Source organism: Aeromicrobium duanguangcaii, assembly GCF_024508295.1.
GTDB classification, from domain to species: Bacteria; Actinomycetota; Actinomycetes; order Propionibacteriales; family Nocardioidaceae; genus Aeromicrobium; species Aeromicrobium duanguangcaii.
This window is the reverse complement of the sequence record NZ_CP101990.1, coordinates 1521436-1578540: the sequence shown is the minus strand read 5'-3', so window position 1 is coordinate 1578540 and position 57105 is coordinate 1521436. Positions and strand designations below refer to the sequence as shown.

The 57105-nt window shown below is 70.2% G+C and carries 51 protein-coding genes and 1 tRNA gene (1 of these 52 only partly in view); 21 read left to right on the top strand and 31 right to left on the bottom strand.

Annotation, left to right across the window (positions count from 1 at the left end; all coding sequences use genetic code 11):
• Together NP095_RS07905 and NP095_RS07900 are read right to left on the bottom strand one after the other, a co-directional pair.
• Positions 1–188, bottom strand: the 5' portion of a protein-coding gene (locus NP095_RS07905) for a hypothetical protein (RefSeq protein ID WP_232416452.1). 1609 nt of this gene lie to the left of the window's left edge; the window shows 188 of its 1797 coding nt (coding positions 1–188); its start codon is at positions 186–188; its stop codon lies off the left edge, out of view.
• Positions 185–1378 (bottom strand): NAD-dependent epimerase/dehydratase family protein, encoded by a 1194-nt coding sequence (locus tag NP095_RS07900; RefSeq protein WP_232416453.1) that lies wholly within the window; start codon positions 1376–1378, stop codon positions 185–187. The genes NP095_RS07905 and NP095_RS07900 overlap by 4 nt, the downstream gene beginning before the upstream one ends.
• A gap of 129 nt (positions 1379–1507) precedes the next feature.
• Between NP095_RS07900 and NP095_RS07895 the strand changes: the two genes are divergently transcribed.
• Positions 1508–2044 carry a potassium channel family protein gene (locus tag NP095_RS07895; protein ID WP_232416454.1) on the top strand — a complete coding sequence of 179 codons (537 nt, stop codon included), beginning with the start codon at positions 1508–1510 and terminating at the stop codon, positions 2042–2044.
• Positions 2045–2048: 4 nt separating this feature from the next.
• On the opposite strand, the gene NP095_RS07890 is transcribed toward NP095_RS07895, so the two are convergent.
• Both NP095_RS07890 and NP095_RS07885 read right to left on the bottom strand, forming a co-directional pair.
• Positions 2049–3428, bottom strand: a complete 1380-nt coding sequence (locus NP095_RS07890; protein ID WP_232416455.1) for a helix-turn-helix transcriptional regulator — start codon at positions 3426–3428, stop codon at positions 2049–2051.
• Between the two features lie 39 nt (positions 3429–3467).
• Positions 3468–3965, bottom strand: a complete 498-nt coding sequence (locus NP095_RS07885) for a DUF1269 domain-containing protein (protein ID WP_232416456.1) — start codon at positions 3963–3965, stop codon at positions 3468–3470.
• A gap of 143 nt (positions 3966–4108) precedes the next feature.
• Here NP095_RS07885 and NP095_RS07880 point away from each other — a divergent pair, with 143 nt between their 5' ends.
• Positions 4109–4975: a class II glutamine amidotransferase gene (locus NP095_RS07880; protein ID WP_232416457.1), complete on the top strand. Its 867-nt coding sequence runs from the start codon at positions 4109–4111 to the stop codon at positions 4973–4975.
• A gap of 7 nt (positions 4976–4982) precedes the next feature.
• Here NP095_RS07880 and NP095_RS07875 read toward each other — a convergent pair whose 3' ends face one another.
• The gene (locus NP095_RS07875; protein WP_232416458.1) at positions 4983–5390 is read right to left on the bottom strand and encodes an NUDIX hydrolase; all 408 of its coding nucleotides are present in this window, start codon (positions 5388–5390) and stop codon (positions 4983–4985) included.
• A gap of 33 nt (positions 5391–5423) precedes the next feature.
• On the opposite strand from NP095_RS07875, the gene NP095_RS07870 reads away from it, so the two are divergent.
• Positions 5424–5891: a PPOX class F420-dependent oxidoreductase gene (locus tag NP095_RS07870; protein WP_232416459.1), complete on the top strand. Its 468-nt coding sequence runs from the start codon at positions 5424–5426 to the stop codon at positions 5889–5891.
• Here the strand turns inward: NP095_RS07870 and NP095_RS07865 are convergent.
• Positions 5888–6463: an MOSC domain-containing protein gene (locus tag NP095_RS07865; RefSeq protein ID WP_232416460.1), complete on the bottom strand. Its 576-nt coding sequence runs from the start codon at positions 6461–6463 to the stop codon at positions 5888–5890. The two genes, NP095_RS07870 and NP095_RS07865, sit on opposite strands and share 4 nt — an antisense overlap.
• 221 nt (positions 6464–6684) lie before the next feature.
• Between NP095_RS07865 and NP095_RS07860 the strand changes: the two genes are divergently transcribed.
• Positions 6685–8043, top strand: a complete 1359-nt coding sequence (locus tag NP095_RS07860) for a glutamate decarboxylase (protein ID WP_256765894.1) — start codon at positions 6685–6687, stop codon at positions 8041–8043.
• Between the two features lie 243 nt (positions 8044–8286).
• On the top strand, positions 8287–9753 hold the full coding sequence (locus NP095_RS07855) for an APC family permease (protein WP_232416462.1): 1467 nt from the start codon (positions 8287–8289) through the stop codon (positions 9751–9753).
• On the opposite strand, the gene NP095_RS07850 is transcribed toward NP095_RS07855, so the two are convergent.
• Both NP095_RS07850 and NP095_RS07845 read right to left on the bottom strand, forming a co-directional pair.
• Positions 9750–10781, bottom strand: coding sequence for a hemolysin family protein (locus NP095_RS07850; RefSeq protein ID WP_232416463.1), 1032 nt, complete (start codon positions 10779–10781; stop codon positions 9750–9752). The two genes, NP095_RS07855 and NP095_RS07850, sit on opposite strands and share 4 nt — an antisense overlap.
• Positions 10778–12151 carry a hemolysin family protein gene (locus tag NP095_RS07845; RefSeq protein ID WP_232416464.1) on the bottom strand — a complete coding sequence of 458 codons (1374 nt, stop codon included), beginning with the start codon at positions 12149–12151 and terminating at the stop codon, positions 10778–10780. The genes NP095_RS07850 and NP095_RS07845 overlap by 4 nt, the downstream gene beginning before the upstream one ends.
• A 208-nt stretch (positions 12152–12359) precedes the next feature.
• Here NP095_RS07845 and NP095_RS07840 point away from each other — a divergent pair, with 208 nt between their 5' ends.
• Positions 12360–13202, top strand: a complete 843-nt coding sequence (locus NP095_RS07840; protein WP_232416465.1) for a gamma-glutamyl-gamma-aminobutyrate hydrolase family protein — start codon at positions 12360–12362, stop codon at positions 13200–13202.
• Here the strand turns inward: NP095_RS07840 and bla are convergent.
• Entirely contained in the window at positions 13103–14026 is a 924-nt protein-coding gene (bla, locus tag NP095_RS07835) for a class A beta-lactamase (protein WP_232416466.1), read from the bottom strand. The genes NP095_RS07840 and bla overlap by 100 nt on opposite strands.
• Before the next feature lie 90 nt (positions 14027–14116).
• Positions 14117–14190, bottom strand: a tRNA-Pro gene (locus NP095_RS07830).
• A 73-nt stretch (positions 14191–14263) separates the two neighbouring features.
• Between NP095_RS07830 and NP095_RS07825 the strand changes: the two genes are divergently transcribed.
• Both NP095_RS07825 and NP095_RS07820 read left to right on the top strand, forming a co-directional pair.
• Positions 14264–15229, top strand: coding sequence for an L-lactate dehydrogenase (locus tag NP095_RS07825; protein WP_232416467.1), 966 nt, complete (start codon positions 14264–14266; stop codon positions 15227–15229).
• Positions 15230–15291: 62 nt separating this feature from the next.
• Positions 15292–16482: an HNH endonuclease signature motif containing protein gene (locus NP095_RS07820; RefSeq protein ID WP_232416468.1), complete on the top strand. Its 1191-nt coding sequence runs from the start codon at positions 15292–15294 to the stop codon at positions 16480–16482.
• Here the strand turns inward: NP095_RS07820 and glsA are convergent.
• The 10 genes from glsA to NP095_RS07770 are packed head-to-tail and all read right to left on the bottom strand — an operon-like array spanning position 16479 to position 29947.
• A complete protein-coding gene (gene glsA, locus NP095_RS07815; protein ID WP_232416469.1) occupies positions 16479–17615 on the bottom strand; it encodes a glutaminase A in 1137 nt (378 codons plus the stop codon). The genes NP095_RS07820 and glsA overlap by 4 nt on opposite strands.
• A complete protein-coding gene (der, locus tag NP095_RS07810; RefSeq protein WP_232416470.1) occupies positions 17615–18937 on the bottom strand; it encodes a ribosome biogenesis GTPase Der in 1323 nt (440 codons plus the stop codon). The genes glsA and der overlap by 1 nt, the downstream gene beginning before the upstream one ends.
• Positions 18938–18946: 9 nt before the next feature.
• Positions 18947–20857 carry an ABC transporter ATP-binding protein gene (locus tag NP095_RS07805; protein ID WP_232416471.1) on the bottom strand — a complete coding sequence of 637 codons (1911 nt, stop codon included), beginning with the start codon at positions 20855–20857 and terminating at the stop codon, positions 18947–18949.
• The gene (locus tag NP095_RS07800) at positions 20854–22587 is read right to left on the bottom strand and encodes an ABC transporter ATP-binding protein (RefSeq protein ID WP_232416472.1); all 1734 of its coding nucleotides are present in this window, start codon (positions 22585–22587) and stop codon (positions 20854–20856) included. Before NP095_RS07800 ends, NP095_RS07805 begins: the two co-directional genes overlap by 4 nt.
• Before the next feature lie 4 nt (positions 22588–22591).
• Entirely contained in the window at positions 22592–23926 is a 1335-nt protein-coding gene (locus NP095_RS07795) for a GntP family permease (RefSeq protein ID WP_232416473.1), read from the bottom strand.
• Complete coding sequence (locus tag NP095_RS07790) at positions 23919–24431, bottom strand: gluconokinase (RefSeq protein ID WP_232416474.1); 513 nt, start codon at positions 24429–24431, stop codon at positions 23919–23921. Before NP095_RS07790 ends, NP095_RS07795 begins: the two co-directional genes overlap by 8 nt.
• Positions 24432–24468: 37 nt before the next feature.
• Complete coding sequence (gene ffh / locus NP095_RS07785; protein WP_232416475.1) at positions 24469–26055, bottom strand: signal recognition particle protein; 1587 nt, start codon at positions 26053–26055, stop codon at positions 24469–24471.
• Between the two features lie 26 nt (positions 26056–26081).
• Complete coding sequence (locus NP095_RS07780) at positions 26082–28286, bottom strand: [protein-PII] uridylyltransferase (protein ID WP_232416476.1); 2205 nt, start codon at positions 28284–28286, stop codon at positions 26082–26084.
• A gap of 41 nt (positions 28287–28327) precedes the next feature.
• On the bottom strand, positions 28328–28666 hold the full coding sequence (locus tag NP095_RS07775) for a P-II family nitrogen regulator (RefSeq protein ID WP_232416477.1): 339 nt from the start codon (positions 28664–28666) through the stop codon (positions 28328–28330).
• 18 nt (positions 28667–28684) lie between these two features.
• Positions 28685–29947, bottom strand: coding sequence for an ammonium transporter (locus tag NP095_RS07770; RefSeq protein WP_232416478.1), 1263 nt, complete (start codon positions 29945–29947; stop codon positions 28685–28687).
• Between the two features lie 167 nt (positions 29948–30114).
• Between NP095_RS07770 and NP095_RS07765 the strand changes: the two genes are divergently transcribed.
• Positions 30115–30783, top strand: coding sequence for a hypothetical protein (locus NP095_RS07765; RefSeq protein ID WP_232416479.1), 669 nt, complete (start codon positions 30115–30117; stop codon positions 30781–30783).
• Here NP095_RS07765 and ftsY read toward each other — a convergent pair.
• The 5 genes from ftsY to NP095_RS07740 are packed head-to-tail and all read right to left on the bottom strand — an operon-like array spanning position 30780 to position 37630.
• Complete coding sequence (ftsY, locus tag NP095_RS07760) at positions 30780–31964, bottom strand: signal recognition particle-docking protein FtsY (protein WP_232416480.1); 1185 nt, start codon at positions 31962–31964, stop codon at positions 30780–30782. The two genes, NP095_RS07765 and ftsY, sit on opposite strands and share 4 nt — an antisense overlap.
• A gap of 9 nt (positions 31965–31973) precedes the next feature.
• Entirely contained in the window at positions 31974–33602 is a 1629-nt protein-coding gene (gene cydC, locus NP095_RS07755) for a thiol reductant ABC exporter subunit CydC (protein WP_232416481.1), read from the bottom strand.
• Complete coding sequence (gene cydD, locus NP095_RS07750; RefSeq protein WP_232416482.1) at positions 33599–35194, bottom strand: thiol reductant ABC exporter subunit CydD; 1596 nt, start codon at positions 35192–35194, stop codon at positions 33599–33601. Before cydD ends, cydC begins: the two co-directional genes overlap by 4 nt.
• The gene (gene cydB, locus NP095_RS07745; RefSeq protein WP_232416483.1) at positions 35191–36186 is read right to left on the bottom strand and encodes a cytochrome d ubiquinol oxidase subunit II; all 996 of its coding nucleotides are present in this window, start codon (positions 36184–36186) and stop codon (positions 35191–35193) included. Before cydB ends, cydD begins: the two co-directional genes overlap by 4 nt.
• A 10-nt stretch (positions 36187–36196) precedes the next feature.
• A complete protein-coding gene (locus NP095_RS07740) occupies positions 36197–37630 on the bottom strand; it encodes a cytochrome ubiquinol oxidase subunit I (RefSeq protein ID WP_232416484.1) in 1434 nt (477 codons plus the stop codon).
• A 100-nt stretch (positions 37631–37730) separates the two neighbouring features.
• Here NP095_RS07740 and NP095_RS07735 point away from each other — a divergent pair, with 100 nt between their 5' ends.
• Positions 37731–38552 (top strand): hypothetical protein, encoded by an 822-nt coding sequence (locus NP095_RS07735; RefSeq protein ID WP_232416485.1) that lies wholly within the window; start codon positions 37731–37733, stop codon positions 38550–38552.
• A gap of 1 nt (position 38553) precedes the next feature.
• Here the strand turns inward: NP095_RS07735 and NP095_RS07730 are convergent, their stop codons facing one another.
• Genes NP095_RS07730 through NP095_RS07720 form a run of 3 tightly spaced genes read right to left on the bottom strand, consistent with a single transcriptional unit; the run spans position 38554 to position 42762 of the window.
• Positions 38554–38970 carry an acyl-CoA thioesterase gene (locus tag NP095_RS07730; protein ID WP_232416486.1) on the bottom strand — a complete coding sequence of 139 codons (417 nt, stop codon included), beginning with the start codon at positions 38968–38970 and terminating at the stop codon, positions 38554–38556.
• Positions 38967–42509, bottom strand: coding sequence for a chromosome segregation protein SMC (gene smc / locus NP095_RS07725; RefSeq protein WP_232416487.1), 3543 nt, complete (start codon positions 42507–42509; stop codon positions 38967–38969). The genes NP095_RS07730 and smc overlap by 4 nt, the downstream gene beginning before the upstream one ends.
• A gap of 52 nt (positions 42510–42561) precedes the next feature.
• Entirely contained in the window at positions 42562–42762 is a 201-nt protein-coding gene (locus NP095_RS07720) for a hypothetical protein (RefSeq protein WP_232416488.1), read from the bottom strand.
• Between the two features lie 122 nt (positions 42763–42884).
• Here NP095_RS07720 and NP095_RS07715 point away from each other — a divergent pair, with 122 nt between their 5' ends.
• Positions 42885–43388 (top strand): PH domain-containing protein, encoded by a 504-nt coding sequence (locus NP095_RS07715; protein ID WP_232416489.1) that lies wholly within the window; start codon positions 42885–42887, stop codon positions 43386–43388.
• Positions 43372–44682 carry a PH domain-containing protein gene (locus NP095_RS07710; RefSeq protein WP_232416490.1) on the top strand — a complete coding sequence of 437 codons (1311 nt, stop codon included), beginning with the start codon at positions 43372–43374 and terminating at the stop codon, positions 44680–44682. The genes NP095_RS07715 and NP095_RS07710 overlap by 17 nt, the downstream gene beginning before the upstream one ends.
• On the opposite strand, the gene dusB is transcribed toward NP095_RS07710, so the two are convergent.
• From dusB to NP095_RS07695, 3 genes are read right to left on the bottom strand one after another with little or no spacing between them, the layout of a single operon-like run.
• A complete protein-coding gene (dusB, locus tag NP095_RS07705; protein ID WP_232416491.1) occupies positions 44669–45796 on the bottom strand; it encodes a tRNA dihydrouridine synthase DusB in 1128 nt (375 codons plus the stop codon). The genes NP095_RS07710 and dusB overlap by 14 nt on opposite strands.
• The gene (locus tag NP095_RS07700) at positions 45793–46350 is read right to left on the bottom strand and encodes a hypothetical protein (protein WP_232416492.1); all 558 of its coding nucleotides are present in this window, start codon (positions 46348–46350) and stop codon (positions 45793–45795) included. The genes dusB and NP095_RS07700 overlap by 4 nt, the downstream gene beginning before the upstream one ends.
• 2 nt (positions 46351–46352) lie before the next feature.
• Positions 46353–47738 (bottom strand): glycine--tRNA ligase, encoded by a 1386-nt coding sequence (locus NP095_RS07695; protein WP_232416493.1) that lies wholly within the window; start codon positions 47736–47738, stop codon positions 46353–46355.
• Positions 47739–47873: 135 nt separating this feature from the next.
• Here NP095_RS07695 and NP095_RS07690 point away from each other — a divergent pair, with 135 nt between their 5' ends.
• The 9 genes from NP095_RS07690 (at position 47874) to NP095_RS07650 (ending at position 56645) form a co-directional block, all read left to right on the top strand.
• On the top strand, positions 47874–48800 hold the full coding sequence (locus NP095_RS07690) for a metal ABC transporter substrate-binding protein (RefSeq protein ID WP_232416494.1): 927 nt from the start codon (positions 47874–47876) through the stop codon (positions 48798–48800).
• Positions 48797–49576, top strand: a complete 780-nt coding sequence (locus tag NP095_RS07685; RefSeq protein WP_232416495.1) for a metal ABC transporter ATP-binding protein — start codon at positions 48797–48799, stop codon at positions 49574–49576. The genes NP095_RS07690 and NP095_RS07685 overlap by 4 nt, the downstream gene beginning before the upstream one ends.
• Positions 49573–50403: a metal ABC transporter permease gene (locus NP095_RS07680; RefSeq protein ID WP_232416496.1), complete on the top strand. Its 831-nt coding sequence runs from the start codon at positions 49573–49575 to the stop codon at positions 50401–50403. The genes NP095_RS07685 and NP095_RS07680 overlap by 4 nt, the downstream gene beginning before the upstream one ends.
• Positions 50396–50785 carry a Fur family transcriptional regulator gene (locus NP095_RS07675; RefSeq protein ID WP_256766135.1) on the top strand — a complete coding sequence of 130 codons (390 nt, stop codon included), beginning with the start codon at positions 50396–50398 and terminating at the stop codon, positions 50783–50785. Before NP095_RS07680 ends, NP095_RS07675 begins: the two co-directional genes overlap by 8 nt.
• The gene (locus tag NP095_RS07670; RefSeq protein ID WP_232416497.1) at positions 50773–51633 is read left to right on the top strand and encodes a 3-methyladenine DNA glycosylase; all 861 of its coding nucleotides are present in this window, start codon (positions 50773–50775) and stop codon (positions 51631–51633) included. The genes NP095_RS07675 and NP095_RS07670 overlap by 13 nt, the downstream gene beginning before the upstream one ends.
• On the top strand, positions 51630–52076 hold the full coding sequence (locus NP095_RS07665; protein WP_232416498.1) for a GNAT family N-acetyltransferase: 447 nt from the start codon (positions 51630–51632) through the stop codon (positions 52074–52076). The genes NP095_RS07670 and NP095_RS07665 overlap by 4 nt, the downstream gene beginning before the upstream one ends.
• Positions 52077–52150: 74 nt before the next feature.
• Positions 52151–54904 (top strand): helix-turn-helix transcriptional regulator, encoded by a 2754-nt coding sequence (locus NP095_RS07660; protein WP_232416499.1) that lies wholly within the window; start codon positions 52151–52153, stop codon positions 54902–54904.
• 118 nt (positions 54905–55022) lie between these two features.
• Complete coding sequence (locus tag NP095_RS07655; protein WP_232416500.1) at positions 55023–55847, top strand: alpha/beta fold hydrolase; 825 nt, start codon at positions 55023–55025, stop codon at positions 55845–55847.
• Between the two features lie 75 nt (positions 55848–55922).
• Complete coding sequence (locus tag NP095_RS07650) at positions 55923–56645, top strand: alpha/beta fold hydrolase (protein ID WP_232416501.1); 723 nt, start codon at positions 55923–55925, stop codon at positions 56643–56645.
• Positions 56646–57105 lie beyond the last annotated feature (460 nt).

Genomic DNA, 57105 nt, shown 5'->3' with positions numbered 1-57105 from the left:
TCGTCGCTCAGCCGGACTCCGTCCTCCTCCCCCACGTCCAGCAGCGACTTGGCGTACTCGCGCTCCCCCGGCGCCGCGTCACCGTCGAACCAGGACGGCCGCGCGATCGCGAACCCGATCACGATGAGGATCGCCGCGACCAGGAACGCCAGTGCGCCCCATGGCAGCCAGGTGCGTGTGCTGTTCACGACTCGGCCTCGACCGCGGCGCGGCGCTCCTCGTTCCAGTAGGAGGTCGCGCGGATCTTGGAACGGTCACAGCGATCGGCGTACCGGGCGGCGATGCCGACGGACTCCTCGAAGAGCCCCTCCTCCAGCAGGATGGGGTCGAACCCCAGGTTGCGCAGGTTGTCGTTCACCATGTCGAGGTCGTTCTCCGCGCTCTCGTCCCGAGGGTTGGGCAGGAACTCGACCGTCGCGCCGAGCTCGCGCTCGATCAGCCGAGCCAGGTCGATGACCCGCAGGGTCTGCGCGAGCTGGTTCATGATCCGCACCTGGCCGTGAACCGTGCCGCCGGACTCGACCGCCAGCCGCACGCACGTGGCCGTGTCCTGCACGTGGATGAACGCGCGGGTCTGGCCGCCGGTGCCGTGCACCGTCAGCGGGTAGCCGATCGCGGCCTGCATGAGGAAGCGGTTCAGGACCGTGCCGAAGTCGCCGTCGTAGTCGAACCGATTGATCAGTCGCTCGTCGAGGCGGGTCTCGTCGGTCTGGGTGCCCCACACGATGCCCTGGTGCAGGTCCGTGATCCGCAGGTTGTCGTACTGCGCGTAGAACTGGAACAGCAGCTGATCGATCGACTTGGTCATGTGATAGACGCTGCCCGGCTTCGTCGGGTACAGAATGTCGCGGGTGACGGTCGCGCCGAGCCGGTCCGGATAGGACACGGTCAGGTAGCCCTCGGGGATGTCGATGGGCGAGCTCTCGTACCCGTAGACGCCGGTGGTGCCCAGGTGCACGAGATGCGCGTCGAGCTTCGCCTCGACGAGGCCGGCCAGCACGTTGTGCGTCCCGTTCACGTTGTTGTCGACGGTGTAGCGCTTGTGGGCGCTGTCCTTCATCGAATAGGGGGCCGATCGCTGCTCGGCGAAGTGGACGATCGCGTCGGGACGCCACGACTGGAACACCTCGAGCAGCGCCGGGTAGTCGTGGGCCAGGTCGATGTCGTGGTGCACGATCCGGCGCCCCGTCTTGTCCTCCCAGCAGTCCAGCCGCTCGGGCAGGGACGCGATCGGCGTGAGGGACTGCACCCCGAGCTCCTCGTCCATGCGCCGCCGGACGAGGTTGTCGAGGATCGCCACCTCGTGCCCCGCGTGGGAGAGCGACAGGGCGCTGGGCCAGCCGCAGAAGCCGTCGCCGCCGAGTACGAGAACCTTCATGATCGCCGCCTAAGGGATCGTGCCACCGGGGGGCGGATTTTCAGACTACGCTCGGGTCAGCGATTCCCACAGTCCCCCGAAGGAGCGCACGACCGGCGAGACGTCGGCCCGAAGGAGGACGCGATCACGATGAGCGACGCGCGGTCATCCCGCTCCGAGGTCCGCCGTCTCGGCTGGATCGCCGCGGTCCGCATCGCGGTCTCGCTCGCCGCCCTGGCTGCCGCCTACTGGCTCGTGCCGCTTCGCTCCGCGGGGACGGAGTTCACGGGACTGGCCGTGGCGCTGGTCGTGTTCGGTGCCGTGGCCGCGGTCCAGGTTCCGCTCATCGTGCGCGCGACCCATCCGACCATCCGTGCCGTCGAGGCGCTCTCACTCGTGGTGCCCGTCTTCCTCGTGATCTTCGCGCGGACCTATCTCGCCGCGTCGACGAACGATCCGGCCGCTTTCAACGAGCCGCTGACGCGCACGGACGCGCTCTACTTCACGGTGACCTGCCTGGCCACGGTCGGCTTCGGCGACATCGTGCCGGTGACCCAGTCGATGCGGCTGTTGGTGACCGCCCAGATCCTCCTCGATCTGGTCTTGATCGGCGTCGTCGTGAAGCTGTTCGTGTCAGCCGTGCGCTGGGCCCGCACGGACCGTCGTCGGTCGCCCGGCGAGTACTGAGGTCTCAGCGGCCCAACAGCTCGTACTGCCGGGCGACCCGGACCGCGGCGTTGCGGCGCGACACCCCGAGCTTGCGCAGGATGTGGCGCACGTGCGTCCGCACGGTGTTCACCGAGATGTACATGGCCGAGGCGATCTCCTCCGTCGTCAACAGCTCGCCGAGGTGCTCGAGCACCTCCAGCTCCTTCGTCGTGAGCGGCTCGACGGGTCGTGGGGGCGGAGACTCTCCCGCGGCACGGCGCTGCGGCGGCGGACCGGGCCGATGATGTCCGGCCAGCCAGTCGGCGGTCTGGCGGTGCAGCTCGATCGCCCGCTGCGGGGAACGGTGCGCCAGCTCAGCGCGCAGGAACGCGCGGAAGAACGGTGCGAGCCGGTGGTGGCCAGGAAGGCCGGGAACGGCGTCGATGAAGGCGTTGGACCGACCGAGCCCCGCGAGCATGCGCGCGGCTGAACGACCGCCCAGGACCGCCACCAGTCCCGGCGGGAGGGTCGCCGGGACGCTCATCGCCATGAGGAACTCGCTCTCGTTCGGCGAGCGACGGGCCAGTACCTCCGCCCGGAGGTACTCCGCGATGTCCCCGCTGTCCGCGGTCACGCGGGCGATGGCCGCGTCGCTGTCCTCCTCCCCCGCCAACGCGTGCCCGAGGAAGCGCAGGCCCGTGACCCAACCTGCGGTCCGCAACTGGAGGGCGTCGAGCACGTCCGTCGGTGCGCGCACGCCCATGCCGGCCAGCAGCAGCTCGGACTCGGGGCGGGTGAAAGCCAGGTCCGCGGGGCCGATCTCGATCATCGCGTCATCGAGCCGGTACCGGTACAACGGCAACGCGGGCTCGTCCCGCGTCAGGAGGACCACGCGAAGCCGACCCCCGCCGTGGCGCAGCAGCAGGTCCAGGTCGGTGGACGACCGGAGCGAGTCGATCTCGGGCCCGTCGAGCACAACCGTCAGGGTCTCCCGCGCCCGGGCCACGGTCCGCACCAGCGCCCGGCGCGCCTCGGGACCGAGCGTGGTGCCGCGCTGCAGGCCACTTCCGGGTGGCGCCGGGATCCCCCACCGCACGAGGGCGCCGAGGATGCCCGGCCAGAGCAGGTCACCGCGCTCGAAGGTGACCCACTCGACCCTGCCGGACGCCCGGCGGGACACCCAGTCGGACACCAGTGCGGTCTTGCCGCTCCCGGCCGGGGCCCGCACGAGGACCAGGCGGCAGCTCGAGGCGGCATCCAGGAGGTCGAGCAGTCGATGTCGGCTCAGGAAATGGGACGGCCGACCCGGAACCCCGGGCCAGCCGGCTCGTGCTGCCGCGTGCGCCGCACGCGGGACCGGCCCGAGAACGTGCTCCTCGAGAGCGAATGCCTCGGCGGGCCCGCGCGGTCCGACAGCCGTCATGCTTCGAGCGTATGACGGCCCGGACGGGCGCGCTCCGCGTCACTCGGTGCCGAAGGCCTCCCGCAGTGCGGACTCCTGGTCGCTGCTGAGGTTGGTGAAGAGCAGGTCCTCGGGCTCGTGGCTCGCGAACGCCTCCTTGACCTTGTCCAGCACCACGTCCGAGGTCAGCACGAAGAGCGCCGACGTCCCGGGAGTCACCTTGTCGCGGACCTTCTTGATGAAGTCGTCATCGATCCCGACGTCGGTCAGCGCTCCCGCGAGGGCGCCGGCCGCCATGCCGACGGCGGCTCCGATGACCGGCAGGAAGAAGATGATCCCGAAGAGCAGGCCCCAGAAGGCCCCACCGAGCGCGCCGACGCCGGCGGTCGAGTACAGCTGCTTGGTCTTCGGCTTCTTCTTGCCCTCCGGCCAGGAGACGGTCGCTGCGTCGAGCAGGTTGAGGACGTTCTGCTTGCTCAGGTCCTGCAGGGTGCGCTCGGCCTCCTCCGCTCCCTCGGGGGTGTTGAACTTCCAGACGGTCAGTGTCGATTGGGCCATGGTCGATCTCCTTCTCGGTGGCACGGTGCCACACCCCAAGTGCACCCCCGACCGCGCCGATCCGCATCATCCCCAGGGGATGATGCGCCGCCTCGGGATCTGGGAGACGCTGCGCGTGGCATCCCCCGCGGCAGGAGCTCACGATGTGTCGATGGCTGGCGTACTCAGGCAGTCCGATCCTGCTCGAGGAGCTGCTCTACCGGCCGTCGCCCTCGCTGATCGACCAGAGCCTGCACGCGCAGATGGGGGCCGAGGCGACGAACGGCGACGGCTTCGGCGTCGGCTGGTACGGGCTCGACACGTCGACCCGGTCCATGCCGGACACGCGAGGCCCCGAGGTTCCGGTGCTGTTCCGCGGCGTCGAGCCGGCATGGAACGACCAGAACCTGCGCGAGCTGGCCCGCTCGACCTCGTCGGGCCTGTTCTTCGCCCACCTGCGCGCCAGCACCGGCTCGCCCGTGCAGCAGACGAACTGCCACCCCTTCCGCCACGACCGCTGGCTGTGGATGCACAACGGTGCGATCCGCGAGTTCGGACGGATCAAGCGCGACCTGTTCCTGGCGATCGACCCCGAGCTCTTCTCCTGCGTCGAGGGCTCGACCGATTCGGAGTTGATGTTCCACCTCGCGCTGACGTTCGGGCTCCGGGACGACCCCGTCGCGGCGGTCGAGCGGATGGTCGGATTCGTCGAGGCGACCGGGCGGCGCCACGGCGTGGAGCACCCGATGCAGATGACGGTCGCGACCTCCGACGGCGAGAGCCTGTGGGCCTTCCGGTACTCCAGCGAGCACCAGAGCCGCACGCTCTACGTCAGCGCCGACATCACCACGTTGCGCAGCCTCTATCCCGACAACCCGGCGTTCGTGGGTCTGGACGAGGAGACGCGGGTCGTGGTGTCGGAGCCGCTCGGCGACTTCGCCGGGGCGTGGCACCCCGTCCCCGAGTCGAGCTACGGCATCGTGCAGCCGGGCGACAACGTGATCGGCGACTTCAGGCCGCGCCTGCCCTGAGACGAGGTCACGGAGTTGTGACGAACCCCGCTCGGCGCAGGTGGGCGAGGAGGGTCTCCACCAGCGGCAGATCGACGAGACGGTCGGGGCTGAACCACGCCGCGTCGTCGGCATCGTCAGCAGCTCGCAGCGTTCCACCGACGACCGTGGCGACGAAGTCGTGGATCTCGTACTCGCGTCCGTCGCCGGTGGGCACGACGGCGACCCAGAGCTCGCGTCCGACGGTGACGAGCAGACCGGTCTCCTCCAGCACCTCTCGGGCAGCGGCCTCCGCGAGCGTCTCCCCCGGCTCGACCTTCCCGCCCGGCACCGACCACAGCCCGCGTCCCGGTTCGTGTCCACGTCGGACCAGCAGGAGGCGACCGGCGGGATCCACGATGACGGCGCCGGCGGCCAGGACCGGAGATTCGGACATGCCGTCCATGATGCCCCGGCGTAGCGTGACGCCATGCCTCGCTCCATCGCCACCAACACCCGCGTCGACCTCGACGAGCTGCTGGAGTTCGTCCGGCCGCGTCACCGGTTCATCCTCATCACGCGCCGCGCCGACGGCCGCCCCCAGGCCTCCCCCGTCACCGGCGGCGTCGACGACTCCGGACGCCTCGTGATCTCCACCTACCCCGAGCGCGCGAAGACCCGCAACGCCCGGCGCGATCCGCAGGTCAGCGTGGTGGTCCTGTCGGACGAGTGGAACGACGCCTGGGTGCAGGTCGACGGCACGGCGGAGGTCCTCGACGTCCCCGAGGCGCTCGATGCCTTCGTCGAGTACTTCCGCAACATCTCGGGTGAGCATCCCGACTGGGACGAGTACCGCCAGGCGATGCTGGACCAGGGCAAGAGCATCATCCGCATCACGCCGACCTCGTGGGGCCCGGTCGCCACCGGCGGCTTCCCGGCGCGGTTGGTCCAGGACTAGAGCGGAGCCAGCGGCAGGTGGGGACCGTCCGGCAGCGTCACGGCGATCGGCTGACCTGCAGCAACGTCGCCGCCGATCTCGACCACGGCCATCACGCCCACCTTGCGGACGACCGACGCCCGGCTCAGCGGCACGGGACGCTCCGAGGGCGTGCCATCGGCCTTCGACAGCACGACCTTCATCAGGCCGGGCTTGAACCGGTTGATCTGCACGCACGGATTGCGCAGGCCGGTGAGCCGAACGACGGGCCCGCCGAGGTCCACCAGGGTCCCCTCCGGCAGGACCTGGAGGTCGACGCCTTCTGTGAGCACGTTCTCGCCGAGATCGCCCGGGCCCAGCTCGTAGCCCGCGGAGCGCGCCTCATCGAAGAGCTCCGAGGCGAGCAGATGCACCTGGCGCAGGTTCGGGAGCGTCTGTCCACGGTGCGGCCCGTACCGATGCTTGAGTGTCGAGCCGGCGTGGACGTCACCCTCCACGCCGTGGCCGGCGACCAGGTGGATCGACGTGGCGGGCACCTTGCTGAAGCGGTGCCGGTCGTCCCGGCTGACGGCGACGACGCGGGGCTCGGACACGAGGCCCATGCTGCCAGAAGTCGCCGATCCGGGGCACCGGCAACATCCCATCTACGCCTGCGCTTCCAGGGCGAAACCGGTGGCGAATCGCGTCTGACTTTCCACTTCATCGGGTCGGGCCTAGCCTGAAATAGGTCCCCCCAACCGGAGTTACCGATTGCCATGGGGGCGTAATGGTCACGAATTCCACCCGAGCAGCACACCGCGCCGAGGAGCCGGGAGTGGTCGAGCTCAATCCGATCTTCGCACGGCCCGGAGAGGCCACGGAACTGCCGAAGTTCGACTTCCCGCCGGGCGAGTCTCTTCCGGAGACCGCCTACCAGATCGTCCACGACGAGGCGATGCTCGACGGCAACGCCCGTCTGAACCTCGCGACCTTCGTCGGCACCTGGATGGACGATCACGCGTCCCGCCTGATGAGCGAGGCGGCGGACAAGAACATGATCGACAAGGACGAGTATCCGCAGACCGCGGCCGTGGAGACGCGCTGTTGGACGATGCTCGCCGATCTGTGGCACGCACCGGACCACGAGCACACGATCGGCACCTCGACGATCGGCTCCTCGGAGGCCGCGATGCTCGGCGGACTGGCGCTCAAGCGCCGGTGGCAGGCCGCCCGCCGCGCTGAGGGGAAGTCGACCGACCGGCCGAACCTCGTGCTCTCCACGGCAGTGCAGGTCTGCTGGGAGAAGTTCTGCAACTACTTCGAGGTCGAGGCCCGCTACGTGCCGATCTCGCTCGAGCACAAGGTCCTCGACGGATACGACCTCGAGTCCTACGTCGACGAGAACACCATCGGCGTCGTGGCGATCATGGGCGTCACCTACACCGGCATGTACGAGCCGGTCACCCAGATCGCCGAGGCACTCGACCGGATCCAGGAGTCGACCGGGCTCGACGTCAAGATCCACGTCGACGGAGCCTCCGGCGCCATGATCGCACCGTTCATCCAGCCCGACCTCGCCTGGGACTTCCGGGTCGAGCGCGTGGCGTCGATCAACACCTCGGGTCACAAGTACGGACTCGTGTATCCCGGTCTCGGTTGGGTCGTGTGGCGCGATCTGGAGTCGTTGCCCGAGGACCTCATCTTCCGGGTGTCCTACCTCGGTGGCGACATGCCGACGTTCGCGTTGAACTTCTCGCGGCCGGGCTCCCAGGTGCTGCTGCAGTACTACATGTTCCTGCGCCTGGGCCGGACCGGCTACACGGCGGTCCAGGAGAACTCCCGCAACGTCGCGCTCTACCTCTCGGGCGAGATCGCGAAGATGCCGGCGTTCGAGCTCTGGAACGACGGTTCCGACATCCCGGTGTTCGCCTGGAGCCTGCGTGAGGGCCACACCGAGAACTGGAATCTCTATCACCTGTCGGACCGGCTGCGTACCAAGGGCTGGCTCGTCCCGGCCTACCCGATGCCGGCGGATCTGCCCGACCTCACCGTGCAGCGCATCGTGGTGCGCAACGGGTTCAGTCATGATCTCGCGTCGTCTTTCCTCGCGGATCTGCGCGATGAGGTCGCGTATCTCGATGCGCTCACCGGCCCGATGCCCACCGAGGGGCAGAAGTCCGGCTTCCACCACTGAGTGTGTTCGCACGAGCATCGAAAGTTCGCACGACCGTCGACAGAATGGGGCGAGATCATGACGACAGGGCACAGGGCAGCAAACACCAGCGGTGGCACAGGCAAGTTCCTCCGGGCGGACGGGACACACGCGCCGTCGGCCGAGCACATCAAGCCGCATCCCTACGGGGAGCCGGGACGGCGTAATCCTCCGGAGCACTCAGGGCCGGCGATCGGGGCACCGGCGGCCAGCGCGAAGGTCGCGATGTCGGTCACCCAGTTGGCCATGCTCACGGTGGTGGTCGTGGCCTCGCTGCGGTCGCTCCCGGCCATGGCCCTCTACGGGCTCGGGTCGATCTTCTTGTTCATCGTGCCCGCGATCGTGTTCCTCGTGCCGACGGCGCTCGTCGCGGCCGAGTTGGCGACCGGCTGGAAGGGTGGCGTCTTCACTTGGGTGCGCGAGGCGTTCGGCGACCGGCTCGGGTTCGTGGCGATCTGGCTCCAGTGGATCCAGAACGTCGTCTGGTACCCGACCCAGATCGCGTTCATCGCGGCCAGCCTGTCGTTCGTGATCGGTGACGAGGGACTCGCGAACAAGGGCCTCTACACCGCGGCGGTCATCCTCGTCCTGTACTGGGGATCCACGCTGATCACCTTGGCCGGCGGCAACCTGTTCGCCAAGGTGGGCTCCTGGAGCGGCATCTTCGGCACCCTGCTGCCGGCGGCGCTGCTGATCATCTTCGGCATCGTGTGGCTCACCACCGGAGAGAAGTCGCAGACGTCCCTGGAGCCCGAGGCGGTCATCCCGCCGTGGACCGGCTTGGCGTCGATCGTGCTGATCGTCTCCAACGTGCTCGCGTACGCCGGCATGGAGGTCAACGCGGTGCACGCGAACGACCTGAAGGATCCCGGCCGCGGGTTCCCGAAGTCCATCGCGCTGGCCACGGGGCTGATCCTGCTGGTGTTCATCCTGCCGACGATCGCGATCAGCCTGGCCGTGCCCAAGAAGGAACTCGGGCTGACGACCGGCATCAACCTCGCATTCCAGGAGTTCTTCGACCACTGGGGCATGTCCTGGGGCACCCCGGTGATCTCTGCGCTCATCGCGCTGGGCGCGTTCGCGTCCGTCGTGACGTGGATCGCCGGCCCCTCGCGTGGTCTGCTGGCCGCGGCCCGGAGGGGTCTGCTGCCGCCGCTGCTGCAGCGCCGGAACAAGGCGGGCGTCCAGGTCGGCATCCTCGGCGTGCAGGGCCTCATCGTGTCGCTGCTGGCGCTGCTGTTCGTGCTGCTGCCGAACGGCAACACGGCCTTCATCGCACTGGTGGACATGGCGGCCGCGTTGTACCTGATCATGTACATGCTGATGTTCGCGGCGGCGCTGAAGCTGAGGAAGTCCCAGCCCGACGTGGTGCGGACGTATCGGACTCCGGCGATGACGTTCGTCGGCGGGTTGGGCTTCGTGGCCTGTGCCGCGGCGTTCATCCTGGCGTTCGTCCGGCCCTCGGGCTTCAGCGGACTGTCCGAAGCGGGGTACCCGCTCGTGGTGCTGCTGGTCGTGATCGGACTCGGCGTTCCCCCGCTCATCTTCTACGCGCTGCGCCGGCCCGGGTGGGACCAGCGCACCGACGCCGAGCGGACGACGGCCGACACCGTGCTGGTCAACCCGCCACCCGCCGCCGGAGCGCAGACGACGCCCGCCGGAACGGCGACGCCCGGCGGCACCGGCACCTAGTTCGCTGTCCCGTCCGCGCCGACCGGCGCGGACGGGAACAGCCGGTCCAGGACGTCGGTCATCGTGATCACGCCGTAGGTCGCCTCGCCCGCTGCGGTCACCACGGCGAGGTGGTTCCGGGTCTCGCGCATCGACGTCAACGCCTGGTAGACCGGCGTCGACGGCTCGAGGGCCAGCACCGGCCGCAGCAGCGCATCGGCGTTGCTGTCGTCGGCGTGCAGCAGGGTGTCGCGCACGTGCACGAACCCCCGGGCTCCTTCATCATCGGCCAGGAGGATCCGCAGGTGCCCCGAGTGCAGGGCCGCCTGCCGCACCTCCGCCACCGAGGCGTCGGTCGCCACAGCAGTGGGCCGCGTCCCCGGCTCGACCAGGTCCGCCACGGTCAGCGACTCCAGTTCGAGGACGATCGCCAGTTGACTGGAGTAGGTCGGGTCCAGGGTGCCGGCGGTGGCCGAGTGGGCCACCAGGTGCCGGAGATCATCGGAGTTCTGCCCTGCCGACAGCTCGTCAGCCGGTTCGACGCCGACCTTCCGCAGGCACCAGTTCGCCATCTCGTTGAGCCCGATCAGCAGCGGACGCGTCAGCCACATGAACCCGCGCATCGGGATCGCCAGCACGGTGGCCGAGAGCTCCGGGTGCGCGATGGCCCAGGACTTCGGCGCCATCTCCCCCACCACGAGGTGCAGGAACGTCACGATCGCCAGCGCCAGCGCGAAGCCGGCGACGTCCGCGACCCACAGCGCCATGCCCCAGGTCTCGAACCACGGTGTCAGCCAGTGGTGGACGGCCGGCTTGGTGATGGCGCCGAGCGCCAGGGTGCAGGCCGTGATGCCCAGCTGCGATCCCGCGAGCAGCAGTGTGAGCTCGCCCGAGCTGCGCAGCGCGGCGCGCGCGGAGCGACTGGTGGCGGCGGCGTCCTCGAGCCGGTGCCGCTTGGCGGCCAGCAGCGCGAATTCCACCGCGACGAAGAAGGCGCTCAACGCGATGAGCGCGACGGTCGCCGGACCGATCACCCAGGGGTTGCTCATCGGTCGCTCTCCTCGTTCTCGTCCGTGATGTCGATCGGGCACGTGATGCGCACGAGCGCGGGGACGTGCCGGTCGATCTCGAGCACCTCCACGCGCATCCGCGTCCTCGGCGGTGCGTCGATCTCGGCCAGGGTGGCCGGGTCCACGGGCAGGTCGACCTCGACCGTGGAGCCGACGTCGGGCAGGGTGCCGTGCTCGGCGATGACGAGTCCTGCGATGGTCTCGTAGTCGCCGTGGGGCAACTCGCGATCCACGGCGCGCTCGACCTCGTCGATGTGGACGTCGCCGCCCATCACCCAGGTGCCGTCGTCGTCGATCGACTCGACGGACGGATCTGCCGGGTCGTGCTCGTCGGTGATCTCCCCAACGAGCTCCTCGGCCATGTCCTCGATCGTCAGGACACCGTCGAAGCTGCCGTACTCGTCGACGACGCAGGCCAGCTGGCGCTTGGACCCTCGTAGTTCTCGCAGAGCCATCGGAAGGTTCATCGTCGCGGGCAGGATCAGCGCGGGACGCGCCAGCGTGGCCGCCGTGCGCCGGGGATCGTCCGCGACGAGGACGTCGGCCAGCTCGACGATGCCCAGGATCTGCTCGTCCTCGCTGAGGACCGGGTACCGCGAGTGGCCCGACGCCATCACGGCGCGCACCTGCGCGAGCGTGTCGTCGGCGCGCAGCACGTCGACCCGCGACCGCGGGATCATGGCGTGCTCGACGTCGGAGTCGGGGAAGTCCAGCACACGGTCCAGTAGCGTCGACAGCTCGTGCGGCAGGTCGCCGCTGCGGCCGGAGTGCTCGACGATGTGCTCGAGGTCGCGCGGGGTCGCGGCGTGCTCGACGTCGTGGACGGGCGCGATCCTCAGGACGCGCAGCAGCGCGTTGGAGGCCGCGTCGAACAACGTGATCAGCCAGCCGAACGCGGCGAGGTAGAGGGTCGTCGAGCGAGCGAGCCACAAGGCGACGGGCTCGGGCTTCGCGATCGCCAGGTTCTTCGGGAACAGCTCGCCGAAGATCATCTGCACGAAGGTCGAGAACAGCAGGGCCAGGACGGTGCCGATGGCGATGCCGACACCGGTCGGCACGTCGACGCCGCCGAGGGCGGTGCCCAGCGACGCGCCGATCAACGGCTCGGCGACGTAACCCACGAGCAGGCCGGTCACGGTGATGCCCAGCTGGGCGCCGGACAGCATGAACGAGGTGCGGCGCGTCACCGACAGCGCGCGCTCGGCGCGGCGGTCACCGCGCTCGGCCAGCGAGCCCAACCGGGCCCGATCGACCGCCATGTAGGCGAATTCCTGGGCGACGAAGTAGCCGGTCACCGCGGTGATCAGCAACACCACCAGGACACCCAGCAGCAGAGTCAGCAGCCACATCAGTTCCCACTCCCCCCGACCGCGTGTCGCTCAGTTGCAGGCAGGGGGTTCGTACTGTGTATGTCCATGTCTCTCTTAGGTCGAGGGTCGCGACGGGCGTCACGGTGAAAGGTGAGTCTAGAGGGATCAGACAACCGGCTCGACACAAGCCACCCGCCGGCCCCGGATCCGAAACGTGGACGTCACACGTCGTGTCTAGGCTCGCGCCATGTCTTCCCCCCACGCCGCCGCACCGCTGACCCTCGCGCTCCTGCACCTGCGCACGAACCGCCCTCACGCGCCGCACTTCCAGGAGAAGCTGGATGCGCTCAACGCCGCGACAACGGCTGTCGCCGGCAGTCTCGGATGGCGCGTCACGGCGGTCGCCTCGGCAGAGGTCGAGGTCGATGAGACGCTGGCGGCGGTCGACCGGGCCGACGCGGTCGTGCTGATGGGTGGGGAGGACGTCCACCCCTCCTTCTACGAAGGGGCCACCGAGTACCCCGGGTCGGGGGTCCACGAGCCCGCCGCGGACCGTGCCCACATCGCGGCCGTCCGCCGCTGCCTGACCTCGGGCACCCCGGTGCTGGGCATCTGCCGGGGCTTGCAGGTCCTGAACGTCGCCCTGGGCGGTGCGCTCGTGCCTCACCTCGAGACCGGCCACACCCACCGCGCCGAGGGCGACGATCCCTTCGTCCGCAACCGGGTCGCCCTCGCCGACGACACGCTGGCGTCTTCCGTCGACGTGAGCGAGGACGTGCGGTGCAGCCACCACCAGGCCGTCGACCGGCTCGGCGACGGACTCCGCGTCGCCGCGTACGGCGTTGACGGCGTGGTGGAGGCGGTCGTCCACGACAGCGCGCCGATCACCGGGATCCAGTGGCACCCCGAGCATCCTGCGGTGGCCGAGCGCCAGCTCGCTCCCCTGCTGCGGCGTCTCGCCGAGCAGGCCGGCGTGCCGCAGCGGCCCGGTCAGGAGTACTCGGCCAGCACCGCGCGCGCCGCCTCCGCGACCACCACGTCGTCGTACTCGGCCTCGGGATCGTTGGTCGACGTGAACACCGCGAGGTAGACCGTCTGACCGCCGGGGCCGGTGACCACGCCGATGTCATTGCGCATGCCGCCCGACCCGCCGGACTTGTCCGCGACCTTCCACTCGGCGGGAAGCCCCGCACGGATCAGCGCGTCGCCGGTGCTGTTGCCGCTCATCCAGTCGAGCAGCGTGCGGCGTTCCTGCGGTTCGAGGGCGTTCTTCTCCAGCACGACCCGGAGCGCAGCCCTGAACGCGGCCGGGGTGGTCGTGTTGGCGGGCTTGCCCGGCGTCACTGTGTTCAGGTCCGGCTCGTAGGAGTCGAGCTGCGTGCGGTCGTCGCCCAGGGTTCGCAGGAACTTCTCGACCGCCTCAGCGCCGCCCACGGACCGGAGCACGAGGTTCATCGCCGTGTTGTCGCTGTCGCGCACGGCGCCCTCGGCCAGTTCGTCCAGGGTCAGACGCCGCTCCAAGTGCGCAGACGTCACGGGCGAGTAGCCGGCAGCGTCGATGTCCGCCTGCGTCCATCGCACGCTCTTCGCACGCTCCTGCGGCGTCTTCTCGGCCAGCAGCGTCGCGGCGGCGAACACCTTCACCGTCGACGCGTAGCCGAACCGGTCGTCGGCCCGGTACTCCAAGAGCCTTCCCTGCGCGTCGACGGCGCTGACGCCGATCGTCACGTCGTGCTGCTCCTCCAGCGCTGCGAGCCGATCAGCAACCTGGGCGCTGGCGGGCGACTCGGTCGTCGTCTGCGTCGCTGTGCGTTCGCTGGTCGGCTCGGACGCCGCGGAACACCCCGTGAGCACCAAGGCAGCCGCCGTGAGACCCAGCAGCCTGGAGAACGTTCTGGTCGTGAGTCTCGTCATCGGCGGCACTCCCCCCTCGTCCTCGTTCGCGTCAGGAACGGTCGGTGCCCGGAAATGACGAAAGCCCCGGTCTCCCGGGGCTTTCCGTTGTCGGGCTGACAGGATTTGAACCTGCGACCCCCTGACCCCCAGTCAGGTGCGCTACCAAGCTGCGCTACAGCCCGTGACAACCTGCAAGAGTCTACCGCAGGTCCTGCAGGAGTCGTCATCGGGCCACCCCGGGGTGACACTGGAGACATGGCCGTCATCGAGAACTCCAAGGTCGCCGTCATCGGAGCCGGCAGCGTGGGCACCGCGATCGCGTACGCCTGCCTGATCCGTCGCTCGGCTCGCACCATCGCGCTGTACGACGTGAACCAGGCCAAGGTCGAGGCGGAGGTGCTCGATCTGCAGCACGGCGCGCTCTACACCGGCAGCAGTCAGATCATCGGGGGCGCCGACCCGTCCGTGGTCGCGGGCGCCCATCTGGTGGTGATCACGGCGGGTGCGAAGCAGGACCCGGGCCAGTCGCGCATCGAGTTGGCCGGTACGAACGTCCGGATCCTCGAGAGTCTGCTGCCAGTGCTCATGGAGCAGGCGCCGAACGCCGTCTACATGCTGGTGACCAACCCGTGCGACGTCCTGACCGTCGCCGCGCAGAAGATCACCGGACTGCCCGACGAGCGGGTGATGGCGTCAGGCACGGTGCTCGACACCTCGCGGCTGCGTCAGCTGCTGGCCACCCGCGCGGGCATCGCGCCGAACAGCGTCCACGCCGACATCGTCGGTGAGCACGGCGACACCGAGTTCGCCCTCTGGTCCCAGGCACGCATCGGCCCGGTGCCCATCCTGGATTGGCAGCCCTCCAGCGCCACCCCCGGGCATCGCCCCTTCACCTACGCCGAGCTCGACGAGATCGCCGACACCGTCCGCAATGCGGCGTACAAGGTCATCGAGGGCAAGGGGGCCACCAACTATGCGATCGGCATCTCGGCTGCCCGCATCGTCGAGGCGATCCTCAACGACGAGAACGCCGTCCTGCCGGTGAGCATCGTCCACCGCGGCCACCACGGCATCGACGGCGTCGCGCTGTCCTTGCCCAGTGTCGTGAACTCTCGCGGCGTCGCCCAGGTCCTCGACGTGCGCATGTCGGCGCAGGAGGAGCGGCACCTGCGCGCCTCGGCCGAGGCCCTGAAGAAGGTCCAGGAGGACCTCGGAATCTGACGCGGTCGTCGGCTCTGCAACGGCCCCGAGGCAGTGTCGGAGGTCCCTCGTAGGTTTTCGGCATGGACACCTCGACCGCCTCGATGCTGCGTACCGCGGCACGGGTGCAGGCGCGTGCCGAGTACGCGACGTGGTCGATGATCCTGGCCGCTCACACGCTCGGCACCGACGAGGTCGACGCCCAGGACGTGCCGCCGATCGGCAAGGAGCTCGGTCGGCGCGAGGTCACCCTCGAGATCGCGCAGGCGCTCCACGTCACCGAGAACCGGGTGTGGGCCATCGTCAGCGACGCCCGCACCGTCCGGGATCGAGCGCCCCGCGTGTGGATCGCCTTCCGCGACGGCTCGCTCGACGCCGTCCGCGTCTCGCAGATCGCCGCCACCATCGACCGCCTGACCACAACGGCCTCCGTCGAGGCACTCGATGCCAGCGTCGTCGGATACGCCACCACACACACGCTGGGCGAGCTGCGCAGCTGGTTGAAGCGCCTGCGCGCGCGGCTCGAACCCGCTGCGGTCCAGGCAGAGGCCAGCCGTGCGGTCGAGACGCGCCGGGTCGACATCAGCCACAACGACGACGGCACGTCCTGGCTGTCCGCACTGCTCCCCACGCCTGTCGCGATCGCGGTCGGCGAACGACTGCGGCGCGCCGCCAAGGCCCTCCCGAAGATCGACCCCGACACGGGCGACCGCGACCGCCGCACTCGCGACCAGAAGCAGGCCGACCTCGTCGGACACTGGCTCACGTCGTGCACCGGCACCGAGACGCAGATCCACGCCGAGATCGCCATCGCGATCGATGCGGCCGACCTCGTCGGTCTCACCGACGGCCCCGGCATCACGCGCGACGGCGAACACGCGCTGGCGCCCGAGTGGGTACGCGACCTCGCCGCCTCCGAGACAACGCTGTTCCGTCGCCTCGTGCTCGACCCCGTGGGCAACGTCCTCGACACCAGCGCGCTGGGATACCAGCCACCCGGAGCACTCAGAGCCGCGCTGCACTGGCGCGACGGAACCTGTCGGGTGGCGGGATGCCGGGCCCCGGCTTCAGAGACCGACCTGGACCACGAGCTCGCCTACGACCGGGGCGGTGGCACCACCGCGGCGAACCTCCGTTGCCTGTGCCGCAAGCACCACAACATGAAGTCGCACGGACGACTGCCCGAGAAGTACATCGCCCCGCCGGTTGAACGGCGCGAGCGATGGCACCTGCCCTCACCCGTGGTGATCGAGTTCGACCTGTGCGCCGGCTAGTCGAGGCGGTTGGTGTCGTCCGCGTCGACGACCCGGACCGTGAAACCGTCCTCCTCGAGGCGGCTCTTGGCCTCCAACACCATCCGGCGGCCGACGTCGCTGATCTCACCGACGCGAGAGATGTCCAGGATGACGGCCTCCGTGCCGGGCGCGTCGGCGATCAGCCGCGCGAAGAGCGACTCGGCGCTGGAGAACAACAGGTCGCCGGCCAGCACGTACACCGTCTGGTCGTCGTCGATCTGCACGTCGGACAGCGCCGACTTCGACGGCCGGCCCGGGTTCATCAGATGCATGCCCATCTCGTCCGACAGACGACGCATCATCTCGACGCCGACGACGCTGGTGCCGTGGTCGTCCAGCTCGGGCGAGAACACCGCGACCCCGACCTGACCGGGCAGCACGCCGATGATTCCGCCCGAGACGCCGCTCTTGGCCGGGATGCCGACCGAGGCGAGCCAATCCCCGGCGTCGTCGTACATGCCGCAGGTGGCCATCACACTCAGGACCTGGATGGCGGTCCGCTCGGCCATGAGCCGCTCCCCGGAGTCGGGGTGCACTCCCCCGTTGGCCAGCACCGACGCCATCGTCGCCAGGTCGCGAACGTCCACCGACAGCGCGCACTGACGCAGGTAGTGCTCGACCGCCTCGACGGGCTCGTCGATGATCTCGTACGCGGCCAGCAGATGGGCCAGGGCGAGATTGCGGTGCGCGTCGTCCATCTCTGACGCGAACACGTCCTCGTCGATCCCGAGCTCGCGGCCGGCCAGCTTCGAGGCGAACTCGGCGAACGTGTCGAACGAGCCGATCAGCCCGGCGGTGGCGATCGCGCCCGCGTTGATCATCGGGTTGTGCGGACGCCCGGTCTCCGAGTCCAGCGAGATCTCGTTGAAGGCCTCGCCCGACGGCTCCACGTCGATCTTCTCGTGCACGGCGTCCCAGCCCAGCCGCTCGATCGCCAGCGCATAGGCGAAAGGCTTGGACATCGACTGGATCGTGAAGCGGTGCTCCACGTCCCCCGCCCCGTGGTGGGCGTCGTCCACTGTGGTGAGCGCCATGGCCGCCGGCTCGGAGTCGTCTCCCTGGACGCACTCCCGCAGGAGCTCGTCGAGGTACTCCGGAACCGGCGACCTCATCAGCGGCGTTCGCGCTTCTTGCGGGGGCGCTGTGTCAGGTGGATCGGGCTGCCCACGAAGCCGAACTCCTCGCGCAGACGGCGCTCGATGAAGCGCAGGTATCCCGCCTCGAGCTTGCCCGAGGTGAACAACACGAAGGTCGGCGGCGCGGTGGAGGCCTGCGTGCCGAACAGGATCTTCGGCTGCTTGCCGCCACGCACGGGGTGCGGGTGCTCGGCCACGAGGCGACCCAGGAACGAGTTGAGCGCGCCGGTCGACACGCGGGTCTCCCAGCCCTCGAGTGCGGCGTCGAGCGCCTTCACGAGCCGGTCGATGTGCCAGCCGGTGCGGGCCGCCACGTTGATGCGCGGCGCCCACGGGATCTGCACGAGGTCGCGCTCGATCTCGCGCTCGAGGTAGAAGCGGCGCTCGTCGTCGACGAGGTCCCACTTGTTGAAGGCCAGCACGACGGCGCGGCCGGTCTCCTCGATCGAGTTGATGATCCGCAGGTCCTGCTCGCTGATGGACTCGCTGGCGTCGATCACCATGACGCAGACCTCGGCGCGCTCGATCGCGGCGGAGGTGCGCAGGCTGGCGTAGTACTCGTGACCGGTCGCGGTCTTCACGCGCTTGCGGATGCCGGCGGTGTCGATGAACGTCCACACGCGGCCACCGAGCTCGACCAGCTCGTCGACGGGGTCGACGGTCGTGCCCGAGACGTTGTCGACGACGACGCGGTCCTCGCCGGCGAACTTGTTCAGCAGGCTGGACTTGCCCACGTTCGGCTTGCCGACGATCGCGACCCGGCGCGGGCCGCGCGGGGCGTCGAAGTCCTCCTCCGGGGCCTCGGGCAGCGCGTCGAGGATGGCGTCGAGCATGTCGCCGCTGCCACGGCCGTGCAGGGCCGAGACGGCGTACGGCTCGCCGAGTCCGAGGTTCCACAGCGATGCGGCCTCGAGCTCGCCCTTCTGGTCGTCGACCTTGTTGGCGGCCAGCACGACCGGCTTGCCGGAGGCGCGCAGCAGCTTCACGACCTTGTCGTCGATGTCGGTCGCGCCGACCGTGGCGTCGACGACGAACAAGATGGCGTCCGCAACGGCGATGGCGACCTCGGCCTGGGCGGCGATGCGCTCGGCCATGCCCTTGGCGTCGGGGTCCCAGCCGCCGGTGTCGACGACCGTGAAGGCACGGCCGTTCCAGATCGCGTCGTAGGGGACGCGATCGCGGGTCACGCCGGGAACGTCCTCCACGACGGCTTCGCGGCGACCGATGATGCGGTTGACGAGAGTCGACTTACCGACATTGGGACGGCCGATGACGGCGAGAACGGGCTGTGTGGACACCCCACAAGCCTATCGGGGCGGTGTGAACGTCGTGGAGGCGAACTGGGCCGAGTACAACCGCTGGTACGCGCCCGCGGCCGCGATGAGCTCGTCGTGGGTGCCCTGCTCGACGATTCGGCCCTGTTCCATGACCACGATCAGGTCCGCATCACGGATGGTCGAGAGCCGGTGCGCGACGACGAAACTGGTGCGACCGGAGCGAAGATCGTTCATCGCCGCCTGCACCAGCGCCTCGGTGCGGGTGTCCACCGAGCTGGTCGCCTCGTCCAGCACGAGGATCGCCGGATCGGCCAGGAAGGCACGGGCGATCGTCAGCAACTGGCGCTGGCCCGCGCTCACTCCCCCGCCGTCGTCGGCGACGACCGTGTCGTAGCCGTCCGGCAGGGTGCGCACGAAGTGGTCCACCGAGGCGGCCTTCGCGGCCGCCATGATCTGCTCCTCGGTGGGGTTGTCCGCCCCGTAGGCGATGTTCTCGCGGATGGTCCCCGAGAACAGCCACGTGTCCTGCAGCACGACCCCGAAGTCGTCGCGCAGGTCCCGGCGGCTCATCTCGGCGATGTCGACGCCGTCCAGCGTGATCCGGCCGGCGTCGACGTCGTAGAACCGCAGCACGAGGTTCGTCAGGGTCGTCTTGCCCGCGCCCGTGGGCCCGACGATCGCGACGGTCTGGCCCGGCTCGGCGACCAGGCACAGGTCCTCGATCAGCGGCTCGTCGGTGTAGGAGAAGTCCACGTGGTCGAACACGACGCGGCCGCGTAGCGGGTCGGGCGTCGGTGCGTCCTCGCGGTCCGGGCGCTCGCGCTCCTCGTCGAGGAAGGCGAAGACGCGCTCGGCCGACGCCATCCCCGACTGGAGCAGGTTCACCATCGCGGCGACCTGCGTCAGGGGCTGGGTGAACTGACGCGAGTACTGGATGAACGCCTGCACGGAACCCAGCGACAGCGACCCCGAGGCGACCTGCAGGCCGCCCACGACGGCGACCAGCACGTAGTTCAGGTTCGAGACGAACATCATCAACGGCTGGATGAGGCCGGAGATGAACTGGGCGCGGAACGAGGCGCCGAACATCGCGTCGTTCGTGGTGGCGAACTCCTCCTCGGCGGCCTGCTGGCGACCGAACACCTTGACGACCTCGTGGCCGGTGAACGACTCCTCGACGATCGCGTTGAGCCGTCCGGTCTGCGTCCACTGCGCCACGAACTGCGGCTGCGAGCGCTTCATCACCGCGCCGGTGATCAGCAGCGCCACGGGGATGGTCACCAGCGCGATGATCGTCAGCAACGGCGAGATCCAGAACATCATCGCCAGCGTGCCGATCACCATGAGGATGCTCGTGATCATCTGGCTCAGCGTCTGCTGCAGCGACTGGGCCAGGTTGTCGAGGTCGTTCGTGGTGCGCGACATGATCTCGCCGCGCTCCTGGCCGTCGAGGTGCGCCAGCGGTAGGTGGTTCAGCTGGTCCTCGACGTCGTTGCGCAGGTCCGCGACCATGCGCTGGACGACGGTGGTGGCCAGGACCCCCTGCAACCACATGAACACCGACGCCACGAGGTAGATCGCGGCGACGATCGCCAGGACGGTCCCCAGCTCACCCATGTCGATGCCCTCGCCCGGGCGCAGGTCCAGCGCCCCGACCAGCTCGGCCAGCTGGTCCTGCCCCTCGGCACGCAGCGAGGCGACGGCCTCGGCCTTGGTCATCCCCTCGGGGAACCGGCTGGAGATGAAGCCGTCGAAGATGATGTCCGTCGCGTGGCCGAGCACCTTCGGCCCGATCACCGACAGCGTCACGCCGATCAGGCCGAAGACGGCCAGGCCGACGACCAGGGCGCGGTCCAGCAGCAGTCGGCGGAACACGCGAGCGAACGTCGCGCGGAAGTTGTTGGCCCTGGCCGGCTTCTGCGGCGACCCGTGCCAGCTCATCGGGCCTCCTCCGGCGAGAGCTGCGACAGGACGATCTCGCGATAGACCTCGCAGTCCGCCATGAGCACGTCGTGGGTACCCGTGCCGACGACCCGCCCCTCGTCGAGGACGACGATGCGGTCGGCCTGGCGGATCGTGCTGATCCGCTGGGCGACGATCAGGACGGCCGCGTCGGCTGTGACGGGCTTCAGCGCGGCGCGCAGCGCGGCGTCCGTGGCGTAGTCCAGGGCCGAGAAGGAGTCGTCGAACAGGTAGATGCGCGGGCGCTTGACCACGGCACGGGCGATCGCGAGCCGCTGACGCTGGCCGCCGGAGAAGTTGGACCCGCCCTGGGAGACCACCGACTCCAGGCCCTCGGGCATGGCGCGCACGAAGTCCTCCGCCTGCGCGATCCGCAACGCCTCCCACAGCTCGCCGTCCGTCGCGTCCGCGCGGCCGAAGCGCAGGTTGTCGGCGATCGTGCCGCTGAACAGCAGGGCCTTCTGCGGCACGAGTCCCACCGCGCGCCAGACGTCGGCCGGACGGACGTCGCGGATGTCGAGGCCGTCGATCAGGACCCGTCCGGCGGTGACGTCGAACAACCGCGCGACGAGTCCCAGCACCGTGGTCTTGCCACTGCCGGTCGAGCCGACGATCGCCGTGGTCTCGCCCGGCCGGGCGATGAAGGAGACGTCCTCGACGACCGGGTGCTCGGCGCCCGGGTAGGCGAACGCCGCGCCCTCGACGTCGACCCGCCCGCCGACCAGATCGACGCTGGGCACCGCGGGGTCGAGGTCGATCGCGGGCTCGGTGCGCAGCACCTCGGTGATGCGCTCGGCGGACACTTCCGAGCGGGGCCACAGCATGAACATGAAGGTCGCCATCATGACGGCCATGAGCGTCTGGATCAGGTACTGCTGGAACGCCGTCAGCTGCCCGATCTGCAGGTCACCCGCCCCGACCCGTGAGCCGCCCCACCACAGAACGAGGACGACCGACAGGTTCATGATCCCCATCAGCAGGGGGAAGAACGTGCTCATCAGCCGGCCGGCGCCGACGGCCACCTGCCGGTTCAGCTCGTTGGCCTCGGCGAAGCGTGCCGCCTCCTGCTCCTCACGCACGAAGGCACGCACGACGCGAACGCCGGTGATCTGCTCGCGCATGATCTGGTTCAGCGTGTCGATTCGCACCTGCATCAGCCGGAACAGCGGCCGCATGCGGCGGATGATGAGCCCCAGCGAGATCGCCAGCACCGGCAGGACGATGAGGAAGACCCCCGAGAGCGGCACGTCCTGGCGCAGCGCCAGCACGAGACCGCCGATCCCGGTGATCGGCGCGGCGACCAGCATCGTCAGGCCCATGAACAACAGCAACTGCACCTGCTGGACGTCGTTGGTGTTGCGGGTGATGAGCGTCGGCGGGCCGAACGAGGCCACCTCGCGGCTGCCGAACGACTGCACCTTGCCGAAGACCTCGCGTCGCAGGTCCCGCCCGACCGCCATGGCGACCCGCGATCCGACGTAGACGGCGACGACGTTGCACACGACCTGGAGCACCGTCACGCCCAGCATGAGGCCGCCGACGCGCCAGATGTGGCCGACGTCGCCCTGGGCCACGCCCTCGTCGATGATGTCGGCGTTCAGGCCGGGCAGGTACAGCGTGGCCACCGTCTGGACCAGCTGGAAGAGGCAGACCACCAGGATCTGCACCCGGTAGGGGCGCAGGTGGTGGCGCAGGAGCGCGATCAGCACGTAGTCACACTACGAGGCCCAGCAACATCACGAAGATGAGTCCGGACACCGACAGCACCGTCTCCATGAGCGACCACGTCTTGATCGTCTGGCCGATCGTCATGCCGAAGTACTCCTTGACCAGCCAGAAGCCGGCGTCGTTGACGTGGCTGAAGAACACCGAGCCGGCGCCGATCGCCAGCACGAGCAGCGAGACCTCGGCGGTCGGCAGTCCCTCCGCGAGCGGCACCATGATGCCCGCGGCGGTCACCGTGGCGACCGTCGCCGAGCCCGTGGCCAACCGGATCAACACCGCAACGAGCCAGGCGACGAGCAGCACCGAGAGGTTCGAGTCCTCGACCCATTCGGCGACCACGTCCGCGATGCCCGTGTCGACCAGCGTCTGCTTGAAGCCGCCGCCCGCCGCGACGATGAAGACGATGCCGGCGATCGGCCCGAGTGACGCGCCGATGCTGTCGGTGATCTTCTCCCACGACATCCCGCCGGCGCTGCCGAACGTGAACAGGGCCACCAGCACCGAGATCAGCAGGGCGATCAGCGGCGTGCCGATGAAGTCCAGCGTGGACCGCAGCGCGCCCTGCGCGTCCAGGATGTCGGCGAGCGTCTTGCCGAGCATCAGGACGACCGGGAGCAGGACGGTGGCCAGGGTGAGCGGGAACGAGGGACGGTCCCCGCTGCGCTCCTTCTCGTCGACGTCGAACAGGGACGGGGGCGGGACATCGACCCACGTCGTCGCGAGCCGCGCGAACAGCGGGCCGGCGACGACGATCGTGGGGATCGCCACGATGACGCCCAGGCCGAGCGTCAGGCCCAGGTCCGCGTCCAGCTGACCCACGGCGGCCAGCGGCCCGGGGTGCGGCGGGACGAAGCCGTGCATCGCAGACAGGCCCGCGAGAGCCGGGATGCCGAGCGCGACGAGCGAGCGGCCCGACCGCCGGGCCACCAGGAAGATCACCGGCATCAGCAGCACGAGGCCGATCTCGAAGAACATCGGCAGGCCGATGAGCGCGCCGATGCCGGCCATCGACCACGGCAGCATCCGATCGGAGGACTTGCCGATGATCGTGTCGACGATCTGGTCCGCTCCCCCGGAGTCCGCCAGCAGCTTGCCGAACATCGCGCCGAGGGCGATCAGCATGCCGACGCCCGCGACGGTCGAGCCGACACCGGCGCTGAAACTCTCGACCGTGTCGGCCATCGGCAGCCCGGCCACGGCGCCCACGGTGAGCGAACCGAGCGTCAGGCTCAGGAATGGGTGCAGCTTCGCGGCGGTGATCAGGACGACGATGACGGCGATGCCGGTGAGCGCCGCCAGCAGCAGTTGTGTCGATTCACTCATGGAGGTCCTCCCGGCTGCGCAGCCAGATCAGGAACGCCGCGGCGATCCGCTCGGGCGTCTCGGTGATGTCGAAGACGACGCCGTTCTCGTCGGCCTCCAGCGGCTCGAGGGTGGCCTCCTGGGACTCCAGCAGGGACACCGGCATGAAGTGGTCGCGCGACTCCATCCGCGACTGGATCAGCGCGTGGTCCCCCACGAGGTGCAGGAACACCGTGCGCGGCGCGTGCTGGGTCAGCACGTCGCGATAGACCCGGCGCAGGGCCGAGCAGCTGATCACGCCGCCGGTCGCATCGTGATCGGCGAGCCACTCGCCGATGAGCTCGAGCCAGGGCCAGCGATCCTCGTCGGTCAGGGCGTGGCCGGCCGACATCTTCTCGATGTTCGCCGGTGGGTGGTAGTCGTCGCCGTCGGCGTACGGGACCCCGGCCTGGTCGGCGACGGCGTGACCGACGGCCGACTTTCCGACGCCGGAGATCCCCATCACCACGACCAGCACCGGATTCATGGCCAGAACCTTACGCCGCCACGCGGCGACCGTCGCGTCAGAGCAGGTCGCGCAATTCCTTGGGCAGCTCGAAGTCGTCGGCGGAGTTGGCGTCGAACCCGAACGCGCCCGCACCGGCGGGCTTGGTCGGCTCGGCCTTGGCCGCGGCGGCGCGCTTGGCGGGGTTGCCCGACACGCGCTTGCCCTTCTTCTTGCTGGCCTGCTTCGGCTGCTTGGCGCCGGCGCGCTTGCCCGCACCCATGCCGGGCATCCCGGGCATGCCACCCATACCGGGCATGCCTGGCATGCCGCCGCCCTTGGCCATGCGCTGCATCATCTTGGCCGCCTCGAAGAAGCGGGTGACGAGCTGGTTGACGTCGCTGACCTGCGTGCCCGAGCCCCGGGCGATGCGGGCGCGGCGGGAGCCGTCGATGATCTTGGGATTGTCGCGCTCTGCGGGCGTCATCGAGCGGATGATCGCCTTGATCTTGTCGATGTCCTTCTCGTCGAAGTTCGCGAGCTGGTCCTTGAACTGACCCATGCCCGGCAGCATCCCGAGCATCTTGGTCATCGACCCCATCTTCGACAGGGCCTCCATCTGCTGGAGGAAGTCGGCCAGCGTGAACGACCCGCCGGCGACCTTCTCGGCCGCGGCGGCCGCCTGCTCGGCGTCCATGACCTTCTCGGCCTGCTCGATGAGCGTCATGACGTCGCCCATGTCGAGGATGCGCGAGGCCATGCGGTCGGGGTGGAAGACGTCGAACTCGTCGAGCTTCTCGCCCGTGGAGGCGAACATGATCGGGCGGCCGGTGACCGAGCGGACCGAGAGGGCCGCGCCGCCGCGGGCGTCGCCGTCGAGCTTCGACAGGACGACGCCGGTGAAGTCGACGCCCTCGAGGAAGGCCTCGGCCGTGCCGACCGCGTCCTGGCCGATCATCGCGTCGATGACGAACAGCACCTCGTCGGGCTGCGTGGCGTCGCGGATGTCCCGGGCCTGCTTCATCAGGTCGGCGTCGATCGCCAGGCGGCCGGCGGTGTCGATGACGACGACGTCGTGCAGCGTGCGCTTAGCCTCGGTGATCGCGTCGCGCGCGACCTGGACCGGGTCGCCCACGCTCTGGGTGCCCGAGGTGGTCTGCACCGCGCCGACGTTGCCGGCCTCGGGCGCGAAGACGGTCACGCCGGCCTGCTCGCCGACGACCTTCAGCTGGGTGACGGCGTTGGGGCGCTGGAGGTCGGCCGCGACGAGCATCGGCGAATGGCCCTGGGCCTTGAGCCAGCGGCCCAGCTTGCCCGCGAGGGTCGTCTTGCCCGCGCCCTGGAGGCCGGCGAGCATGATGACGGTCGGCGGGTTCTTGGCGAAGCGGATGCGACGCGTCTCGCCACCGAGGATGCGCACGAGCTCGTCGTTGACGATCTTGATGACCTGCTGCGCCGGGTTGAGCGCCTGGCTCACCTCGGCGCCGCGGGCGCGCTCCTTGACGTTGGAGATGAACTCGCGCACGACCGGCACGGCGACATCGGCGTCGAGCAGAGCGACGCGGATCTCGCGGGCGACCGCGTCGATGTCGGCGTCGGACAGCTTGCCCTTGCCGCGGAGTCCCTTGAATGCCGACTGGAGCCGGTCCTGCAGCGAATCGAACATAGGTCCCCAGAGTAGCCGAGCGTCCGTCAGGACAGGGCGTCGCTCACCGCCTGGCGCAACACCTGTGCCGCCTCGTCGGTCAGGGCCCGGTTCTCGTCGTCCGTCACGTAGAAGACGTCACGGGCCTCGTCGCCGTAGGTGGACAGGTGCGCCGAGCGGATGTGGTGGCCCAGGGACGCGATCGTGTGGCACACCGTCCACACCAGACCGCGGCGATCCAGCGTGCGGACCTGCAGCAGCGTCGCGGACTGCTCGAACGTGTCCAGGACGGTCACGCGGGGCTCGTACTCGTCCCGCTCGAGCTTGTAGGCGAGGCGCTGGGACAGGTCCGTCCGGCCCTCGACCACCGGCCGCAGCCGCTCGGTGAGCGCCGTCGTGTCGATCTCGGGTCGGGACACCTCCCACAGCGTCGCCGCCGCGGTGCCGACCGTGACGCTGCGGCAGGAGCGGATGTTCAGACCGGCGACCGTCAACCCGCCGGCCAGGTCCGCGAGCATGCCGCGGCGGTCCGCCGAGACGATCGTGATGAGCGAGCCGTCGTGGTGGGGTTGGGCGGTCAGGACCAGCTCGTCCGGCGCCACCGCCACGACGTCCGGGATCGGAACGTGCGACGGCCAGCCGGCGTACTCCGCTCGGTCGGCGGGAGCGCGACCGCACAACTGGTCGCGCACCTTGCGGACGAGACCCTCGACCAGGCTCCGCCGCCAGTCGCTCCATGCCGAGGCGCTGGTGGCGCGAGCGTCGCAGGCCGTCAGGGCTGCCAGCAGGTCCAGCGCGGACTCGTCCGGGATGAACTCGGCCACGTTGGCCGCCGTGACCGGGTCCTCGATGTCGCGACGGGTCGCGATCGTCGGCAGCAGCAGGTGCCGCCGGACCAGCCAGCCGATCGTCCGGGCGTCCGCGTCGTCGAAGCCCCAGCGCCGGGCGATGGCCACGGCCATCGGCTCGCCGACCTCGCTGTGGTCGCCCTCGACGCCCTTGCCGATGTCGTGCAGCAGGCACGCGACGGCGAGCAGGTCGGGTCGCTCGACGTCGCGGTTGAGCTCGTCGGCGTTGACGACCGCCTCGAGGCTGTGCCGGTCGACGGTGAACCGGTGGATCGGCGACGACGACCCGCGCAGCCGGATGCCGGCCCACTCGGGACAGAACGGGTCGATCAGACCGGCGAAGTCCAGTTGCAGCCAGACCGGCACCAAGCGGCGGCCGGTCGTCAGCCACTCCAGAAGCCAGCGGTGGGTCGAGGGCGGCATCGGCTCGTCGGGCCAGCGGACCTCACGGGCCAGCCGGTCGAGCGATGCCTGGTTGATCGGCAGGTTGCGCCGGGCAGCCGATGTGGCCACGCGGAACAGCAGCTCCGGGTCGTCGGCGGGCTTCGCGTCGGCCGTCAGCACGATCTCGCGGTCGAGGACGCCCACACCGGGGACGAGTCGCTCGATCACCGGACCGCGACTGCCGATGGGGCGATGCGGATCGCGGTCGAGCTCGTCGATGCGCCGCCACGCCCTCGCCACCAGGTGATCGATCCGGCGGCCGACGTCGCGCACGTGGACGTCCAGGTCCACCGGCGACCGGCCCATCCGCGCGGCGATGTCCGGCACCAGCTCCGCCAGCAGCTTGTCCGTGCGGCGGCCACCGACCTCGTGCAGCAGGTCGCGAACGTCGAGCAGCTCATCGGTCAGCTGCGACACCTCGTGGGTGGGCACGTCGACCAGCCAGGTCGCCGCGATCGCCTTGAGCAGCACGGTGTCGCGCAGTCCCCCACCGGAGTTCTTCAGGTCGGGGACGGCCTCGTACGCCAGCTGGCCCGAGCGCTCGAGCCGGGCGTCCCGGTCCTCGCGGACCGTGACCAACCGTCGCCTGGCCTCACGGCGCCACCCGGCCAGCACCGTCGATCGCATGGCGACGACGGCGCCGGCATCCCCCGCCACGCAGCGCGCGTCGATCACGCCCACCGCGACCCGGTGGTCCGTCGACGCCAGTTGCTCGGCCTCGCTGATGGAGCGGACCGAGTGGTCCAGGGGCACCTTCGCGTCCCAGAGCCGGCTCCACAGCTGCGCAGCGCGCGCGTCGACCTCGGCGGGGTCGAGCTGGTCGGAGTGGATGAGGACGACGTCGACGTCACTGTGCGGCGACAGCCGACCGCGCCCGTAACCGCCGATGGCCGCCAGGGCCAGGCCGGTCTCGATGTCACCGGCCACTGCCGCGAACGCGTCGCGCAGCAGCCGGTCCATCTCCTCGGCCCGGCCCCGACGGGCCAGGTCCAGCTCGGGGCTCAGAGTGCCGCTTCGTCCGTCTCGCCGGTGCGCACGCGCACGACGGAGTCCACCGGCATGACCCACACCTTGCCGTCGCCGATCTTGCCCGTCTGGGCGGCCGAGACGATCGTCGAGACGACCCCGTCGACGTCGGCGTCGTCCACGACGACCTCGAGACGGATCTTCGGCACGAGCGAGACGTCGTACTCCGCGCCTCGGTAGACCTCGGTGTGACCCTTCTGCTGGCCATATCCGCTGGCCTCGGTGACGGTCATTCCGGCGACGCCCGAAGCGGCGAGGGCCTCGCGGACCTCTTCCCACTTGTGCGGCTTGATCACTGCGGTGACGAGCTTCATGCGTTCATTCTCCCGTTCTCAGAGGATCGTGCCGGAGGACCCGGCGATGTCGTAGGCGGATTCACCGTGCTCGGCGAAGTCGATCCCGTTCGTGACCTCGTCCTCGTCCTCGACGCGCCAGCCGATCGTCCTGGCGATGCCGAGCGCGATGAGCGTGGTGAAGACGCCCGTCCAGACGACCGCGATGACGACGGCCATCGTCTGGTCGATGAGCGAGTCGAAGCCGCCACCGTAGAAGAGGCCGTCGATGCCGCCGGGGGCCGACGAGGTGGACAGGAAGCCGATCAACAGGGTGCCGACGAGGCCACCGACGAGGTGGACGCCCACGACGTCGAGCGAGTCGTCGAGGCCCCACTTGAACTTGAGGCCGACCGCCCAAGCGCACAGCGCACCGGAGATCGCGCCGATCGCGATGGCGCCGACGATGCTGACGGCGCCGGCCGCCGGGGTGATCGCGACGAGTCCCGCGACGATGCCCGAGGCAGCGCCCAGCGAGGTGGCCTTGCCGTGCAGCAGCTTCTCGACCAGCAGCCAGGCCAGGATCGCGGCCATGGTGGCGACGGTCGTGTTCATGAAGGTGATACCAGTCTCGGTCATGAACTGGGCGGTCTTGTCCGCGTCGCTGGCGTCGTCCGGGAAGACGATCGAGCCGACGTTGAAGCCGTACCAGCCGAACCACAGCAGGGCGGCGCCCATCATCGTGAGCGGCAGGTTGTGCGGACGCATCTGCTCACGCGGCCAGCCGATGCGCTTGCCGATGATCAGGGCGAGGATGCCGCCCGCGAGACCCGCGTTGATGTGCACCACGGTGCCGCCGGCGTAGTCCTGGGCCGGGAAGTGCTCGTGGATGAAGCCGGTGTCGGTCCAGACCATGTGGGCGATCGGGAAGTACGAGAACGTGACCCACAGCGGCAGGAAGACCAGCCAGGCCGAGAACTTCACACGGTCGGCGATCGCGCCGGAGATGAGGGCGGCGGTGATGATCGCGAAGGTCATCTGGAACGCGACGTAGATGTAGTCGCCTCCCTCGACCCCGTCGAGGCCGAAGAGCTCGAAGGGGCTGGCGAAGAAGCCGCCCACGTCCTTGCTGCCGAACGCCATCGACCAGCCCCACAGCACGTAGACGAGACCCACGACCGCCACGGCGGCGTAGGACATCATCATCATGTTGAGCACGGATCGGGCTCGGGTCATGCCGCCGTAGAAGAGGGCGAGCGCGGGCACGGTCATGAAGAGCACCATGGCCGTGGCCATGAGCATCCAGGCGTAGTAACCATCCATGACGGTCACTGTGTCGAAGTCGGATTTCGCGGAGCGGCCCCTTCGTGTTTCGTGTGCGTGACACAACTCGGCGCTTTGTTAACTCTTCATTTCGTGCCGACGACCCCGTCGGGAACCTCAGTACGTTTCACGGACCAAACTCAGAGTTACATCGATCGGGGTCCCACATGCTCAGACGCGTCTTCGTCGTCCTGTTCACCGTCCTGCTGTCCTCCACCCTGCTGTCTCGTCCCGCGGAGGCGAAGGAGACGAACTACTCCTGGTCCTACGTGCAGCCGTACACATGGCATGCCAAGGACCTGGACCGCTGGTTCAAGCTGGAGTTGACCGGCAAGATCACGGCACGCGCCTGGACCACCGGCAGCGGGAAGACGACGAGCTTCCGCTTCGGCCAGCCGAAGCTCCACAGCCCCGTGCTGAAGGTGAAGGTCTACTCGGACAAGAAGATGACGAAGCCGGCGAAGGTCAGCAAGCTGGCGCTGCGCCAGTTCCACTACGACTCGTCGTGCAAGACCTCGCCGTCCTTCTCGGCGTCGCTCTCGACGAGCAAGGCACTGAGCATCGGCGTCTCCGCCACCCGCACGTGCTCGGAGTTCACGACCGCCTTCATGTCGTCGAACTTCGGGAAGGCGGCCTCCTACAAGCAGAGCGCGTCCGGCTCGGTGGTCGAGTGGAAGAATCTCGTGAAGTCCGCGCCGGGCGTCTCCGGCGGGAACAAGAAGAAGATGACCGTCTGCCTCTCGCCGGAGTTCAAGATGGTGGCCTACCGCGGCACCAACCGCTCCGACCAGGTCACGGCTCCCTTTCCGAAGCTCTGCGTCAGCAACAGGGCCTAGTCGAGGAGGGCGTCGACGAAGTCCTCCGGCTCGAACGGAGCGAGATCGTCGGGGCCCTCCCCCAAGCCGACGAACTTCACCGGGACGCCCAGCTCGCGCTGGACGGCGATGACGATGCCGCCCTTGGCGGTGCCGTCGAGCTTGGTCAGGACGATGCCGGTGACGTCGACGACCTCACCGAACACCCGCGCCTGCGTGAGGCCGTTCTGGCCCGTGGTGGCGTCGATGACGAGCAGCACCTCGGTGACCGGGGCCTGCTTCTCGATGACGCGCTTGACCTTGCCCAGCTCGTCCATCAGGCCGGACTTGGTGTGCAGGCGGCCGGCCGTGTCGACCAGGACGACGTCGACGCCGTCGGAGATGCCCTGCTTCACGGTCTCGAAGCCGACGCTGGCCGGATCGGCGCCCTCGTGGCTGCGGACGACCGGCACGCCGACGCGTCCGCCCCAGGTCTCGAGCTGGTCGGCGGCTGCGGCACGGAACGTGTCGGCGGCACCGAGCAGCACGGAGCGGTCCTCGGCGACCAGGACACGCGCGAGGCGGCCGACGGTCGTGGTCTTGCCGGTGCCGTTGACGCCGACCACCAGCACGACACCGGGCTTGTCGTCGTCCCCGGTGGCGTGCAGCGTGCGGTCGAGTGACGGACCCACCAGCCCGAGCAACTCCTCACGCAGCACCTGCTTGGCGCGGGCGGGGTCCTTGGCACCCTCCGCGGCCAGCCGGGCGCGCAGGTTCGTGACCAGCTCGGTGGTCGGGCCGACGCCGACGTCTGCGGCCAGCAGGGTGTCCTCGATCTCCTCCCACTGGTCCTCGGTCAGGTCGCCACCGCCGAGCAGGGTCAGCAGACCGCGACCCAGGCTCGACTGCGAGCGCGAGAGCCGCGAGCGCAGCCGCGCGAGCCGGCCCTGCGGGGTCTCGGGACGCTCGATCGTGGGCGTGGCCAGTGCGGGCTCGGCGACCGGCTCCTCCTCGAGGACCCCGGCCTCGAGCTCCTCGACCTCGTCGAGGTCGACCTCGCGCAGCTCCGGATGAGCGATCTCGCGCTCGGTCAGCTCGTCCATGACGTCCGGCGGGGGCAGCTCCCGCTGCCGGCGCGCGACGAGATAGGCGATGCCACCGCCGAGCACGACGACGGCCGCGGCGATCAGGACGACAAGCAGGACAAGGCTCTCGTTGGTCACGGGTCCACCCTAGACAGGGACCGCCGCGGTTCCGACGGGCCTCTCGGCGGGTCGCACGTCCACGACCGATGCGAAGCGCGCCAGCACGCTGGGGCTGTGGGTGATCACGACCAGACTGCGACCTCCCGGACCGGCCAGCGCGATCACGTCGTCCATCAGCGCCTCGGCCGTCGGAGCGTCGAGATGCTCGGTCGGCTCGTCCAGCACCAGCACCCGGTGGTCGGCCAGCAGCAGCCGCGCCAGGCACAGGCGCTGGCGCTCTCCCCCGGAGAGACGGCCGCCGTGCTCGCCCACCGGGGTGTCGAGCCCCTGCGGCATGGCGTCGACCGCATCGAGCAGCCCGGCGGACGCCAGCGCGGTGCGCAACCGGTCGTCGTCGGCGTCCGGCGCGGCGATCCGCAGGTTCTCGCGGACGGAGGTGTCAAAGATCGCGTCGTCCTGCCCGAGGTAGCCCACCCGGCGGCGCACGTCGGCCGCGGTGAGGTCACGGGTCGGGACCCCGCCCAGCACGATGTCGCCCTGCCAGGTCGGCAGCAGCCGCGCCAGGGCGTAGGCGAGAGTCGACTTGCCGACGCCGCTGGGTCCCGTGACGGCGATGATCTCGCCCTCGCCCACACAGAACGAGATCGGCGTCGTCACCGGGCCGTCCCACCCGACCACGACGTCGTCGACGACCAGGTCGTACGCCTCGGGCAGCTGCGCGGGTCGCTCCGGATCCACGACCGGGTTCGGCAGGGCATCCAGCGCCGCCAGCCGCTGGGCCGCGGCGGCGATCTCGGGCCGGAGACGCTCGGCCTCGGACCAGCCGTCCCACGGCTCGACGAGCGCGATGGGCGCCAGCAGGATCACGCCGATGACGACCGGATCGACGCCCGCCGACCACGCGGCGAGGACGGCGACGGTCAGGCCGGCCACGGCCAGGACGATCGCCGAGCCCATGCCGGCGACGCTCGCGCCTCCGGACTGCGCGGACTCGGCGTCGCGCGTGGCGGCCCATGCCTTGGCACGTGCCTCCCCAGCGGCGCCGAACGCGACCAGCTCGCGCGCGGCGACCGCCGAGGCCGCGACCTCGGCCGACAGCCGGCCCTGGGCCTCGGCCCGGCCGCTACGGCGGGCACCGATCAGCGGCACCAGGCGATGCAGGGCGATCGCGCAGACGACGACGCCCGCGAGGATGACGAGGCCGGAACGTTCGTCGAGGAGGCCGACGACCCCCACGACCACGAGAGTCGCGGCCAGTCCGACCCACCACGGCACACGCAGTCGCAGCAGCCGGTCCTGCATCCGGGCGACGTCCGCGACGACCCGGCTGACCAGATCACCCCGGCGCAGGCCGCCGAGCCCGGCGGGGGCGGCGCGGTCGAGGGCGACATACGTCGTGACGCGCTGTTCGACCGCGTCGGCGAGCGCGACGTCATGGGTCGCGAGCCGCTCGACGTACCGCAGGACGGAGCGCGAGATGCCGAAGAAGCGCACCGACACGATCGCGACCATGAGGTAGAGGACCGGCGGCTGCTCGGCGGCGCGGACGATGAGCCAGGCCGAGGCCAGCAGCAGGCCGACGGCCGCCAGCTGGGCGGCGATGCCCATCGTGACGCCATACGCCAGGCGCGCCCGGCGGGGATACGTGCGACTCATGACGCGACCTCCACGACGCGATCGGCGGCGGCCACCGACTCCGGCCGGTGCGTCACCACCAGGACGGTTCCGCCCGAGCCACGCAGCGCGTCGAGCACCCGGGCCTCGTGATGGGCATCGAGACCGGCGGTCGGCTCGTCCAGCAGGACCAGCCACGCACCGCCCCGACGGACCCGCAGCAGGGCGCGGGCGACGGCGAGACGTCGCCGCTCCCCCGCCGACAGGTCGGTCGTGCCCTCGCGGACGACCCGGTCGAGGTCGAGGTCCAGGCCGGCGTCCCGCGCGGCGGCGGTGATCTCCGCGCGGTCCGCGCCCGGCTGGCCGAGCGCGACGTTGTCGGCGATCGTGCCGCCGACCAGGTGAGGCGTCTGGGGCACCCAGGCGATGGACTCGCGCCAGGCGGCGACGTCGAGGTCGGCCAGCGACGTGCCGCCGACGGTGACCTCACCTTCGTCCAGGCGCTCGAAGCCCAGCAGCACGTCGAGCAGGGTCGACTTGCCGCCGCCGGAGGGCCCGACGACGGCGACGAACTCGCCCGGTGCGACATGCAGGTCGTCCACGGCCAGCGACACGGCCGTGCGGCCGGGGTGGGTCAGCCGGGCGCCGCTCACCACGATCGGGGCGGGCGCGGCCGGCGGGGCGACGCTGCCGTGGTGGCGGTCGTGGTCGAGCAGGTCCAGCAGCTCGGCGGTCGCCGTGGCGCCCTCGGTGCTGTCGTGGAACATCATCCCGACCCGGCGCACCGGCAGGTACGCCTCGGGCGCCAGCAGCAGCACGAACATCGCGTCGCGCAGCTCCAGCCCCCCGTCGACGACTCGCAGGCCGACGCTGACAGCCACGAGTGCGACCGAGATCGTCGAGATCAGCTCGAGGACGAGGGAGGACAGGAAGGCCAGGCGCAGGGCACGCATCGTCTCGACGCGGTGCCGGCCCCCGACCTCGCGGATGCCCTGCTCCTGGCGCCGGCCGAACACCTTGAGCACGACGAGACCGTCGAGCACGTCGGTGAAGTGGCGCGCCAGGCGCTCCATGGCGGCCCACCGGCGCTCGACGCGGTCGCGCGTGAGCACGCCGACGAGCCACATGAACAGGCCGATCAACGGCAGCGTCACCACGATGATGACGGCCGACAGCGGATCGACCCACGCGATCACGGCGATGACGGAGGCGGGCACGATCGCGGCGAGCCCGAGCTGCGGCAGGAACCGGCCGACGTACCCGTCGAAGGCGTCCATGCCCGGACCCAGCAGGGCCACGAGACGCCCGCTCTCGGGGCGAGGGCCGACCCGCCGCGGGTCGAGGAGGTCGTCGACCACCTCGGCCCGCAGCTCGGCCTTGACCCGGATGGCGGCACGCTCGCTGACGACACCGTGTGCCCAGGCGATCGCCGCCCGCAGCCCGAAGGCGGCCGCGATGACGAGCGGGAACAGCAGCACCTCGTTGCCGTCGAAGCGCCTCGCGACGACCTCCGCGATGCACCAGGAGACACCGATGATCAGCAGTCCCGTCAGGGCGCCGAGGAGCACCGACCACACCAGGTGGGTGCGGACGGTGCTCGAACGGCGGACCAGCCGGGGGTCCAGAGGCTTCATGCCGGGATGTGCTCCACACCGATGCGCTTGCGGAACACCCAGTACGACCACGCCTGGTACCCGATCACGATCGGGGTGAAGAACACCGCGACCCAGGTCATGATCTTGAGCGTGTACGGCGTCGAGGAGGCGTTCTCGGTGGTGAGGTTGAACGCCGCGTCGAGGCTCGAGGGCATGACGTCGGGAAACAGCGCGACGAACAGCATCGAGACAACGCCGGCGATGGCGACGGCCGTGCCGACGAAGGCCCAGCCGTCCCGTCCCGCCCGGCTGGCGGCCAGGCCGCCGAGGAACGCGACCGCGGCCAGGGCGCCGATCAGCCACACGGCCAGGTCACCGTCGCGGACCGCGGTCCAGCCGATGAACAGCACCGCCAGGACCGCCGCGACGCCGCCGACCTTCTGCGCGAACGCATGGGCGCGCTCGCGGATGTCGCCGACCGTCTTGAGCGCGACGAAGACCGCGCCGTGGACCAGGAAGACCGTGGTCGTGAGCAGGCCGCCGAGCAGCGCGTACGGGTTGAGCAGGTTGAAGAAGCCGCCCACGTACTCGCTGGACGAGTCGATCGGCACGCCGCGGATGATGTTCGCGAACGCGACGCCCCACAGCAGGGCCGGCACGAACGAGCCGACGATGATGGCCCAGTCCCAGCGGTCACGCCAGACCTGGTCGTCGCGCTTGCCGCGGTACTCGAAGGCCACGCCACGGATGATCAGCGCGACCAGAATGAGGAACAGCGGCAGGTAGAACCCGCTGAACAAGGTGGCGTACCACTCGGGGAAGGCGGCGAACAGCGCGCCGCCGGCGACCAGCAGCCAGACCTCGTTGCCGTCCCAGACCGGGCCGATGGTGTTGACCAGGACGCGACGCTCCTTCTCGTCCTTGGCCAGCAGGCCGACGAGCATGCCGACCCCGAAGTCGAATCCCTCGAGGACGAAGTAGCCGACGAAGAGGACGGCGATCAGGATGAACCAGATGGTGGTGAGTTCCATGTCGTGCTCCTCAGTACGCGAACGCCAGCGGGGCGTCGGAGTCGTCGTCGGGACCCGTGGGCGGGTTCGCCTCGGGCAGGCCCTTGCCGATGAAGGTCAGCAGCAGCTTGACCTCCACGACGGCGAGCGCTCCGTAGAGCAGCGTGAAGCCGATCATCGACGTCCACACCTGGGCGGAGGAGACGGACGGCGAGACGCCCGCCTCGGTGGGCATGAGGCCGAACACGACCCACGGCTGGCGGCCCATCTCGGTGAAGATCCAGCCGAACGAGTTCGCGAACAGCGGCAGCAGCGGGAGCACGATCGCAGTCCACAGCAGCCAGCGCGTCGAGCGGGCGCCCGGCATGGGGACGCGGCCCTTGCGCAGCGCCCAGAGGATCCAGACGCTGGCGGCCATCGCGGCGAAGCCCAGGCCCATCATCAGGCGGAAGCTCCAGTAGGTGACGGGGATGTTCGGGGCGAAGTCCGTGATGCCGGAGCCGGCGTACTTCTGGGCGTACTCCTCGTTGAGGGAGTTGATGCCGCGCACCTCGCCGTCGAAGCTGCCGGTGGCCAGCTGCGACAGCAGGCCCGGCACCTCGATGCTGAACAGCGGCTTGGTGCCGTCGAGCGTGCCGACGGTGAACACCGAGAAGGGGGCGTTCGAGTCGGCGTCCTCGTAGAGCGCCTCGGCGGCCGCCATCTTCATGGGCTGGACCTCGGTCATGATCTTGCCCTGGATGTCGCCGGTGAGGACGACGCCGATGCCGGCGATCAGGAGGGTGACCGCACCGAGCTTGGCGGCACTGCGGAAGGCCTCGACGTCCTGCTCGGGGCGGCGCAGCAGGTGCCACATCGCGACAGCCGCGACGAAGCCGCCGCCGACCATGAAGGCCGCGAACAGGGTGTGCGGCACGGTGATCAGAGTGACCTTGTTGGTCAGGACCGCCATGAAGTCGGTCAGCTCGGCGCGGCCCCGCTCCTCGTTCATCGTGAACCCGACGGGGTTCTGCATGAAGGAGTTGGCGGCCAGGATGAAGTAGGCCGACAGGGCGGTGCCGATCGCGGCGATCCAGATGGTCATGAGGTGCAGCCCCGGCTTGAGCCGGTCCCAGCCGAAGATCCACAGGCCAAGGAAGGTCGACTCGAGGAAGAAGGCCAGCAGGCCCTCGATCGCGAGCGGGGCGCCGAAGATGTCGCCGACGAAGCGTGAGTAGCTGCTCCAGTTCATGCCGAACTGGAACTCCTGCACGATGCCGGTCACGACGCCCATGGCGAAGTTGATGAGGAAGAGCTTGCCGAACAGTCGGGTGAGCCGGAGCCACCGCTCGTTGCCGGTTCTCCACCAGACGGTCTGCATGATCGCGACGAGGAACGCCATGCTGATCGTCATCGGGACGAAGAGGAAGTGGTAGACGGTCGTGATGCCGAACTGCCACCGCGCGAGGTCGAGTGCTGTATCCACACTGATCCCTTCAGATCCATGAGTCACGCCGTTGTGACCCATCGGTGATCGTAGGTCGCAGGGGGGTCACGAAACGGCCGCTGAGCACTACCGTGATGGGGTGCACGAGGACGCAGTGGCGTACATCACCGCAGGCGCGGTCTTCGATGTGGCCGACATCACTTTTTACGCGGATTCACGGCACAGATCGCTCGACGAGGCCATCGCCGATGCCGAGGTTCTCGTGACGTGTCCGGACGCCACCGCGTCGTGGCCGGCCGAGCTCGAGCCGTGGGTCTCCCCCGCGCTCACCCGGCGCCGCCAGGACGACGTCGCAAGCGGCCGTGCCCGTCTCGTCGCGCGCCGCTGGGCCACGATCGACCCGACCGTCATCTACGTCGAGAACCCACACCCGCGGATCGTCTCGCACCCCGACCCGTCGGTGCTCGTGTCACCGGACCCGGACGTGGTCGCCGAGGTCGCCGCCCGAGGCGCCGACGTCTACCGCGCGACCCGCCTGGAACTGGTGCGTCGGCTGGTGCTGGCGCGCAGCAACCGCCCCATGCGGACCCTGACGGCGGTGACCCTCCACGACGAGGTGACGCCGCGCGACGAGCCCGCCGTGCTGACCCTCGGCAACGGCGGTGATCACGCCGGCGACCCGCGTCCGCTCGATCCGTTCATCACGATGGACCCCGAGCGACTGCGCCTGCTGGCCGACTCGCACCGCGCGGGGTTCGGCGTGCGCAGCCACGGCGAGATCGCCCTCAACCGCTCGCGGAGTGAGTGTGAGGAGACCGTCGGGACCGCCCGGGACTTCGACCACGTCGACGCGGTTCGCGCCGACCTCTCGCGAGCGCACCTGACCGACATCGAGACGATCGAGGAGGTCGCCCGGCGGCTGCGCCGCAGCTGGCTGCACTACCGCACGACCGCGGGCTGACTCAGCCGGCGAGCGGCTCCAGCACCTCACGGATCTGAGCGGGAACGGGAGTGACCTTGCGGTCCGACCCGGTGACGTACACGTGCACGAACCGACCGACGGCCGCCGGCTCGGGGTCGTCGCCCTGGAAGAGCGCGATCTCGTAGACGACGCTGGAGTTGCCCAGCTTCGTGACCTTCAGGCCGGCGACGACGTCGAGCGGGAACTTCAACTCGCGCTGGAACCGGCACGACGACTCCGCGACGATCCCGTACGCCGGCAGGGTGCGGATGTCGATCCCGGTCTCGCGGATCAGGTAGCCGTTCACGGCCGTGTCGAAGTACGAGTAGTATTTCACGTTGTTCACGTGGCCGTAGACGTCCTCGTCCTCCCAGCGGGTCGAGATCGTGTAGGTGCCGCGATACTCGGCCAGGGTCACGCCGACTCCTCCTCGCGCATGCGCTGACTGATGACGGCCGAGACGCCGTCGCCCCGCATCGTGACGCCGTAGAGCGCGTCGGCCACCTCCATCGTGCGCTTCTGGTGGGTGATGACGATGAGCTGGGAGTTGGCCCGCAGCTCCTCGTAGATCTCCAGCAGGCGGCCCAGGTTGGTGTCGTCCAGGGCGGCCTCGACCTCGTCGAGGATGTAGAACGGGCTGGGCCGGGCCTTGAACAGCGCCACGAGGAAGGCCACGGCGACCAGCGAGCGCTCGCCGCCGGACAGCAGCGACAGGCGCTTGACCTTCTTGCCCGGAGGCCGCGCCTCGACGTCGATGCCGGTCGCGAGCATGTCGGACGGATCGGTCAGGATCAGCCGGCCCTCACCACCGGGGAACAGCCGCGAGAAGACGTCGTTGAACTCGCGCTCGACGTCGGCCCACGCCTCGGTGAACACGCGCTCGACCTGGGCGTCGACGTCCGAGACGATCCCCAGCAGGTCCTCGCGGGTCTTCTTCAGGTCGTCCAGCTGCTCGGAGAGGAACTGGTGGCGCTCCTCCAGCGCGGAGAACTCCTCGAGCGCCAGCGGGTTGACCTTGCCCAGCATGGCCAGCTCGCGCTCGGCGATCTTGAGGCGCTTGGCCTGCTCGGCCCGGTCGAACGGGATCGACGGGGCCTCCTCGGGGTCGTCGGCGCCGATCGGCGGGACCAGCTGGTCGGGGCCGTACTCGGCCACGAGCGTGTCGGGCTCGATGCCGAGCTCCTCCAACGCCCGCTCCTGCAGGCTCTCGAGCCGCAGCCGCAGCTGGGCCCGGGCCATCTCGTCCTTGTGCACCGAGTCCGTCAGGCCCTCGAGGTCCGACGACAGTCCGCGGACGGTCGAGCGAGCCTCCTTGAGGCGCTGCTCGCGGTCGGCGCGCGACTGCTCGATCTGGATCCGGGTGCGGGTGGCCTCGTCGTGCGACTCCTGGAGCCGCTGCATCGTGATCTCGGCGGCGCGCAGGACGGACGTGGCCGTCTCGGCCTCGCGGCGACGGCGCTCGGCCCGCAGCCGGGCCCGCTCGCGCGCCTCGCGCTCGGCCTCGGCGGCCTGCAACAGGGAGGCGACCTGAGCCGTGAGCGCCTTGGCGCGCTCCTCGGCCGTGCGCAGCGCCAGCCGCGCGTCCATCTCCGCCCGGCGGGAGGCCGAGGCGCGCTCGGCGAGATGCTCGAGCTCGGTCGTGTCGGGCTCCTCGTCGGGCGCGTCCTGCGCGGCGGTGAGGCGCTCCTCCAGCTCTGCGAGGCCGGCGACGTCGCGGTCGCGCGCCTCCTCGGCGGCGACGATCGCCGCCTGCAGGCGGTCGGCCTCGGCAGCGGCCGAGCGGCTCGTGGTGCCCAGCTGAGCGAGCTTCTCGGCGACAGCCGACATCGATGCGTCGGACTCGTGCAGGCGGGCCAGCGCGGCATCGACCCGCTCCTGGGCCGCCTCGGTGGCCGCCTTGGCCTTCTCGGTCTCGAAGCGCAGCGTCTCCAGCTCGCGTCCGGTGCGCTCGATCGTGTCGGTGGCCTCGTCGACCGCGGCGGTGACCTCGATCAGGCTGGGCGTCGACGTGGACCCGCCCTCGGCGAAGTGCGCGCCGATCCTGTCGCCGGCGGCGGTGACGGCGGTGACGTCGGGCAGGTCGGCCACGAGGCGCTTCGCCTCGGCGAGGTCCTCGACGACGGCGACCTTGTGCAGCAGTCGGCGCATCGAGCCGCGCAGCTCGGCGGGGGCCTCGACGAGCGACTCGGCGTAGACGGCGCCGGCGGGCAGCGCGGGCCAGTCGTCGGTGGAGACGTCGCCCGAGCCCAGCAGCAGGCCGGCGCGGCCGAGGTCCTCCTCGCGCAGCAGGTGCAGGGCGTCGATCGCGGAGTCGACCCGGTCGACCGCCACGGCGTCGGCGGCCGAGCCCAGCGCGGCGCCGACGGCGGCCTCGTGGCCGCCGGTGACGGTGATGAGCGCGGCGAGCGATCCCAGGACGCCGTTGAGCCGGTCGGACGCGGCCAGCAGCGCGCCGGACCCGTCCTTGCGGTTGAGGCCCAGCTCGAGGGCCTCCTTGCGGGCGGTGGCCGTCGCGAGACGACGCTCCAGCTCGCCCCGGCGCGTGGAGATCTCGGCTTCCTCGGCCTCGGCGCGGGCGAGCAGCTCCTCGGCGTCCTCCAGCTCCTCGTCGAGGCCGGACTCACCGGCGCTCAGGCCGGCGATCGTGCTCTCGAGGGCGCTGAACTCGTGCTGGGAGTCGTCGGCGCGCTGGCGTGCCTCGGCCTGGGCGGCCGTCAGTCGCCCGATCTCCTCGTCGGCCGCGGCGGCGCGGCTCTTGAGTCCGTTGACCTGGCCGTGCAGCCGGGCCAGACCCTCGCGGCGGTCGGCGGCGGCGCGCAGGAGGCCGGCGATGCGGCGCTCCTCCGTCGAGTACGCCTCCTCCGCCTCGCCGCGGGCGGCGATGGCCTCCTTCAGCCCCTCGGCGGACGTGGCGACGTCGGCCTCGAGCTCGACGAGGCGCTCCTGGGCGCGACGCGCATCGGCCTCGAGCTCCTCGGGATCGCGGCCGTCGACCCGGTCGTCGGTGGCGTCGGCGGCCAGCCGGATCCGGTCGCGGGCGAGGTTGGCGGTGCCGTTGAAGCGCTCGCGCAGGCTGCCCAGCGCGTAGACGGTGTCGCGGGCGCGGGCCAGCAGCGGCGCGTCGGCGGCCAGGGCCTGCTCCAGCTCGGTCTCGACCTGCCGGGCGTCGGCGAGGGCCTTCTCGACCTCCTCGCGACGGGTGCGCAGCGCGTGCTCGTCGGCCAGCTCCGTCTCGATCGTCGTGCGGGCGGCGACGATGTCGTCGGCCAGCAGTCGGGCTCGGGCGTCGCGGACGGTGGCCTGGATGCCGGCAGCGCGGCGGGCGACCTCGGCCTGGCGACCCAGCGGCTTGAGCTGGCGGCGCAGCTCGGTCAGCACGTCGTTGAGGCGAGTGAGGTTGTCCTGCGTCGCATCGAGCTTGCGGAGCGCCTTCTCCTTGCGCTTGCGGTGCTTCAGGACGCCGGCGGCCTCCTCGACGAAGCCGCGGCGCTCCTCGGGCGTGGCGCGCAGGACCGAGTCGAGCTGGCCCTGGCCGACGATGACGTGCATCTCGCGACCGATGCCGGAGTCGCTCAGCAGCTCCTGCACGTCGAGCAGCCGGCAGGTGTTGCCGTTGATGGCGTACTCGGAGCCGCCGCTGCGGAACATCGTGCGGCTGATCGTGACCTCGGAGTACTCGATCGGCAGGGCGCCGTCGGTGTTGTCGATCGTCAGCACGACCTCGGCGCGACCCAGCGGGGCGCGACCGGCGGTGCCGGCGAAGATGACGTCCTCCATCTTGCCGCCGCGCAGGGTCTTGGCGCCCTGCTCACCCATCACCCACGACAAGGCGTCGACGACATTGGACTTGCCGGAGCCGTTGGGGCCGACGACTGCGGTGATGCCCGGTTCGAGGGCCAGAGTCGTCGAGGAGGCGAACGACTTGAATCCCCGCAGCGTCAGGGTCTTCAGGTACACGACGTCAGCCTAGTGCCTGCGGTGGCGGCCACCGCAGGGGAAACGCCGCAGTTCAGCGCGATGCGGACTCGAGCAGCTCAGCCAGATCGCCGTCGTGGGCGGTCTCGGCGAGGCGAGCCAGCAGGCCGTCGTTCTCGGCCTTGAGGCGCAGGACCTCGTTCTCGAGGTCTCCGATGCGGCGGCGCAGGACTGCGACCTCGTGGGCGTGTTCCGGGGACGGACCGCCGAGGAAGCCGTACAGGGCTTTGGCCATGGTGTTCCTTAGGAGGGAAAAACAGGTGGAGTTGCAGCCCCTGGGCTGCGTCTCTCAGTGTCTCACCGCCCCTGCCGAAGGGTCAACCGCGCCCGCGTGTCGCGGCCCCTAGGGTGTACGTCATGCGCCACGACCTGTTCACCAGCACCGAGGGCCACTGGGCCCCGGTCTCGCCCCGACTCGCGACGGTGCGCGGTCTCATCGGCACGGCCACGGGGGTCGTGCTGGTGCTCGCGTCACTGGTCCTGTGGCTGGTCTTCCCCGATGCCGGCGCGTGGGCGGTGCTGCTGTGGGCGCCCGCCGTGATCGGTGTCCTGCTCACCGCGTGGGTCTGGTGGTGGGCGCCGCGCAACCGCCGCAGCTGGGGCTACGCCGAGGCCGAGGACGACTTCCTCGTGCGCGGCGGCATCATGTTCCGCCGCCTCGTCGTGGTCCCCTACGGCCGGATGCAGTTCGTCGACGTCGAGTCCGGGCCCCTCGCGCGCTCGTTCGGGTTCGGCACCGTGACCCTGCACACCGCCTCGACCGCGACGGCCGCCGCGATCCCCGGCGTCCCCCTCGACGAGGCCGCGCGCCTGCGCGACCGGCTCACCGATCTGGGCGAGAGCCATGGCGCCGGCGTCTGACGCGCACCGCACCCATCCCCTGACCGCACTGTTGCAGGGGCTCATCTGGGGTGCGGGCGTCGCCGTCGCCGTCGCGTGGCAGGTCATCGACTTCGACGACCCGCAGTGGTGGTCCCTGCTGGCGGTGCCGGGCGGTTTCGTGATCGGCGTGCTGGCGGGCCTGGTCAGCTGGCTGTTCACCCGCTACGTGATCGACGAGGACGAGATCCGCGTCGATCGAGGCGTCATCTTCCGGTCGTCCCGCCGCATCCCGTTCGAGCGGCTGCAGTCGGTCGACATCAACGAGCCGCTCATCGCCCGCGTCGTCGGCCTGTCCGAGCTGACGATCGAGATGGCCGGCGGGTCCGACTCGCGCACGACGTTGCGCTTCCTGACCCTCGTGGAGTCCCGGCGACTGCGCCGCCTGCTGCTCACGCGCGCCCACGGCACCGAGCTGACCGACGAGTCCGGCGAGCTGCCCGCCGAGGAGCAGCGGACGGTGCTGCACGTCGTCGAGCCGGACCAGATCATCATCGGCACCCTGCTGTCGCTGGACTTCGTGGCGGCGGCGCTGACGGCGGTCGGCTCGATCGTCGCAGCGTTCCTCTTCGAGGACGTGGGATGGGCGCTGCTCGGCCTCATCGTCCCGGCGACGTGGGGCGTCGGCCAGATGATCATGAACCGCATCGTCGCCCAGTGGAACTTCACGGTGTCGCGCGGCGAGCGCGGCCTGCGGATCGAGCGAGGCCTGTTGAGCCGCAGCTCGCAGACCATCCCCTATGACCGGGTCCAGGGCATCGGAGTCGTCGAGCCGATCGTCTGGCGTCGGTACGGCTGGTCGCGACTGGACGTGGACGTGGCCGGCTACGGCAACGTCAGCGAGGATCGCGGCGGCGTGTCGTCGACGACGCTGCTGCCGATCGCCACCGACGACGTCGCCCGCCGGATCATCGAGGAGCTCATCCCCGACCCCGAGCGGGGCACGGCACCCGAGGTTCGCCCGACCCGGCGCTCGTGGATCTTCGCGCCGATCGGCTGGAGGTTCCGGTCGTTCGCGGCCACGCTGCACACCGTCACGACGACGACCGGGTGGATCACCCGGCACCGCTCGATCGTGCCGCACCACAAGGTGCAGTCGGTGCGGCTGTCCCAGGGACCGCTGCAGCGGCGGCGCGGCGTGGCAACGGTGCAGGTGCACACGCCCGACGGCCCCGTCTCGGCCACGATCAAGCACCTCGACGCGCCCGTCGCGCGCGACGTGACGTTCGACGAGGTCGAGCGGGCCCGGCTGGCCCGACGGCTCAGCCGCCGCTGACCGCGTCTTCGGCGGCGGCGTCGAGCGCGCCCACCATCTCGCGCGAGTCGAGCCAGCCCTCGGGCAGCACGACCTTGCGGGGCGAGCCTTGGCGACCGCGCGGGACGCCCAGCTCACTCACCGGGAACGGCACCTCGGGATCGAGGTCCTCGAGCAGCTCGTCGAGGGCCCGGTAGGAGCTGACGTGGCCGAGCCGCTCGCGCACGCTGGAGCCGGCCGGGAACCCCTTGAGGTACCAGGCGACGTGCTTGCGGAACTCCACGCAGCCGCGCTCCTCGCCGAGCCACTCCCCCAGCAGCTGGGCGTGCCGGCGCATGACCGCGGTGACCTCGCCGAGCTTCGGCAAGGTGGCGACGGTGCGCCCCTCGAACGCGGCCGCGAGGTCGCGGAACAGCCACGGGCGACCGAGGCAGCCGCGTCCGACGACGACGCCGTCGCAGCCGGTCTGCTCGACCATGGCCAGCGCGTCGGCGGCCTCCCAGATGTCGCCGTTGCCGAGCACCGGGATGTCGACGGCGGCCTTGAGCTCGCCGATCGCGTTCCAGTCGGCCTGGCCGCTGTAGTGCTGGGCGGCGGTGCGGCCGTGCAGCGCGATCGCGGCGCAGCCGGTGTCCTGGGCGATGCGGCCGGCGTCGAGGTAGGTCAGGTGGTCCTCGTCGATGCCCTTGCGGGTCTTCATCGTCACCGGGACGCCGTACGGCTCGGCCGCGCGGACGGCCTCGGTGAGGATCTGGCCGAGCAGCGTCGCCTTCCACGGCAGCGCGGACCCGCCGCCCTTGCGCGTGATCTTGGGGACGGGGCAGCCGAAGTTGAGGTCGACGTGGTCCACGCCGTGGTCCGCGCACAGGATCTCGACGGCGCGGCCGACCGTCTCGGGGTCGATGCCGTAGAGCTGGACCGAGCGCACCTGCTCACCCTCGGCGAAGGTCAGCATCGAGAGGCTGACCCGGTCGTTCTCGACCAGTCCGCGGCTGGTGATCATCTCGCAGACGTAGAGGCCCGCGCCCTGCTCGGCGCACAGCCGGCGGAACGCGACGTTGGTGACGCCGGCCATGGGGGCGAGGACCACCGGCACGTCCACGTGGACGCGCCCCAGATCCAGCCCCTGCGTCATGGTCGCCATCGGACCGCCGTCGTGACGCCGCCGGGCTGGAAGTCGACGGACTCGACTGCCGTGCCTCGCGGAACGAGGAACAGCAGGCAGCCCTTGGCCGTGGCGCCGGCCGCCAGGGTGCGACCGACCTTCGGCGGTGCGCACTTGGCGAACCTGCCGGGCACCGCGGTCGCGGGCGTCAGGGTGTCGCCGGCGACATGCAGCCACCACGGCAGACCCTCGGGGAACGAAGCCTCGGCCGGTCCACGGTTCCCGACCATGACGCGCACGTAGTACGGCTGCATCCCGGCCGGGATCCGGTAGAGCGACAGATCGCGACGCGGCGCCTTGTCGACCCGCGTGACGCCGAGCGCCAGCGCGGTGCCGGCCTCGTCATCGGCAGACGGGTACCCGATCGCGAGGCTCTCGCCGACCTTCTTCTCGGTGCCGGGCTCGGACAGCGTGATCCCGGCGGGCACCTTTAAGCCGGCCGTCGAGTCCGACGACTTCTCGGTGTCCCCGCCGGAGCACGCGGTCAGCGCGAACAGCAGGACGGCGGCGGCCAGCGCACGCATGGTCAGCAACCGACGAGGCGCGACGCCAGGTAGCCGCTGACCTGGTCCAGGGCGATCCGCTCCTGCGACATCGAGTCGCGCTCGCGGATCGTCACGGCATCGTCCTCGAGGGTGTCGAAGTCGACCGTGATGCAGTACGGCGTGCCGATCTCGTCCTGGCGGCGGTAGCGCTTGCCGATCGCCTGCGAATCGTCGAAGTCGACGTTCCAGTTCTGCCGCAGCTCGGCCGCGAGGTCGCGCGCCTTCGGCGACAGCGCCTCGTTGCGCGACAGCGGCAGCACGGCGGCCTTGACCGGCGAGAGACGCGGGTCCAGGCGCAGGACGGTGCGCTTGTCCACGCCGCCCTTGGAGTTGGGGGCCTCGTCCTCGGTGTACGCGTCGACCAGGAAGGCCATCAGGGAGCGGTTCACGCCCGCTGCCGGCTCGATGACGTACGGCGTCCAGCGCTCGTTGTTGGCCTGGTCGAAGTACGACAGGTCCTGGCCCGAGTGCTTGGCGTGCGTCGACAGGTCGAAGTCGGTGCGGTTGGCGACACCCTCGAGCTCACCGAACTCCGAGCCGGCGAAGCCGAAGCGGTACTCGATGTCGACCGTGCGCTTGGAGTAGTGCGAGAGCTTCTCGGCCGGGTGCTCGAAGAGGCGCAGGTTGTCGGGGTTGACGCCCAGGTCCGTGTACCACTTCAGGCGCGTGTCGATCCAGTACTGGTGCCACTCCTCGTCCTCGCCCGGCTTGACGAAGAACTCCATCTCCATCTGCTCGAACTCGCGGGTGCGGAAGATGAAGTTGCCGGGCGTGATCTCGTTGCGGAAGCTCTTGCCGATCTGGCCGATGCCGAACGGGGGCTTCTTGCGCGAGGAGTTCATGACCTGGGCGAAGTTCACGAAGATGCCCTGGGCCGTCTCGGGGCGCAGGTAGTGCAGGCCCTCCTCGGACTCGACGGGGCCGAGGAACGTCTTGAGCAGGCCGTTGAACATGCGCGGCTCGGTCCACTCGCCGCGGGTGCCGCAGTTCGCGCACACGAGGACCGACATCTCGACGGTGTCGGGGTCATCGACGTTGTGCTTCTCGGCGTACGCCTCCTGCAGGTGGTCCTGGCGGTAGCGCTTGTGGCAGTTCAGGCACTCGACCAGCGGGTCGACGAAGGCGTTGAGGTGACCGGAGGCCTCCCAGACCTGCGTGGGCAGGATCACCGAGGAGTCGAGACCGACGACGTCGTCACGGCTCTGGACCATCGAGCGCCACCACTGACGCTTGACGTTCTCCTTGAGCTCGACGCCCAGCGGCCCGTAGTCCCAGGCGGAGCGGGTGCCGCCGTAGATCTCGCCGCACTGGTAGACGAAGCCGCGGCGCTTGCACAGGCTGATGACGGTGTCGATGACTGAGGCCATGGAGGGGAATTCCTGTCCGGCTGGATGTCGGCGGGCCGATGCGCATCGTCGTGACGAGGCGCGCCCGAGGTCAACCGCCCACTCTACCGCAGCGCGATTTGACAACGGTTCTCAGCACAGATGAAAATGATTCCCATGAAGCGTCTTCCCCTCGTCGCCGCGGCCTGCCTGGCCGCCGGCCTGTCCCTGACCGCCTGCGGCACCGAGGCGAAGGACGACGGCCGCACCCAGGTCGTCGCGTCCTTCTACCCCGCGGCGTTCCTGGCCGAGCGGGTCGGCGGGGACGACGTGCAGGTCACGACGCTCACCTCCCCCGGCGTCGAGGCGCACGACCTGGAGCTCACGGCCAAGCAGGTCGTCAAGGTCAACGAGGCCGACGTCGTCGTCTACCTCGACCACTTCCAGCCCGCCGTGGACAAGGCGCTGGAGGACGCGGATCGTCCCGCCGACACCACGGTGAACATCGCCGCGGGCGTGCCCGAACTCCATGAGGGCGAGGACGCCGACGAGCACGAGGACGACCACGGCCATGGTCACGGCGGCGACGATCCCCACGTCTGGCTCGACCCGGAGAACATGATCACGGCCGCCGGCCACGTCCGCGACGCCCTCATCGCCGCCGACCCCGAGCGCCGTGACGAGTTCGAGGCCAACACCGACGCGCTCGTCGCCGAGCTCGAGGAGCTGAACGCCGACTTCACGACCGGTCTGGCCGACTGCGAGCGCGACGACTTCGTGACCTCGCACGCGGCCTTCGCCTACCTCGCCCACGCCTACGACCTGGAGCAGATCGCGATTAGCGGCATCGACCCGACGGCCGAGCCGTCGAGCGCGGCGCTGGCCGAGATCACCGATCTGGTGAAGCGCGACGGCATCACCACGATCTTCACGGAGCGACTGGCCTCCTCGGCGCTGGCCGAGACCGTCGCCCGCGAGACCGGTGTCACCACCGCGGTGCTCGATCCGATCGAGGGCCTCTCGGACGAGACCGCCGACGAGGACTACGTTTCCCTCATGCGACAGAACCTGGCCGCGCTGCAGAAGGCGAACGGCTGCGCATGACCACCACCCCCGTCATCGACGCCAGCGGCGTCACCGTCGACCTCGCCGGCACCCCCGTGCTGCGCGGGGTCGACCTGCGGGTCATGCCCGGTGAGTTCGTGACCATCCTGGGCGCCAACGGCTCGGGCAAGTCGACCCTCGTGCGTGCGCTCGTCGGGCTGATCCCGCACCGCGGCTCGATCGAGCTGTTCGGCACCCCGCTCGACCGCTTCCACGACCACCAGCGCGTCGGGTACATGGCGCAGCGTCCCGAGGTCTTCTCCGGCGTGCCGGCCACCGTGACCGAGGTCGTCGTCAGCGGCGCCCTGTCCCGCCGCCCCCGCTTCGGCTGGCCGACGCGCGCCGACCGTGCGGCTGCCGCCGAGATGATCGAGCGCGTCGGCCTGGCCCGGCTCGCCAAGCGGCCGATCACCCACCTGTCCGGCGGGCAGCAGCAGCGGGCGCACATCGCCCGTGCTCTGGTCGCCGATCCCGACCTGGTGGTCATGGACGAGCCCATGGCCGGCATCGACGCGCACAGCGCCGAGGTGTTCGCCGACCTGCTGGGCGAGCTCGACCAGCGCGGCACCGCGATCGTCATGGTCGCGCACGAGCTCGGCCCGCTGGCGCCGCTGGTCGACCGAGCGGTCCACCTCGACGCCGGACTCGTGGAGTACGAGGGTCCGGCCCAGGGTCCGGGCACCCACGACCACGCCCATGACCACGCGCACAGCAGCGAGCCCGCCGTGACGCGCCCCGTGCCCTCGCAGGGCCCGCTCCCGGGAGGCGACGCATGAGCGTCCTGTCCTACCCCTTCATGCAGTACGCGCTGGCCGCGGCGATCATCACCGGGCTGTCGGCCCCGGCTGTCGGCACCTTCATCGTGCAGCGCCGGCTGGCCCTCCTCGGCGACGGCCTGGGCCACGTGGCGCTGACCGGCGTCGCGCTGGGCATGCTCACCGGCATCGCGCCGTTGACGACGGCGATCATCGTGGCCGTCGCCGGGGCGATCCTGCTCGAGGTGCTGCGCAGCGTCGGCCGCACCAGCGGCGACTTGGCGCTGGCCATGCTGTTCTACGGCGGCATCGCGGGTGGCGTCCTGCTGGCGAACCTCGCCGACGAGTCCGCCGCCGCCCTGAACCAGTACCTGTTCGGCTCGATCATCACGATGAGCCCGACCGATCTGACGATCGTGGCGGTGCTCGGGATCGTCGTCGTCGCGACGACGATCACCCTGCGACCCCAGCTGTTCGCCCTGTGCCAGGACGAGGCGCAGGCGCGCGTCATGGGCATCCCGGTGCGCCTGTACGGCATGCTCATCGCGGTCCTGGCGGCCGTGACGATCACCGTCGCGATGCGCACCGTCGGGCTGCTGCTGGTGTCGGCCCTGATGGTGGTTCCGGTGGCGGCGGCCCAACAGGTCACCCGCAGCTTCCGCTCGACCCACCTCGCAGCCATGGCGATCGGTCTGTTCGCTGCGGTCGCGGGCCTGTTGGTCAGCTACCAGATCGACACCCAGCCGGGGCCGACGATCGTGGTGATCGCGCTGGGCGTCTTCGTCGTCACCGCGCTGGTCCATGCGCTGTCGCACATCCGCACCCGCCAGGAGGCACCCCGTGGTTGAGGCCCCCCGCAACACCCGTCAGCGTCGCGCCGTCGCGGACCTCATGGAGGACCTCGACGGGTTCAGCTCGGCGCAGCAGATCCACGCGATGCTGGCCTCCCGTGGCGAGAACGTGGGCCTGTCGACGGTGTACCGGACGCTGCAGGCGTTGGCGGACGCCGACGAGATCGATGCGCTGCGCTCCGACGACGGTGAAACGCTGTACCGCCAGTGCAGTCACGGCCATCACCACCACCTGGTGTGCCGCGACTGCGGCCGCACGGTCGAGGTCGAGGGCCCGACGGTCGAGCGCTGGGCCGACCGCGTGGCCGAGGAGAACGGCTTCGCCGACGTCTCGCACACGCTCGAGATCTTCGGCACCTGCGGATCATGCAGGTCCTGAGCCGCTCCGAGTGGCTGCCGCTGGCCGAGGCGCACCGCAAGCGGGCGCAGGTCCACACGCGCCCGCACCTGGCGCGGCGTGCCGACGGCGAGAAGCACCCCGTCGCGGACTTCCTGTTCGAGTACTACAACCTCTCCCCCGGTCAGCTCGAGCGCTGGCACCCCGGACTCGGCGTGGGTCTGGCCGACGCGCCGGAGTACGCGGCGCGGGGTGCCTACGTCGAGGTCGACGGCGTCGCCTCGGTCGATGAGGCTCGGCTCGGGAAGCGGTTGCCGGGCCTGAAGTGGACCCACGACCTGCTCTCACGCACCGCGTCGCGTCCCGCCCGCACCGGCTGCTTCGGCCTGCACGAGTGGGCGATGGTCTACCGCGACGCCGACGACCGCCGCCACCCCGCTCCCCTGCGCCTGGGCGCCGCCGGCACCGACGAGGTCGTCGAGTCGCACAAGCTGACGTGCACCCACGTCGACGCGTTCCGGTTCTTCACCGACGAGGCGCGACCACTCAACATCGAGGAGCTGGGCCGCGAGCACCAGCTGGAGTGGGAGCAGCCGGGCTGCCTGCACGCCACGATGGACCTGTACCGGATCGCCTTCCGGTTGCTGCCGTTCGCCGAGGCCACGATCGTGCTCGACACGTTCGAGCTGGCGCTGGCCGTGCGCGAGGTCGACATGATGGCCTCGCCCTACGACCTGTCCGACCTGGGCTACGAGCCGATCGCGATCGAGACGCCCGAGGGCAAGGCCGAGTACGTCCGCCGCCAGCGCGGGTTCACCGAGGCCGCCGCTCCGCTGCGCGCCCGGTTGCTCGAGCTGGTCGAGGGACTGCTCACTACAGTCGACGCGTGAGCATCACCGTCCGGCCCGCGGCCGAGCTGACCGCCCGCGAGGTCTACGAGATCTGGCGCATCCGCGACGTCGTCTTCGCCGTCGAGCAGCAGTGCGACGAGCCCGACGTCGACGGCATCGACCTGCGTGACGACTGCGTCCACCTGTGGATCGCCGACGACGACGGGATCATCCAGTCGTACCTGCGCACGTACGTGGCCGACGGCCACCGCAAGATCGGCCGCGTCGCCACCCTGAAGGAGTCGCGCGGGCAGGGACTCTCGGGCTCGCTGCTGCGCGAGGTGCTGGACCGCTGGGGCACCGAGGAGATCCACATCGGCGCCCAGGCCTACCTCGAGGACTGGTACGGCACCTTCGGCTTCGTCACCTCCGGCCCCCACTACCTGGATGCCGGCATCGACCACATCCCGATGGTGCGCCAGGCGTCGGCTCAGTCTCAGTAGTCCGAACGAGGGGGTGCGGACGCGGACCCGGAGCCTCTAGCCTTGGGTCACTGACCAGCAGCTCCTGGAGCATCATGGCCAACGCGCATCTGCCGACACCCCGCCTCGTGGGACGCGCGCGCGAGGTGGCCGCTCTCACCGATTTCGTGCGCAAGTCCGCCGTCGACGGCGGTGCGCTCCTGCTGACCGGCGAGCCGGGGGTCGGGAAGTCGACCCTCCTGCAGGCCGCCGTCGCGACCGCCGAGGCCGAGGGGACGCGCGTCGTCCATGGCGCCGGTGTCGAGTACGAGACCGACGTGAGCTTCTCCGCCCTGCACCAGCTGGTCGTCCCGCTCGCCACCTGGTTGCCCCGGCTGCCGGACGCGACCCGCGCGACCCTCGAGACGACCTTGGGCATCGGGTCCGCGCCGATCCCCGACCGATTGGCCGTGTTCGACGCCGCCCTGACTCTCTTCCGCCTGGCCGCCGACGAGACGCCTCTGCTGGTGGTGATCGACGACATGCACTGGGTGGACCGAGCCAGCGCGGCGGTCATCGGCTTCGTCGGGCGGCGCCTCGACGACACCCGGCTCGGTGTGCTCGCGGCGGCGCGTCCCGGTGCCTGCGGGTTCTTCGACCGCACCGGCTGGCGCGACGTCGTCGTCCCGCCGCTGGAGGACGCGGAGTCGTTGGAGTTGCTGGCTCACCAGTTCGCGCACCTCCCGATCAGGGTGCACCGCGAGATCGCCCACGAGGCCCAGGGCAACCCGCTGGCCCTGTTGGAGTTCGCCTCGGCGGGACGAGGACCCACCGGAACCGGCGGCCAGGTCGACGGGACGGTGCGCGAGGTGAAGTCGCTGTACAACGCCCGGATCGCCGTGCTGCCCAGCGCGACGCGCTCGCTGATGCTGCTCGCCGCCCTCGAGGGGTCCGGTGACCTGGCGGTCATCGCCGCAGCCAGCCCGACCGGCACCCTCGACGACCTCGCTCCGGCAGAGCTCGCCCGTCTCGTCCTCGTGGATGACGCGGCGGGCCACATGACCTTCCGCCATCCCCTGATCAAGAGCGTCATGGTCGACCGCTCGACGTTCGAGGAACGCCGCGGCGTGAACCTGGCACTCGCCGAGGTCTTCACCGACCCCGAGCGACGCGGACACCACCTGGCCGAGGCCGCGCTCTGCCCGGACGAGGACACGGCGGCGGCCGTGGAGGCGGGTGCTCGCAGCACGCTCCAGCGCGGTGACGTCGTCGGAGCCGTCACCCGACTGATGCGGGCCGCCGACCTGAGCCCGGACCGCACCCAGCGCAACCGTCGGCTGGCGGACGCCGCCTTCATCGGGGCATTCTCCACGGGCCGGCTCGAGGACGCGTCCCGGCTGTTGCGCGACGTGACGCGCGGCGACCCGACGGCGGCCGAGACGTTGCAGGCGGCGGTCACGGCCAGCTACCTGCTGCTCACGAGCGAGGCCGACGTCACGACGGCCCATCAACTCCTGACCGATGCGATCCGATCCGCGCTGGATCGGCCGGAAGCATGCGAGGGCGACCTCACTCAGGCCGTCTACACCTTGTCCTCCGTGTGCCAGTTCGCCGGACGCGCGGACTACTGGGAGAGCCTGCGCGAGATCGTCGCGCGCCTCCCCCCAACCGCGATCACCGACGCGGTCGTGATCGCCGCGGCGCAGGGCGACCCGCTGGTGGTGCCCCCCGCCACGCTGGAGAAGCTCGATCGGGCCATCGCGGGGCTCGATGACTCGATGGACGTCGCGCACATCGTCCGTACCGTGATCGCCGCCTTCAACGTGGACCGTCTGGCCGGCTGCCGAGGCGCGCTGGACCGCGTCGTCGACGACGGCCGGGAGGGTGGCGCCGCCGGCTCGGCGGTCCTGGCGCTGACCATGGTGGCGTTCGATGACTACCGGTCGGGACGCTGGGACGCAGCCGCTCGGGCGGCTCACGAGGCCGAGGACCTGTGCGCCGACCTCGGGTACCGGCTCTACACCTGGGGCCCGCTGTACGGCCTGGCGCTCGTCGCGGCCAATCGCGGCGACCGGGACGCGTGCGTCGCCCAGTGCCGGGCGATGCTCGACTGGGCCGAGCCGCGCCAGTTCGGATGGGTGGCCAACTGGGCCCGGCACGCGCTGACCGAAGCCGCCCTCGCACACGGGGATTTCGAGACCGCCTACGCCCACGCCGTGAGCATCACGGATCCGGGCAGCCTCGGCACCCACAACCCGGAAGCGCTCTGGAGCGGACTCGACCTGGTGGAGGCAGCGCACCACACGGGCCGCACGGCTCAGGCACGAGACCACGCGGCCGTCCTGCAGCAGGCCGATCTCGGCCGGATCACCCCGCGGTTCGCGTTCACCACGGCCGCGGCGGTGGCGATGGTGGCCCCCGACGCCAAGGCGCCCGGGCTGTTCGAGCGGGCGTTGGCCCTGCCCGGTGTCGAGTCGTGGCCGTTCGAGCTGGCCAGGGTGCGCCTGGCCTTCGGTGAGCGCCTGCGCCGGCTGCGCCGGCTGCGTGACGCGCGCGAGCAGCTCGACGCCGCCCGTGCAGGGTTCGAGCGGTTGGGCGCGGAGCCGTGGGCCCGCAGAGCGACCACCGAGTTGCGCGCGACTGGCGTCAACCGTGGCACCGCCACGGTGACCGGCGCGGACTCGTTGACGCCGCAGGAGCTCGAGGTCGCCGAACTGGCCGCGAGCGGCCTGACCAACCGCGAGATCGCGGCCCGGCTCTACGTCTCGCCGCGCACGGTGTCGGCGCACCTGTACCGGATCTTCCCGAAGCTCGGGGTCACCAGTCGGGCGGGTCTGCGAGACGCACTCGGCGACGCATCGCGTCACTGACGACTGCAGTCATCGCCGGGTGGACGTGCAGTCATCTGACTGACGCTGTCGGCCTCGCGCCGGACGACCGTGGTGGGACACCGGCAGATCGCCGGTCGCAACCTGCGAGGAGTCCGCCATGGCGACCATCACCACCGACGACGGCACCGAGATCTTCTACAAGGACTGGGGATCGGGGCAGCCCATCATGTTCCACCACGGCTGGCCGCTGAGCTCGGACGACTGGGACGCCCAGCTGCTGTTCTTCGTCCAGCGCGGCTACCGCGTCATCGCGCACGACCGTCGCGGCCACGGTCGGTCCGCCCAGGTCGCCGACGGGCACGACATGGACCACTACGCCGCCGACGCCGCCGCCGTGGTCCGGCACCTCGACCTGCACGACGTCGTGCACGTCGGGCACTCCACCGGCGGCGGCGAGGTCGCGCGCTACGTCGCTCGGCACGGTGAGGGCCGCGTCGCCAAGGCGGTGCTGATCGGCGCCGTTCCTCCGTTGATGCTGCAGACCGAGGCGAACCCGGGTGGCCTGCCGATCGAGGTCTTCGACGGCTTTCGCGAGGGCGTCGCCACCAACCGGTCGCAGTTCTACCTCGACGTCGCCTCTGGTCCCTTCTACGGGTTCAACCGGCCGGGCGTGAAGGCCTTGGAGGGCGTCGTCTGGAACTGGTGGCGACAGGGCATGGCCGGCGGTGCGGAGGCGCACTACGACGGTGTGAAGGCCTTCTCGGAGACGGACTTCACTGACGACCTGCGTGCCATCGACGTGCCGACCCTGCTCATGCACGGCGACGACGACCAAGTCGTGCCGATCGGCGCCTCGGCGGAGGTGGCGATCAAGCTGCTGCCGAACGGGAAGCTCACGGTCTACCCCGGCTTCCCCCATGGCATGGCGACCGTCCACGCCGACGTCATCAACGCCGACCTCCTCGCCTTCATCCAGAGCTGACCCACCGACGCACCCGCGACACCCGGTCACGAGCCCACCCGGCGGATCCTCCGCCACCACCGAAAGGAACCCATCATGGCAACCACCAAACCCACGATCGTCCTCGTCCACGGAGCCTTCGCCGACTCCTCCAGCTGGAACGAGGTGATCGCGACCCTGCGGGGCGACGGCTACCCCGTGATCGCCGCGGCGAACCCGCTGCGCACCCTGCACGGCGACGCCGCGTACCTGCGCACCGTCCTCGACAGCATCGAGGGCCCGATCGTCATCGCCGGCCACTCCTACGGCGGCAGCGTGATGAGCCAGGCGATCGACGGCCACTCCGGCGTGAAGGCGCTGGTTTACGTGGCCAGCTTCATCCTCGAAGAGGGCGAGAGCACCGGAGAGCTCTCGGCCAAGTTCCCCGGCGCGGAACTGGGGTCGGCGCTGCACCCCGTGCCGGTGGCGACGCCGGACAACGCGGAGGCCGCCGACCTCTACATCGAGCAGGACAAGTTCCATGCGGTCTTCGCCGCCGACGTCCCCGAGGAGGAGGCGGCGCTGATGGCCGTCACCCAGCGACCGATCATCGGTGACGCCCTCGAGGAGAAGGCCACGAAGGCGGGCTGGAAGAACGTCCCGACGTGGAACATCGTCACGCTCCAGGACCTCGCCGTCCCGGCGGAGTCGCAGCGGTTCATGGGCGAGCGCGCCGGCTCGAAGAACGTCGAGGTCGACGCCTCGCACGCTGTCACGGTCTCGCGTCCCGAGACCGTCGCGCTCGTCATCGACGAGGCCGCCAAGGCCACCGCCAACTGAGGGCGGATGGGGCTGAGTGGCCGGTCCTCCATGCATGCACCGCGTGGAGGACCTGTCTCTCATCGCAGGAGCGGCAGTCTAGGTGAGGGAACTCGCACAGCACCCGATTCCCGTTGCCGGCCACCCACGGGCTGCCCTAACGCGGCCCCGCCGGGTGCGTCCTTCCGCCCAGAATGACGCATGCCACGCCAGGTGCGGTGCCAAGGACGTAAGAGCGTCAGTCGTATCTCAAGTGGCACTCCTCGCGCCAGGCCCGAACGCGCCCAGCCCGTTCAGACAGGAGGCCGTCTACCTACCTGGCGGGACGATGGCCGGGGAGGTGGGTTGGCGTCAAATCTCACCGCGAGGTCCTCGCCGCGCATCCTCATAGGCTCGCCGTTCTCAAGCCCGACACGCCAAAGCAAGACTTCGGACCGCATCAAACTCTCGAGATATCGACGAGCTGGAAAGTGTCGGAGAG

Bases quoted from the DNA above. Each gene is read 5' to 3' on its own strand.
- NP095_RS07765 (WP_232416479.1), top strand. From the start codon at position 30,115: ATGCTCAGACGCGTCTTCGTCGTCCTGTTCACCGTCCTGCTGTCCTCC.
- NP095_RS07875 (WP_232416458.1), bottom strand. From the start codon at position 5,390: ATGTCCGAATCTCCGGTCCTGGCCGCCGGCGCCGTCATCGTGGATCCC.
- NP095_RS07825 (WP_232416467.1), top strand. From the start codon at position 14,264: ATGGCCGTCATCGAGAACTCCAAGGTCGCCGTCATCGGAGCCGGCAGC.
- ffh (WP_232416475.1), bottom strand. From the start codon at position 26,055: ATGTTCGATTCGCTGCAGGACCGGCTCCAGTCGGCATTCAAGGGACTC.
- NP095_RS07790 (WP_232416474.1), bottom strand. From the start codon at position 24,431: ATGAATCCGGTGCTGGTCGTGGTGATGGGGATCTCCGGCGTCGGAAAG.
- NP095_RS07770 (WP_232416478.1), bottom strand. From the start codon at position 29,947: ATGGATGGTTACTACGCCTGGATGCTCATGGCCACGGCCATGGTGCTC.
- NP095_RS07850 (WP_232416463.1), bottom strand. From the start codon at position 10,781: ATGAGCAACCCCTGGGTGATCGGTCCGGCGACCGTCGCGCTCATCGCG.
- NP095_RS07710 (WP_232416490.1), top strand. From the start codon at position 43,372: ATGGCGCCGGCGTCTGACGCGCACCGCACCCATCCCCTGACCGCACTG.
- NP095_RS07795 (WP_232416473.1), bottom strand. From the start codon at position 23,926: ATGAGTGAATCGACACAACTGCTGCTGGCGGCGCTCACCGGCATCGCC.
- cydC (WP_232416481.1), bottom strand. From the start codon at position 33,602: ATGAGTCGCACGTATCCCCGCCGGGCGCGCCTGGCGTATGGCGTCACG.
- NP095_RS07775 (WP_232416477.1), bottom strand. From the start codon at position 28,666: ATGAAGCTCGTCACCGCAGTGATCAAGCCGCACAAGTGGGAAGAGGTC.
- NP095_RS07650 (WP_232416501.1), top strand. From the start codon at position 55,923: ATGGCAACCACCAAACCCACGATCGTCCTCGTCCACGGAGCCTTCGCC.
- cydB (WP_232416483.1), bottom strand. From the start codon at position 36,186: ATGGAACTCACCACCATCTGGTTCATCCTGATCGCCGTCCTCTTCGTC.
- NP095_RS07845 (WP_232416464.1), bottom strand. From the start codon at position 12,151: ATGTGGCTGCTGACTCTGCTGCTGGGTGTCCTGGTGGTGTTGCTGATC.
- NP095_RS07720 (WP_232416488.1), bottom strand. From the start codon at position 42,762: ATGGCCAAAGCCCTGTACGGCTTCCTCGGCGGTCCGTCCCCGGAACAC.
- NP095_RS07855 (WP_232416462.1), top strand. From the start codon at position 8,287: ATGTCGGTCACCCAGTTGGCCATGCTCACGGTGGTGGTCGTGGCCTCG.
- NP095_RS07900 (WP_232416453.1), bottom strand. From the start codon at position 1,378: ATGAAGGTTCTCGTACTCGGCGGCGACGGCTTCTGCGGCTGGCCCAGC.
- NP095_RS07780 (WP_232416476.1), bottom strand. From the start codon at position 28,286: ATGGACCGGCTGCTGCGCGACGCGTTCGCGGCAGTGGCCGGTGACATC.
- NP095_RS07885 (WP_232416456.1), bottom strand. From the start codon at position 3,965: ATGGCCCAATCGACACTGACCGTCTGGAAGTTCAACACCCCCGAGGGA.
- NP095_RS07695 (WP_232416493.1), bottom strand. From the start codon at position 47,738: ATGGCCTCAGTCATCGACACCGTCATCAGCCTGTGCAAGCGCCGCGGC.
- NP095_RS07690 (WP_232416494.1), top strand. From the start codon at position 47,874: ATGAAGCGTCTTCCCCTCGTCGCCGCGGCCTGCCTGGCCGCCGGCCTG.
- NP095_RS07680 (WP_232416496.1), top strand. From the start codon at position 49,573: ATGAGCGTCCTGTCCTACCCCTTCATGCAGTACGCGCTGGCCGCGGCG.
- NP095_RS07820 (WP_232416468.1), top strand. From the start codon at position 15,292: ATGGACACCTCGACCGCCTCGATGCTGCGTACCGCGGCACGGGTGCAG.
- NP095_RS07870 (WP_232416459.1), top strand. From the start codon at position 5,424: ATGCCTCGCTCCATCGCCACCAACACCCGCGTCGACCTCGACGAGCTG.
- dusB (WP_232416491.1), bottom strand. From the start codon at position 45,796: ATGACGCAGGGGCTGGATCTGGGGCGCGTCCACGTGGACGTGCCGGTG.
- cydD (WP_232416482.1), bottom strand. From the start codon at position 35,194: ATGAAGCCTCTGGACCCCCGGCTGGTCCGCCGTTCGAGCACCGTCCGC.
- NP095_RS07840 (WP_232416465.1), top strand. From the start codon at position 12,360: ATGTCTTCCCCCCACGCCGCCGCACCGCTGACCCTCGCGCTCCTGCAC.
- glsA (WP_232416469.1), bottom strand. From the start codon at position 17,615: ATGAGGTCGCCGGTTCCGGAGTACCTCGACGAGCTCCTGCGGGAGTGC.
- NP095_RS07895 (WP_232416454.1), top strand. From the start codon at position 1,508: ATGAGCGACGCGCGGTCATCCCGCTCCGAGGTCCGCCGTCTCGGCTGG.
- NP095_RS07670 (WP_232416497.1), top strand. From the start codon at position 50,773: ATGCAGGTCCTGAGCCGCTCCGAGTGGCTGCCGCTGGCCGAGGCGCAC.
- NP095_RS07805 (WP_232416471.1), bottom strand. From the start codon at position 20,857: ATGAGCTGGCACGGGTCGCCGCAGAAGCCGGCCAGGGCCAACAACTTC.
- NP095_RS07880 (WP_232416457.1), top strand. From the start codon at position 4,109: ATGTGTCGATGGCTGGCGTACTCAGGCAGTCCGATCCTGCTCGAGGAG.
- NP095_RS07715 (WP_232416489.1), top strand. From the start codon at position 42,885: ATGCGCCACGACCTGTTCACCAGCACCGAGGGCCACTGGGCCCCGGTC.
- NP095_RS07700 (WP_232416492.1), bottom strand. From the start codon at position 46,350: ATGCGTGCGCTGGCCGCCGCCGTCCTGCTGTTCGCGCTGACCGCGTGC.
- NP095_RS07655 (WP_232416500.1), top strand. From the start codon at position 55,023: ATGGCGACCATCACCACCGACGACGGCACCGAGATCTTCTACAAGGAC.
- NP095_RS07660 (WP_232416499.1), top strand. From the start codon at position 52,151: ATGGCCAACGCGCATCTGCCGACACCCCGCCTCGTGGGACGCGCGCGC.
- bla (WP_232416466.1), bottom strand. From the start codon at position 14,026: ATGACGAGACTCACGACCAGAACGTTCTCCAGGCTGCTGGGTCTCACG.
- NP095_RS07890 (WP_232416455.1), bottom strand. From the start codon at position 3,428: ATGACGGCTGTCGGACCGCGCGGGCCCGCCGAGGCATTCGCTCTCGAG.
- NP095_RS07685 (WP_232416495.1), top strand. From the start codon at position 48,797: ATGACCACCACCCCCGTCATCGACGCCAGCGGCGTCACCGTCGACCTC.